This window comes from Vibrio sp. Evd11 (assembly GCF_900382755.1).
Classification (GTDB): Bacteria; Pseudomonadota; Gammaproteobacteria; order Enterobacterales; family Vibrionaceae; genus Vibrio; species Vibrio lentus.
Window position 1 is genome coordinate 1 of the sequence record NZ_OSDX01000030.1, and the last position, 54,070, is coordinate 54,070.

Consider the following 54,070-nt stretch of genomic DNA (forward strand, 5'->3'; position numbering starts at 1 on the left):
CCACAACGGTATGCTAAGAACAAAAATGCCGTTCACTCTTAAGTGAACGGCATTAGCCGGTGATGGCGGTTTTTTTGTATCTGTATTTTGTCCAAATTTTTTGTTTCTCATATTTGCAGACGGTATCTGATGATACTGAAAAGAGCTCGTTAGCTAGAAATTAAACGTCGAGAACGAGTACGCCAAGATATGGTCTGCGATGTATTTGTGAGTGGCAGTCGTTGGGTGTGTAACGCCCCAGAATACATAACTGTCTGAACCATAGGTCGCGCAATCATTAGTTAAGCTGTGGCTTCGTAAATAGTCAGCTGCTGAGCTTCTATTGATATCAAGACAAGCATCACTCGCGTTTCGAAAACCATGTTGTTCTGGATTGTCGGTAATGCTGGCGAATAGTGTGCTCGCGTCGAACAACACCACGTTTTTCCCCATACCTTGGTAATACTCAGCTTGGGATTTGATGAACTGATTGAATTCTAAGATTTTGCCACGAACTTTAATGATTTCTTGCTCAGTCGAGTATTTGAACTGAGGTGCCTTTGTAGCATCAGGTAATGTGAACAACAAAATGTTGTTGGCTCCAGATTCTGTTAAATGAATTAAAGCACTGCTGAAATCTGCTTTTACATCGGTGACTTCTCGGTTGTAGTTCATGAAATCATTTAGGCCGAATTCTAGAGTAAATAGTGAATTCTCAGGACGATAGTTTTTAGCCATTTTCATGTAAGTTAAATACGACGCTACTTGGTCTTGAACGCCTGTCAATGCTACATATTGATTCGTACCTGCTGCGCCGCCTACGGCCCAGTTATAAAGAGGAAGATCTTTGGCTTTTGCTAAGTATTCAGTCCAAACCAAACCGTTTGAAAAGTGCCCTAAAAACCATGAATTCGCATTTGGAAAAACCCATTGAGAACCATTAAATAGGTTCCCAGTATCAGAGAGACTGTCACCAAAAGTGACAATGCGATTAATCGAATTGGCTTGAGTAGCGTTATCGTTGGTCCATATGGAGTGATTGTAAGAAAAACGATTGTCTGCGGCAAAATAGGTAATATCTGCTGCGTCATGTTGGATGCCGAGAGTCTGTTCACAACGTTGTTTGATTTCAGATTGCGGAGCATCACTGTAGAACATGTTTTTGAAAGAAACGGAAGACCACCAATATCCGTTGATCGTGTAATCGTCACCGTTTTCTTTTTTTGCCCACTTCCAGTCGGTGGCTGCAGAGTCGTGTGATGCATCGGTTCGATACCAACATCGGACATAAGAATAGGTATCTGCCCCCTGCGTGCTGAAGACTTTTGCAGATGTAATGGATTCTGGTGTGGGTATTGAGTCTTCTGCAGCATATGCCCCAAACGGTATGGTTAACGCGAGTATTAAAGCCGTATTTTTCATCACTGTATTCTCTTTTATATTTAGTGAGCCAAACAAAACGTTGTTGCTTGTTGCTATTGTTTGTTGATAACTGGATAAGTAAATGTCTGGTACGACCTATATCTAATATTAATGAATTTCGTCAACACATTCAGGTTGTTAGTGTTTGATAACTGGCATAAGTATCAAATTTCCAACGACTTTTTGATTGAAAAACAAGCAGCTCAAAGCGAGAGATTTATCATTAAATATTCGATTTCAGTGAGTTATGACTCGCCATTTCACCGTCGTAGATCTAAACGAGATGAACCATCCTATAAATTTCGAGGTTATATTTGGTTAAGACAATTGAAGTTGTAGCTTGATGGTTTTCATTAAATTTCATTTAATCAATAGCTTATGTTGTCGGCGTTTGGTCTGGTTCTATTTATCTAATGTTCATCACAACTGTTTAATTCAAGTTCAATATCACAAATATCGAGTTGATATTTTCTGTTTTATAAAATTATCAACTACGGTTCTCTTTACTCATCAGAGGTCTAATCTGTTTAAGGAAAGAGCATTGAAAAAGATATTAATTTGGACGATAGCCTGTCTATCCAGTTTTGGTGTCTATGCCGGAACGAGCGCATCGGCATTAGAAGTCAGCGGATATACGGAAACGAAATACCCCATTATGTTGGTACATGGTCTGTTTGGTTTCGATACATTAGCGGGTGTCGATTATTTCTATGGCGTACCTGAATCCCTAACCAAAGATGGTGCGAGCGTCTATGTAGCGCAAGTATCAGCGACCAATAGCTCTGAAGTCCGTGGCGAGCAATTGTTGGCTCAAGTTGAAACACTGTTAGCCGCGACAGGGGCAAGTAAGGTCAATCTGGTCGGTCACAGCCACGGCGGACCAACAGCGCGCTATGTGGCATCAGTACGTCCTGATTTGGTTGCTTCGGTGACGAGCATTGGTGGTGTTCATAAAGGCTCGAAAGTCGCTGATCTCGTGCGTGGAACTGTATCGGAAGGTTCAACCGCGGAAGGTATTGCGGTTAAGCTGGCTGGTGGGTTGACTACGCTCATCAACCTATTATCTGGCGGGACGGATCTTGATCAAGATGGCCTTGCTTCTCTTGAAGCGTTGACCACCGAAGGCTCGCTTGCATTCAATCAGTTTTACCCTGAAGGCGTACCGACGTCAGAATGTGGTGATGGTGAATGGCAAGCCAATAACGGTGTTTATTACTATTCATGGACAGGGTCTTCCACTTTTACCAACCTTCTTGATCCTACCGACGGAGCGATGACAATCCTTGGTTTAGCCTTTAATGAACCTAATGACGGGTTAGTGGGTACATGTAGCGCGCATTTGGGCAAAGTGATTGGTGATGATTACAAAATGAACCACCTAGATGAGATTAATGGGTTGTTGGGTATCCATCATCTCTTTGAGACTGATCCCGTGACGCTATATCGCCAACACGCTAATCGATTGAAGTTGGCTGGCCTTTAAGTTGCACTGCCCATTCATAAAGAGAACAAGGAAAGTATGATGAAAAAGACCGCCATTTTGTCGATAACCACGATAGCCCTGATGAGCACAGCGGCGGTCTTTTTGTATCTACAAAAGGAAGATCCAAATTCATATAGTGACAACGAACAAAGCGCCTCTTCATTGAAGGTCGCCTCTCAACAAGATACCGAAATCGATAACGCATCAGCCAAAGACATGATGGAATATTTCGTGTCAGGCAATACAGAATTAACCCTCGAAGAGATTCGTGACAATGTGGCAAAACACCACGAGCAATCACAAGCAGCGGTGGTCGATGAAGCATTGTTCGCAAAGTACCTTGAGTACAAGTCGGCACTGACAGCATTGGATGTTCAATTCGACACCACCTCAATATCTGCAGAGGACTTACGCGCACTGAATCAAGCTCTGCTTGACCTTCAAACTCAATTTTTCAGTGAGAGCGAGATAAGTATTCTGTTTACCCATGACAATAAAATGAGGGAAATCGCTTTAGAAAAGTTACTTCTGAAACAAGAAGGGCTAGACGATTCAGAATATCAGCAAAGGCTTGAATCTTACCTATCTGAACAACCCGATTATGTTCAGTCCAGTCATCAAAATCAGGTTTTGTTACAGCAACTATCCAGCTCAGAAGTCCTAGATGAACAAGACAAATACTTGAAGAGAAACGAACTGGTTGGCGAAGAAGCGACACACAGGCTTGAAGCACTCGATCAACAAAGAGCGAGCTTTGAAGGAGCTTTAGAAATTTACTTTGTTGAACGAAATGACATTTTGAATGACTCAGCACTCTCAGAAATTGAACAAAAAGAGACGATCGCCCAGCTTAGAGAAGCTCATTTTCAGCCACAACAGCTTAGAAGGGTAGAAGCGATTGAAAGAATCAGAGCTGCTGAGAACGGTCAGTAAGGTTTGGTTAACTAACGATGTTAGCCAAATTTTCAAAATTGCCTTAGTGGAGGTAGTGGCTTCACAAACTTAGTAAACGTTTGCTTATTCTGTAAATGGTCAATTTTCCGATTGAACTAAACACTATCGACTGATTTATCAGGCTTATCTAAATATAAATTCCTTCCAGAATTACAATAGTAATCCATCATTAATTGATACTCCTCTTGCGACTAACTTCACAAATTTATGTAAATGATAATTGATCTCATTATCTTTTAGGTGCAGTATACGCGAAATTTATTAAATTAGCGTATGGATTTGTTGTATTTATGAAAGCGTGTGTGTTGTTAGCTTTTGCGCTCCTACTAACAGGAACTGTTAGTGCTTCAGATCAGTTCTCTTGGCTCAGAGATGATTCCCGTAGTGCGAATAAAGTACTTAATTATCTTAATCAACAGAATGATAAAACTCATTTGCATCAAGAACATATTCGATCTCTGAGCGAATCCCTACAAAAGAAATGGCAATACAATCGTCCTGAACGAGCCGATAGACCATGGCAGGAAATCGGTGGCTACGAGTATACGATCCTAAATCACAAGGGCAAAAGAGCCTTGTTGTCCCGATCAGTTGGGAGTAAGGATTTGACCGAGTTGCTTAACATTGATGCTCGTTCTGCGGAGCACAATTACTATCAGTTAGGTGATTGGGCACTAGACTCAACGAAAACCAAGCTCGCAATAGCAGAAGATATTACGGGCACTGAACAGTATAGAGTGAGTGTTGTTGATCTTAAAACTCAGCAAGTCACACCAGTAGCTCAAAATGTAGACAGTTCGCTTGCGTGGTCGAAAGACGGTCAATCTCTGTATTTGATTCAACTTGAACAACAAACTTCGAGACCTTATGCGCTAACGAAATACTTCTTAAATGAGTCAAAGCCGATTCAATTAACGGAAGAGTTGGATTCCGCTTGGTTGCTTTCGTATTACCTTTCAAGTGATAAGCAATTTGCTGTGGTTCAGGCAAACAGTGAAAACTCCAGCGAGCAACGTTTGTTAAACCTTGATAGTGGTGAAATCTCTAAACCACTTTTACCACGCAAAGCCGGAGTGGAATACTACGTTGATGTTGCGGGTTCTATGTTGTTTGCCAACAGCAATCACGACCGCAATGATTTTGCTTTTTACTCTGCACCACTTACTCAGACTACAGATATCAACCTTTGGCGAACGGTTTTTGAACCAACGGACGAATCTAGAGTCAGTAACTTCTATTTGTTTGAGTCTGGCGCTGTTGTTGTGAGTCAGAGTGGCGCGTCTCAATCTTTGCACTTCTTCGATAATGACAATCGCTATCGTTCAAGCCAGTTATTGGCTGACGCAGGCCAAGCTGCTTGGGTAAGCCAAGTGGGCGACTATCGTAGTAATAAACTCCATATCCGTAGTATGTCCCTTACCCAGCCCGCTAAGTGGGACAGCTTAAACACGGAAACTCTGCAACGAGATTTGTTCTCTCAAGACTCTTATCCTCAATACCAACAATCAGCGTATCAAGCCGAGCAAGTCATGGTGAATTCTGGTGGGGTAATGATTCCTGTCACACTGGCTTATCGCAAAGACAAATTGACTAAGACCACGCCAGTGTTTTTATACGGGTACGGTGCTTATGGCATGACGATGAAGCCCTACTTTATGTCACAAATCATTAGCTTACTTGATGACGGCGTCATTTATGCGATTGCACATGTTCGGGGTGGTGGGTTTTATGGTGAGCCTTGGCATCAAGCGGGTAAAGGGATCAACAAAGAAAATGCCATCTTGGATTTCATCGCCGCTGTTCGTGATTTGACGACATACAATCTAGGTAAGCGCTCTATTTACGCGATGGGTGGAAGTGCTGGGGGCACTCTTGTTGCTGCCGCCTTAAATCAGGCTCCTGACTTGTTTGATGGTGCTGTCCTTAAAGTGCCCTTTGTCGACGTTGTGAACAGCATGTCTGATTCTGAATTGCCTCTAACGGCTCAGCAGTACGGTGAGTGGGGCAACCCAAATATCGCCGATGAATTGAAGGTAATGCAGCAATATGATCCTTATCTGAATCTTAGCGAACAAAATTACCCACCAATATTGATTCAGGTTGGCCTGAATGACAGCCGCGTACCTTATTGGGAAGGGGCTAAGTATTACGCAAAACTAAGCGAGCTAACGACTGGAAGTGGTCCCTATCTATTGTCGACAAACTTTACTCAAGGACATTCGACAGACAGACGACAGTCTTTAGCACAACAAGCGTTTGAATACGCATTCCTTTTATCACTTACCCTGAAAGACATTAAAGCGGAGCAGTAAATGAAGCTTTACCCCCTATCCGCGGCAGTACTGAGCGTACTTGCTGCCAACGTCGTGCACGCCGAATCTGAGGTTTACCACTTTGAAGAAGTGATTGTAACAGCCAATAAAATAGAGCAACCGTTATCTGAAGTAGCAGGTTCAGTAGCCGTGATCACAGGTGAAGATCTAGAAAAAAAAGGCGCAACGGAGCTTTATGATGCAATAAAGAGTGAGCCTGGTGTCAGTGTTTCTGGGGGAGCAGGTCGACCTCAAAACATTACGATCCGTGGGATGACAGGCAACCGGATTTTGATTGTGAAAGACGGAATAAAGTCTGCTGATGGCTTTGGCGCCAACGACATCAATGACAAGGTAGGGCGTAACTCGTTTGATATGTCTAACTTGGAAAGTATTGAGGTTATAAAAGGGGCGAGTTCATCCGTTTACGGCTCAGGCGCTATCGGTGGCGTGGTGGTGGTTAGGACGAAAAAGCCGGGAGATTACCTCGGAGATAAAGACTTCTACAGCGACGTCTCTGCAACCTATACCGGTATCAGTAATAAATACAAAGGTGCGACAAACCTTGCTTTCCGTTCAGGAAAATTCGAAAGCTTAGTCAACCTTTCTTATTGGGAAGGTGAAGAAACACGTAACTTTGATGAGGACCTTTATAACCGGGAGATAGATGGCGTCGGTGGTGGTTACACCCTAAATTATTGGTCAAGTGATGCCCTGATGCTCAAAGGCAATGTCGAGTATTACAAAGATAATCTAAGTCGAAAAGAAGGATCCTCTAAGATCCAAAAAGACGGAAAATGGGACACTGAAGATTTTGACCAACAGTCTTATACCGAGACGTTTTCTGCGTATGCGGGGTTTGAGTACCTACCTGCCAATACTTGGTTTGAAGAATTAGATGCCAAGATCTATTGGCGTGATATGACTAATGAAGATACCACTAATCGTTTGATGTCTCGAACCAACAACAACGTTTCCGAGTTACGCAGAACGATTGATGTTCGTGGTTTCACCGATCAGCTTCTTGGTGCAAACGCCGATTTTATTAGTGCCTTCCAACATCAAAACATGAGCCATACCTTGTCTTATGGTGTGAATATGGAAACCAACCTCCATGAGCGTCCAAGTCAATCGTCTGTTTTAGACTGGAACGGAGTGTCACTTAACGCGGATGTCCCTTTTGCTCCAGCTCGCTCTTACAATTTTGCTGCTTTTATTCGTGACGCGATTGAAATTGACCATTGGACTGTGACGGCAGGAGCCCGTTTTGATTTACACCAGTTGAAACCTGAGTCACAAAGCACAATCAATGGCTATGAAGTGAAGGAACAAAATTCGAGTGAGTTTTCTCCTAGCTTATCGGTGAGTTATCAGTTAACAGACTCGCTAAATACATACCTTTCGTACAACCACGGCTTTAGAGCTCCAGGTTATGACAAAATTTATGGTTATCAGAACCATGATGTTGTCCCAATTACCCCATTTGTCATTGTGCCTAATATGGACCTAGAGGCCGAAACCAGTGATTCATTTGAATTAGGCAGTAAGTTTGATAATGGACAAACACAGCTATATGCGGCCGTTTTCTATCAGAAGTTCGACAATTTTATCGATGTTAAACAAATCACATTTGTGCCGGATCCAAATACAGGTAACTACTACAAGCAGTATCAAAACGTAAATGGAGTCGAGACATATGGCATTGAAGCTTCTGTCGCACACCGTTTAAGCGATTTTTGGAGTGTGAGTACTAAAGTCGGCTACGTTGATGGAGAAGATGAGGATGGAGAAAAAGTTCGTACGCTAACACCTTGGGAAGGCAATGCCGAGGTGACTTATGACGATAAAGCCTTCTCCGCTTATGCGCAGGTTAATTGGGCGCAAGCGATGGATAATGTCCCTCAATGTGAAGATGATTTAGGTATCGTTACTGACTGTGCGACCACCTCTGGCTGGGCGAGTGTTGACTTGGGGGTAAGTTACTCTTGGAACTTTGGCTTGGATGTCAGCGCCAATGTGATGAACCTATTCGACAAAGAATACATCCGATACCAAGACGTGGCGGGTATTGCGAACAGCAATAAAATCTACTCCACAGAACCTGGCCGCTACTTCACCGTTAACGCCAAGTATGCGTTTTAAGGAGGACATATGAAAAAGAGTCCCCTATACATCGCTTTGTTGTTGGTTTCAGCAACAAGCAGTGCTGCCGAGTGGGATTACCCAATTGGTAATACCGTTGTGACAACGCAACAAGAAGCTAAGGCTTATTTAGAAGAAGCTTATCCTGACGTTGGTACGCTGAGGTTTCGCTATGAAACACAGTCTAAGTTGGGGCGCCACTACAACTTCGATGTATTGATCGAAGGCGAGTACCAACAACAGAAATCTGTGGTTCTATCCACTAACTCTGACGAGCAGGTTTCACGCGTTTTCAGAAGTTTAGAAAATACCGTGTTACTCAACGGAAATCCGACAACGGCTGCTGAGCTGGAAGTTCCTCGTTTATTAGAAGCAGAGCGATCGCCAAGCTTAAGCAGTGGGCAAGTTGTTGCTACTCATGTGAACGTATTCAGTCCAGATTTGAGAACCATGGACAGAGCTGCACCACCAGAAACTTTATTAACCGATGTCAGCCAATACCCGAGTCTTCCACATTATGTACAAACTGATGTGGAGGTATTGAACCATAGCGATGGTATCTACCTTACCAATGCTCGTGTATCTCAGGTTGATGCAACAGCCTTGTATTCACTTGACCCAGACTCAGGTGCGACAACGAACCGTGACACTTCAAATTTTCTCGCAGCTGAAGGTCTCACAAAGTTTGCCGATCTGAACGAGCTGAAAAATGTGGATTGGCAAGATGTGCGATTCCCTCAATTGATGGTATTTACTCATCTAGATCAGTCCTTAAGCTATATCAGCAACTTGGGCTTTGATTTATTTGATGCCCCTCTTGAGTTCGATGGCAGAGGCTTATCTGCGGATAACTCGACGTACTATTATGGCCCCAAAGCGGCTTTGTTTGGTATTGGCGGTGGCTCTCCAGATGCATTAGATGGTGACGTAATTCTGCATGAGCTTGGACACGGAATTCATTATCACATAGTAAAAGATTGGGCTTACGGTCATACAGGTGCAATCGGTGAAGGGTTTGGAGACTACTGGGCGGGCAGCTTTAGCTTTCGTACTCAATATGAAAATGCACAGACTCGCGGACAAGAGTTCGAGATAGATACTGTCTTTAACTGGGATGGTTACTTTGGCGTAAGGAATACCACTCGTAGCCTATGGAACCAAAGAGCACGTTACTTTAGACAAGCGGAATATCGCCCTCATGAAAGTGTTGCTGGCGAACTAGGTGATGAGCTTTGGTCAACGCCTTTATTCCAGGCTCTGAAAGCCTCGGTTGAGCAGTATGGTGAGATCGCTTTTAAAGAGTTTGATTCAATCATACTCGAGTCTATGTACGGGCTAGGTCGTGGATTGAAAATGCACGACCTAGCTGAGAGCACACTGTTTGTGGCTCAAAAGCTGTATCCGAATCGAGATTATGCCGAAATATTGAAGCAAAAATTTGATGTGCATGGATTGATCATTGAGCCATTTAAAGTAGAGGTTCCTGATCGTTATGTTAATCCAAAGAAGCCGTTGACGATGGAATTGTACCCGACGTTGAGACAGGCTCAAGTGGATGGCCAAATCAATATTTCAGGATTGATGAAGTCGTTTGTTAGCCCTCCGGTTAACCAACTAACGATTGAAGCGACACTTCCGACAGGTGAGATGTGTGGTTCTTCAGTCGCGATGAATACGAGTGTCGACTACCGATACAACGACGTCCTCAAATCACAAAATTGGCAACATGATTTGTCTCTTGTATATGGCTTACCTGTACTCGAATCCGATATCAAAGAAGTGAACAGTTACCTTCCTGATAGCCGGTTTAGCTCAACTAATCAGCCGATCGTTGGCTTTAAAACATTCAATTTCATTCTAAATGGCACGGCTCAGACCGCAGGCGAAAATTTCGGTCTGTATTTAGATATCGATCACCCTCGGTTGAGTGATTTAGTGGTGACCCTTATTTCCCCGAAGGGAACACGAGTCGATTTACTTAACCATAAATCGACGCGATTTTCTGGCTTTGATGGTTACTTCACACTTAAGCATGACTCGGTTCTTGACTCGTTTAAGGGTGAGCCTATTAACGGGTCTTGGCGTTTAGAAATTGCCGATTACGTAAATGGTGAAACTGGGCACTTAAAACGGTGGGGGCTTGGCACGATTTCGAAATACGAATGTGGAGAAACAACGACTTCACCACAAGAACCAACAGTTACCAGTGGCTCTTCTGGTGGTTCAGCTTCACTCATATCAATTCTATTCATGTCCTTGCTCTCGTTCGGCAGGTCATTTGGTACGCGTTACTTGTCTCTAATGGCAAGGCTCTTTAAAAACAAAACAAGAAGATAACTCTATGAAACCTCAATTGACAATTTTGGCCATCTCTTTGGCTCTTGCTGGCTGCGGTGGTTCGGGCGGTTCCGATACCTCTGCATCAGCAGCACCAACCTATACCGTGTCAGGTACAGTGACAGCACAGAATGTAGATTTACAAAGTAAGGTCTGTGCAGACATAAATCAAAACTACATGTGTGATAGTGGAGAACCAAGCTCGACGGCTAACGCGAATGGCGAATTTAGTATTACTAGTACTAAGAAGTCGATTTTATCGGTTCCTTTGTTAGCTCAGGTGGATACGGGGGTTGCAGCCAATAGCACGAGCGCTTCTGCATCTTCTTACGCTTATATTGCCGCTCCCGGTCTTCAAAAAAATACGGGAAATGAGATTAATGGTATCAGTTCACTATTGGCGGGTTATGTTGCTGACGGATTGACGGTAGCTGAAGCTAACAACAAATTAAAAGCGCAGTTGGCGAAAAGTGGCATCACTATATCTGGCGATATTCAAGACGATTTATCTGCATCTGAACTCGCGAGTCTGGAACAAAATATCGTATCAACAATTAAGGCGTTTAAGCACTCTAATCGTGCGTTCATGCTGGCTCAATTGAGTGCGAAATTTGATAAGAGTGCGGCCGATTATGTAGGTGGAGTACTCACTAATGACCAAGTTACTGCTTTTGCAAATTTCCTCGAAGGAGAGCTAAAAGCTGCGACAGCATTGAATGATACGGGTGTTTTACGCTATTTCTCAGATATCGATGACACACAAAATGTCGTTGAACCACAGAGTTCATTCCCAGGTCAAGATGCAGAATACGGCTTTGATAAAACAGAGCTGAATGCCAATACCGGCAATGGTTTCCAGTTCGCAAAGTTAGATTCAAGTGGTCAGGTGCTTGCTGATGATGCTGCGGAGTGGTCTTGTGTTTTGGATCAACGCAGTGGCTTGATTTGGGAATCGAAAACGGATGACGAAAGCTCTATTCAATATAAAGATCGCATATTAGCGCTTGAGCTACCCGGACTAGTAACGCCTTACGATCAAGATGTTGATTTAGCGACGTGTAAAACGAAAGGCGATGCGATATGTACCACTCAAGATTACGTTGAACATATCAATGCAGTGAACTTATGCGGCAAGTCAGATTGGCGCTTGCCAACATTCAATGAATTCTACAACGTGCTCGACTTCGGTGAGACAGAAACCAACTCGGATGGTGAAGTTTATGGTTTAACTTACAAGTACTTCCCACATCAAACCCTTGGTATTGACTATACGGCTTACACTGGTTCGGTATGGACTCAATCCATTACTTACAGCCAATATACAAACACTGCTGTTGAAGGTGGCTTCTATTACAACGAGATTGGAACCCAGGGTTCAGACAGAGGGGTTGTTGGTTCTATAGAGATCTATTCAGGTGATGTTGATTCTTCGGATAATTATGACTCGTTCCAATTCCCAATTCGTTTAGTTTCACTACAAGGTCAATAGATATGAAAAATTTACTCTCCATCACTTTAGTGGCTCTGTTTTCTGCGGGTGCAATGGCACAAGAGTGCAGTTTAGATATGGAAAAATCGGCTCCGAGCACGCGTTATGTTGCGAATGATAATGGGACGTTTAGCGATGAACTGACAGGGTTAACTTGGATGCGTTGCCAACTGGGTAAAACTTGGGATACGAAAACATTAGCTTGTAGTGGGCCTGCTGAAACGTATCACTGGCAGAGTGCGCTCTCTATGGTTGAATCAATCAATGATCAGAGTGGCAGTCATGCGTTGCATAAGTTCGGTGGTGAAAAAGAGTGGCGCATGCCAAACATCAAAGAATTAGTGTCATTAAAAGAAGTGGCTTGTCACTCTCCAGCAATGAGTCACAAGGTGTTTGGTGATACGTTTAACGTTGAAGCTGGAAACTTAGCCGTTTATATATGGAGTTCAACTCCTGCGAGTGATGGTCAGAGCGTGATGACGTTTGATTCGATTAATGGTGAGGTTTACCAGTACAACGCCGCACAATATAAATTTAGCGTCTTGCTAGTTGCAGAATGATTTAGTTCTTAATGCGTAAATAAAAAGGCCGTGGTTTTCCACGGCCTTTTAGGTTCTGGTATATAGGTCTTAACTTAGATCTGAAGCTTAGACTCTAAACCCTATACCTTAAAGTAATCCAACTGCTGCTTTTGCTGCTCGGCTAAGTTAGATAGCTCGTGGCTCGCTGCTGCGGCTTGAGTAATACCGGTTACGTTTTGGCTTACTAGGCTGTAGATGTTTGAGATATTACGGTTGATGTCTGCAGTCACTTGGCTTTGTTCTTCTGCGGCAGAGGCAACCTGAGTGTTAATTTCTGTCATGTCGGTTACTGAGTTAGCAATACCAGAAAGGGCTGCGCTCACCTCGCCTGAGAGCGTTTGGTTGTGCTCTAACATAGACAGTGAACTGCTCATGCTTTCATTAGCGTTGCCCGATTGAACCTGCAAGCCTTCGATGATCGCTTGGATCTCTTTGGTTGAATCTTGGGTTCGTGCCGCCAGCATTCGAACTTCATCAGCAACCACGGCGAAACCACGGCCACTTTCACCAGCACGAGCGGCTTCGATTGCTGCATTAAGCGCTAGAAGGTTGGTTTGTTCTGAGATGCTTTGAATCACCTCAATCACTTTACCAATTTGTTCAGAGTGCTCTTTTAGCGTGCCTACAACGTTTGCTGCTTCACTCAGCTGAATCGCCATTTGCTCGTTTGCTTGGTTGCTCTCATTAAACAAGCTCATACTGTGCGTCGCCATTTCGTCGGCTTGCTTGGAAGCCGAATCGGCTTGTACTGCATTCTCGTTTACGTGTGATGCTGTGCTCTCAAGTTGATTTACAGCAGAAGCAACCTGTTCAACCTCTTGCTTCTCTTGATCAGAGTTAGCACTTGATTGTGTCATTACTGCCGCCAACTCTGTTGATGCAGACGCCACTTCAATACTGATTCGAGATAGTGAACTTACTGTGTCGCGCAATTGCTCAACAGATTTGTTTACGTCTTGGGCAAGGCGAGATATTTCGTTGTCACCATGTTCTTCGGCTTTTACTAGCAGGTTACCTTTTGCTACTTCGCGCATGGTTTCTTGGATATTGCTAAGCGGCTTAACAATGATGCCAGCCAGCGTCCAGCTGATGACTAATGCGATTGAAAGAATCACTAACAGTGCGATGGTTGCGGTATTGAGTGTGCTGGTGTGTTGCTGGCCATTGATGTCCACTTCTTGAGTGGCAATACGGTTCAGTTGCTTTGAAAGGAGGTTGATAGCCTGCACCATTTCGTTACCCGCGTGACGATATTGGTCGATTGCAATCTGATAGCGGTTATCAAAGTCAGAAGGTAGCGCTGCGCTGCCATGCTTTGCTCTTAATAGAGGAAGCATAGTGGTGCGAGAAAAGTCGACGTAGTGATTCATCGCTTTGCTCATTGCGGCCACTTCATCTTGCATGCCTGGTACGGTATCAAGCGAGCTCAGTAGGCGAGTATTTTGGTCACGTTTTTGATTTAGCGTTTCGACAAGCGTTTTGACGTCGTCAGGATTAAATAAGCTATAGATTGCTTTGATGCGCATTCCGTAGCTGTTGTCGACGATTTCGCTAAGTTCTTCTTTATGTAGAATGAGTTGATCTGTTGCTGTTGATACATCTTTAAATGCATTTTCCAGTTTGTCACTACCGATAATGACACCCGTCAAAAGTAGTACGACGGAAAAGAGTACTGGAATAAGAATTTGTATTTTTATAGATAAGCCACTGAGAAGTTGGCGCATGTATTGTCCCTCTTTGAATAAGTAAATGAGCAGTAGCAATTGTTATTATTGTTATTAGCCAGTAATTCTAACTTATGAGAATGACAATTCAATCAGTAATAGATTCGATTTTGATATATGCGATAGGTATTTCATAAATTCCGATTATTTATCTTACAAACAAGGCTTTAGCCATTTTTAAGGTAGGGTTATTTGGCACGGAACCTTGTGTTGTATTAGGTAATAAAAGGGATGGCGAGATATTGAGCGGTTTGGCTTAAATAGGTTGGAATGAATATTCAGTGCCTATGAGTGAGGCTCATTTATTACTTCAAGGTTATTTGGTAGGGGGAAAACAAGAAAATAAATTGTAGTTGTCATATAGGCTTCAATTAAGTGAAACACAAATGTCACATTCGGATTCTAAAGTAGGCCTCGTTCAAGCAAAACAACATTACGGCAATAACGCCACTAAAGGAAATTTGTGATGAAAAAGACAGTTATCGGTGCAATCGCACTACTAGGCGCTCTAACAGTGAATACAGCTTCAGCTAAAGAAACTATCTCTGTAGTTGGCTCTAACAGTGCTTCTCCACTGGTTGAAGTTTTTGCAGAAACCTACATGAATAAAGGCGAACCAGTGTTCATCGAAATTCAAGCACCAGGTTCTTCTGCAGGCATCAAAGCAGCAAAAAATGGAAGTGCTGACCTTGGTATCTCTTCTCGTGACCTAAAAGAAGAAGAGAAAACAGCTGACCTGAAAGAGCTCGTTATCGCTCGTGACGGTATCGCAGTTGTTGTTAACCCAAATAACGAAGTATCTGCTCTTACAGCTGAGCAAATCACTTCAATCTACAAAGGCGATATCACTAACTGGAAAGATGTTGGTGGTGCAGACAAGCCAATCGTAGCAATTACTCGTGATACTGCATCTGGTACACGTGGTGCATTCGAAGACATCATGAAACTTAAGAAGAAGATTGGCGATAAGAAAGTATCGGCTATCTCTCAACGTGCTCAAGTTGCAAACGGTAACGGCGCACTTAAAGTTTCTGTAGCAAGCAACCCATACGCTATCGGCTTCATCTCTCTTGGTACTGTAGATAACACAGTTCAAGCTCTAACTATCGACGGCGCTGCGGCATCAGTTGATAACGTTAAGAACGGTTCTTACAAAGTTGCTCGTCCTTTCCTAGTTCTTTACAAAGCCGGCGCTCCAACAGCAGAAACTCAACAATTCCTAGATTGGATGGTTGCAGATGAAGCTCAAGCTATCGCTGACAAGAAAGGCTACATCACAGTTAACTAATCTTAACTGACCAACACTTAATTATTGCTCAGCCTAACTTAGGCTGAGCCTTTTCTTTCAACTTTGTCTATTTCGAGCTCTTATTGAGCCACAAAGTTTGAGATTTTATATATGACCATCGCAAATAGTGAAAAGCTTATGAATACTGAAGCGACTCAAATCAACAAGCCAAGTCTACGTGCTAAGAAGCGTATCGACTGGAGAGAAAGAATCTTCCACGGCTTGTTCTTATCGAGTGCTGTAATCGGCATCGTATCACTAGCCGTTATCGCTTACTTTATCGTTGCAGAGAGTATCCCTGCATTCCAAGAGGCCGGTGTTTCTGGCATCGTTCTGGGTGTGGATTGGTTACCGCCAGCTCTATTCGGTGTTGCAACAATGATTGTTGCATCGATTGTTTCGACACTTGGAGCTGTCGTTGTTGGTGTACCAGTCGGTGTATTAACCGCTATTTTTATTGCTGAGATTGCACCCAAGCGTCTTGCCGATATTATTCGACCAGCAGTTGAGCTTCTCGCGGGTATCCCGTCGGTAGTTTACGGCTTCTTCGGTCTAGTAATCATTGTTCCTATGATTCAGAACATCTTCCAAGTACCAGCGGGTAACACTATCTTCGCGGGTATCATTGTTTTGGGTATCATGATTCTTCCTACCGTTATTACGGTTTCTGAAACTTCGATCCGCGCTGTACCTCGTACGTACAAAGAAGGCTCACTGGCACTGGGTGCTTCGAAAATCTACACGATTTTTAAGTTACTCGTTCCTGCTGCACGTTCAGGCATTATGACTGGTGTGATTTTGGGTATCGGTCGTGCACTGGGTGAAACGATGGCAATCATCATGGTGATGGGTAATGCACCAGCAATGCCAGAAGGTATTTTGGATTCGGCTCGTACGCTAACCGCAAACATTGCTATTGAAATGTCTTACGCAAGTGGTATTCACGCGAGTGCACTGTACGCAACCGGCGTTGTGCTTCTGGTATTCATCATGATGTTGAATGGTGCTCTGCTTTATCTTAATCGTGAAAAAACGAAGTAGGCGAGGATAAGTAATATGGATCGCGTAAAACTAAAACAAGCACGTCAAATGAAAGATAATGTCTTGAAAGGCTTTATCTGGGCGGCAGCAGCAGTCACCGTTGGTTTCTTATTCTGGATCATTTGGTACATCCTATCGAATGGCCTGCAATACGTAGACTGGAACTTCATCACCGACGACTACACTCGTACCGGTGAAGAACGTGGTATTTTCCCAATGATCATTGCCACGATCTACATGGTTATCGCATCGATTGCAGTGGCGGCGCCACTCGGTATTATGACGGCGATATACCTAACCGAATACGCTAAAGTAGGCAGTAAACTGGTTAAAGTGATTCGTTTCTGTACCGAATCTTTAGCTGGTATTCCGTCGATTATCTTTGGTCTGTTCGGTATGACCTTCTTTGTTTCGATTCTTGGTCTTGGCTTCTCTATTCTGTCGGGTGCACTAACACTAAGTATCCTGATTCTTCCTGTAATCATTCGTACTACAGAAGAAGCATTGATGTCAGTACCACAAACTTATCGTGAAGGCTCATACGGCCTTGGCGCTTCAAAAATCTACACTATCTGGCGTTTGATCTTACCAAGCGCAATGCCAGGTATCTTAACTTCGGTCATTCTTAGTATTGGTCGTGTAATTGGCGAATCAGCACCTGTGTTCTTAACAGCAGGTATGGTGGCACGTGTTCCTGAATCGGTATTTGATTCTGGCCGTACACTAACGGTTCACTTATATAAGCTGACAACAGAGCTATTTACTATCGATGAGTGGAACCAAGCCTACGGCACGGCAACAGTCCTAATCGTATTGGTTCTCTTGATCAACATGGTTACAAAACTGATTGCGAGACGCTTCAACACGGCAACTTACTAAGCTCATTAGCTGGCTCAACAATAAAAAGAGCCCCCGTGATAAAGAAAGCATCAAGTTAGACACGAATTTAAGAATTTAGAGAATACGAAAATGAACAAATTTGATATTGAGAACCTAGATCTGTTTTACGGTGAAAACCAAGCGCTTAAGTCTATCAACCTGCCAATCCCAACGCGTCAGGTAACGGCTCTGATTGGCCCATCTGGTTGTGGTAAATCGACGCTGCTACGTTGTTTGAACCGCATGAATGACTTAATTGAAGGCGTTACCATTAAAGGTAAGCTGGATATGGATGGCACGAACATCTACGGTAACATTGATGTGGCTGACCTACGTATTCGCGTAGGCATGGTATTCCAAAAGCCAAACCCATTCCCAATGAGCATCTACGAGAACGTTGCTTACGGCTTACGTGCTCAAGGTATCAAAGACAAGAAACACATTGATGAAGTAGTAGAAAGCTCACTACGCAGTGCGGCACTTTGGGATGAAGTGAAAGACCGTCTTAAAGCACACGCATTTGGTTTGTCTGGTGGTCAACAACAGCGTCTATGTATCGCTCGTACGATTGCAATGGAGCCGGATGTAATCCTGATGGATGAGCCTACATCGGCACTCGATCCAATCGCGACACACAAGATTGAAGAATTGATGGAAGATCTGAAGAAAGACTTCACTATCGTTATCGTAACGCACTCAATGCAGCAAGCGCGTCGTATCTCAGACCGTACAGCTTTCTTCCTAATGGGAGAGCTTGTAGAACACAACGAAACGAGTGTTATCTTCAGCGAGCCAAAAGATGATCGTACTAAAGGTTACGTAAACGGTGACTTTGGTTAATCGATTAGTTATGTGCTGTGTTTGGCCTTTTAGCAAAACCAGCACGCTAGCTGAAACGCAGGTTAGATAATCGAATAGATCGACAGAATTATCACTATAACTATAAGCGATGGAAGTTTTGCCCCACTTTAGGTGGGGCTTTTTTATGCCTTTAAAAGAGCCTTTGTGTCGATGAATTTTTGGGCAGGAAATCCCATTTTTGTCGCCCTTCTCATGCTTGCGATAATGTAAAAAGTGAAATTGCGACCCACTTAACATCTCATTTTTAGTTACATTGATTGCATATCAATGCTTCGGTATTTTTGCTTCACTCTCATTCGCCAATGGACGGAAGCTGTGCCTGTTAAAGCCTTTGCAAAACAAATATCTGCTACTCGCGACCACCGTCTGTTGGCAGAATCTCTATTTGATTACCTTGTTGAGGTGCTTACTCCGAAAGGAATAGGAATATTTGCTGAGCCGATACCGGAAAGTGAGTCGTTGCCGCTATTTTATTTTGGTGAGGTGACGTCTCTTTCAAGCTATCCCAAGACCTTCTGGCCTTGGGTGTCGCAGTTCGACACGGCTGATGGTGTCTTGCCAATGGCCATCAATACCTGTAAATGGGATCACATGGAGGTGTTGGGTGGTGAGTCGTTTATCATGATGCTAGACAACGCGCCTGCCTGTAGAACTTATTTAATTGTCCAAAATTGCAATGCAGAAAAGATCAGCCAAACCTTCGATCAAGGACTCGATGTTCTTCAATTAGCGGCAGCACGTTGGCAATGCATTCGTGCAGAAAAGAACGCTGCGCTGGAGATCAAATACAGAGACACACGTGAAGCGCAGTATCTTGATGAGATAAAGCTACGTGAGCTATTTGTAGAGAACATGAAGTTGGTTCATCAGGTTGCGTTAGAGCTTTCTAATCCTGAGTCGTTGGATGCGTTGTATAAAGCGTCAGTAGAAGCCGTACGGGACCGTCTAGGCTTTGACCGTGCGATTTTCATGTTACTTGATATGAAAAAGCGCTGTTTTAGCGGCACTTACGGTACTGATGAGGCCGGTAGAACCAACAGCGAACATCATACCCAGTACGACTTGCATCAACTCGAAGCGGAATACATCGAAGCGTTGTCAGACAATCACACCAACTTGGTTATTATCGAACAGGCGCCTCTCTACACCGAAGGAAAAGTAGTAGGGCAGGGCTGGAATGGAATGTTGATCTTACGTGAAGGTGATAAACCCGTGGGTTGGATTGCAATGGATAACTACATTCACCGTTCACCAATTACTAATTACCAAAAGCAGATGCTTGAATCCTTTGGTTCTCTGCTTTCTCAGATCTACATCCGCAAACGGCAAGAACAGAACATCCGTATGTTGCACTCAAGTATGGTGGAATTGTCTCGCTGCGATAGCGTAAGCGAAGTCTGTAAATCTGCGGTCAGTTTTGCTATTCAGCACTTAGGGATAGACCGATTAGCGGTTTTTTTAACAGATAAAAGCTGCAGTTACATGCAAGGCACGTGGGGCACGGACATAAAAGGCGACATTGTTGATGAGTCCTATTACCGCTCTGAGTTGGTGGAACGTGACATTGTAGCAGCAGCTCGCGCTTGTCCCAATCAAGTCGCCTTTGAAGAGTCGGTGCCTATCTATCACGATTTTAATATTGTGGGAGTCGGTTGGACGGCGATGACGATGCTCACCACTAATACGGGTGAGCCGATTGCGTTTATAGCCGCGGACAATTTGTTAACTCGCAGCCCTTTAACGTCACAACTGCGTGAAGTGATACGTATCTTCGCTTCTAGTTTAGCTGAGGTGCTACAGAGAACCATGGCGCAAGAGGAGCTCAAAAAGCTTAATGAGACGCTCGAGCAAGAGGTCAGTAAGCGCACTCAAGAACTTGAAAGAGCCAATGAGCAGTTGGATATCATCTCTAAATTAGACCCGTTAACACGTCTTGGAAATCGGCGTATGTTGTCGCAGGTGTTAGATGATCTAAATTGCGACGATCAAGGGGCGTTTGCCATACAACATGAAGTTACATTCGGATTGATCCTCGTCGACCTTGATCATTTTGGTTTGTACAACACGGTTTATGGGCATACAGAAGGTGACGCTGCTCTGCGCACCATCGGCAAGATACTCAATGCCCATGTTCATAGCGATAAGGAAACCTTTTGTCGTATTGGTGGCGAGGAGTTTATGTTGTTGATGATCGGCACTCATCACTCTGAAACTAAACAGCGTGCAGAGTCGATCAGAAAATGCATTGAAGAGGCGAAGATCCTTCATTGTGAAAGCAGCACTAGCCAGTATTTAACCGCATCTGTCGGTTATGCTTCAATCACCTCTGATCAGCGTCAATTCGATTTCGATCTACTGTATGGCAAGGCAGACAAAGCTTTGTATCAAGCAAAAGACTCAGGGCGAAATCGAATTGTTTCTGCTCTAAAGCGAAGAAAGGTCGCGACGCCACTGATTTAATCTGGCGTTTATTTTTCCCTATATCAAAAACGACTGAAGCCGTGATGATCACAATGTGGTCATCACGGCTTCGTTCTTTTTTTGACTTAGATTTTCTGCTTAATTAGCTTTCTGCTTACTTAGAACGCTGGTTAATTAAAGCCTTTCTAATGTGCTCTTGTGTGCTTCATTCGAGATGCGTTTTGGTTTCTTAACCGCTTTGATTACCTCAGAAGGATCCCATGACTGACTTGGTGAGCCAGCTTCAGCATAGAGGCTCTGATTTAGCTTGGTGAGCTCAGCTTCGAACACTTCTATTGTCTCGTCACTCAAGTCTGGATTTTCTGCTTTCCATTGCTCAAACAAGGTTCTCGTCTTCACACCGTCTTTCATTTTCAGAGCGGCAATAAGCGCTTCTGCCGTATCGGATTGACGTTCATCTTTTTGTTTTGGTTTTACTGCTGTACCGCGGCGTGACCAAAAGTAGAAAGCAACCGCAGAGCTGATTAACCATAATGCTGCAAACAGCGCTGTTAGATAAGGCCACACTCCTGGTTTTTCAACGGTAACAATTGTCGGGCTAGCTTGTTGGGCTGGCGGTGCTGTGACTGGTGATGTGCTAGATGTCGCACGGTCACTTGCCTGAACCGACAACTCAAGACCAAGAGCTTTACTGATTTCTTGTGATTGTGAGTCAGTGTTAAACCAAGCTTGAGAAACATCAGGAAGCGAGATATTTCCAGCCTCTTTCGGAATCAAGACTTGCTTGTAAACAACGACAGCATCACCGGATTGAGTGGTGCCAAATTGCGGTTTTTCTTCATAAACACGTACCGTTTTAGGGTAGGTGATATTCAGTTTCGGCAGTTGGTGCTGCGTTAAGTTGCTAGCCGTCATAGTAATGGTACGAGTTAACGAGTCACCGGCTTCCATTTCAATCTTCTGTTTGTCGTCACCTAAAGTATTACCATCCGTCAGTTCATTGCCTTGGCTATCTGACCATTTCTGAATCAACTTGAAGTTCGATGTTGGTAACCACTCACCTTGATAGCCTTTTGGTACAGGATTCACTGTGACATCTAAGGTTTCAACAGGCGTGTCGAGCTGGAAAAGGCGCGTTGTGCTTGAGTTGTTGGTTGAGTAAACAACGGCACCGGTTAACTTTGGCCCTTGAAGCTGAAATTGTCCTGCTTGCTGTGACGATATATGGAAAGATTGCTGAACAACCGTGACTTCTTGTCCGTTGATAACATCTTGAAATTGCTTAGATTCTCCAATCGGTTCTACGTCTAATTGCGCTGAACTTGGTGGTGCAATTTTAGGATCTTGCAGTCTTCTAGGATCAGCCTTAATGATGAGTTTTACATCAAGCTCCGCGACCTCTTGAGGGTATAGCGAGTCTTTACTCAGATTAAGTTGAAACTCGGCCATATCACTCTGCTTTGGAGCGGCTTTATTAACCGCAACGTTGATGGTGATCGGCTTAGTTTTAGCGCCTTCAATATCAAAGCTAGGAATATCTAATCGGCCTAATCGAAGTGGGGCAAGGGTAATATTCCACTCGCTAGACACAGTGCGGCTACCATTGACGATTCGCATCGATGACCCAAAGCTTGGGGTGCCGACGTAGAAATTCTTCTGAAGGGAGGTCAGGTCTAAAGCACCGGACGATACTTTTTCATCGGTCGCCACTCTAAGTAGGAAGACTTCATCTTTGGTAACACTGTTTTGCGAAACACTCGCCACAGCGGTCGCTGCGAATACAGAGTGTGACGAGAAAACACCGATTAGCAGTGTCAGTAGCATTGATAAAAATGGCTTGTTTAAAAATCGCATGGTTACCACTTTTTGTTTTGGTTGTTAGGAGCACTTTTTTGTCGTGCTTGTAGAATCATTTGCGCTTTAAGCAATTGGCTCGGATCACGAGCGCTTTCTACTTGCTCAAGTTTTCGCATATCAGGATCGCTCGACATAGGTTGACCTGATACTTGTGCTGCAGCTTGTTGAGCGTTGTTATCAGTGTCTTCCTTAGCAGCCTCTTGTGCTTGGGCTGCCTGAGATACTGAGTCACCCTTGTCCTGTGGCTGTTTATCTGCTTGATCCGCTTTGTTTTGTTGCACAGCTTGCTTGTCGTTTTCTTCATCCGCCTTGGAATCAGGGCGGCTATCACCTTGGCTTTGGTCAGTGTTCTGAGCTTGGCTTTCACTTTGATCTTGTTTGTTGCTTTGATCTTGGCGGCCGCTTTGGTCTTGCGACTTCCCATTGTCAGCTGAGCTTTGTTGATCCTGCGAGCTTTGCGAAGAATCATTTTGCTGACCTTGCTGACCTTGCTGACCTTGCTGGTCTTGTTCATTTTGGTCTTTGGACTCAGAATCGTCTTGCTGTTGCTGTTGCTGTTGCTGTTGCTGTTGCTGTTGCTGCTTCTGAGCCTGTTCGACAATCTCAAGGTTCTTCTTCGCATAAGCATGTTCAGGGTTGCTTTCGAGAATGCGTTGATACTCTTTTATCGCTTGGTCGTACTTACCTTGCTTTGCTTGTGCATTGGCGAGGTTGTAGCGAGCATCTTCGCCAGAAAGACCTTGTAGTGTCTGTTCGGCCGCTTCGAAATCACCGGCTTTGTATTGCGCAATGCCTTTCCATTCTTGCTGTTCGAATTGTTCTGCGGCTTGTTGAAAGTCCTCATCTTGATATAACTGATAGCCCACTTGGTCATCGGTTTTCCAAGGATTTGCAAATGCAGTATTCGGTTGGCTGAACGAGACAAGTACAGCTAGGCCACACCAAATGACCCCTTTTCGAAATAGCCCAAGTGCAGGAAGTAACAGAAACGGCAATAACCAGAAACCGTTGTTCACTCTGGTGTTGAGCGAGTTATTGGTTTTAGTCACTTCTGATGTTGTCGTAACTCGGTCGAGGTAATTTGCGATGTGTTCAACGTCTGAGTTATCAAATTGAACTTCAGTGAACGTGCCACCAGAGCGACGAGTCAGGTCGCGCATATTGCCTACGTTGGTTTTCGCAACCACGGTTTGTCCTGAGTCGGTCTGTAACATCGAACCTGTAGGTAACGAGATCGGCGCGCCACTTTCCGTACCTACAGCCAAGACTGATAACGTCCAATTACTACCAGAGAGTAGTGAGTCGATATCTTTCTTCTCTTGACCATCAATATCATCAGCAATCAGTACCAGATCGCCTTTATAGATATGAGCACGAGTCATCATCTCAATCGCAAGCTTAACTGCCGATGCTGCATTGCCGCCTTGGAAGGGCATGATATCTGGTGATAGGTTGGGTACGAGGTTCTTGATAGTGTTGATGTCAGATGTTAGCGGACTGATGGTGTAAGCATCTCCGGCGTATGCCACCATTCCCGTTAGGCCTTCTTTCCAGAGTGATAGTAGATCCAAAGCCTTGTATCGCGCCTGTGTTAAACGGTTCGGCTTAATATCAGTGGCATACATAGACATCGACATATCCATGATCACAACTCGCGCCTGTGTTTTTTCAAAGCTTGGCTGTTCATTTTTTTCAAAGCTTGGACCGGCCAATGCGATGACACCGACCAACCACCAAACACCGAAATAAGTGCTGCGGTTTTTCGAGGGTTTGTTCGATTCAGGAGCCAAATAACGGGCGATGTGTGACGCCAATAACCCTTGCTTGGATTGTCTCTTGCTAAGCCACCAAATAGCGGGCAGCACGGCAAGAGCCAAGAACCAATATGGGTAGATAAAAGTAAAGTTAGACATTGTTTCTCCTAATGGCTAACAGCATAAATGCGAAGAACATTGCCGCAGACAGAGGCCAGACAAACCACTCTTGTTGTGGTCGCCAGATCTTAGTGGCATTCGTCACGGGCTCTAACTGGTTGATGGTGTCGTAAATCGTTGCCAGCTCTTTGCTGTCTCGCGCTCGGAAGTACTGACCGCCAGTGCGTTTAGCGATTTCCATTAGAGTACGCTCATCCAAGTCTTGAGCAGTATTGACCTTACGAGTCATGAAGAACTCTTTGACCATCATTTCCCCCGCACCGACACCCACGGTGTAAATTGTGGCGTTGTATTTCTTTGCAATATACGCCGCTTCAAGTGGATCTAATACGCCCGCGGTATTACTGCCGTCACTGAGTAGAATCATTACACGCTGAGGAGCGTCGCTGTCGACAAAGGTTTTGGTGGCAAGGCCGATACCATCACCGATCGCAGTTTGAGTACCGATAAGCTTTAACACCGCTTGATTGAGCTGTTGTGAAAGCGTGTCTCTATCTAACGTCAGTGGCGTCTGCAAATAGGCGTGATCAGCAAATAGCACCAATCCGACTCGGTCGCCTTTTCGTCGCTCAATAAAGTCACTCAATACATGTTTCACCGCAGATAAGCGATCGATGTATTCGCCATTGAATTGCATGTCTTCTTGGCTCATCGAGTAGGAGAGGTCGACAACCAACATCAAATCACGGTGTTTCGGCTGAAACTCAACCGGTTCACCGTACCAAACTGGGCGTGCCATGGCCGTTACCAATAAAAGCCAGATGATGACCGACAACGCCTTAGGTAAGCGACTGCTCGGCGTTTTGGTATTGTTGTCCTCGGGCAGAAATGGAAGCCTTAGGGCATTGTTCGATTCCGCCTTAGGAGAGAACAAGTAAACGAGAACCGGCAGTGGCGCGAGGAAAAACATCCACCACCAAACGAATTCAATATTTAGTAAGCTCGTGTTTAAAAGATCAGTCATAACGACCTCGCTTTGGAGGAAGGGCTTTACGAAGCCAGATTTCGCAGTCATTAACCAATTGCTGTTGAGCCTTTTTCTGTTCGTCGCTCATTAAGGCTGTATCTTGGTAGAGCGCTTGTTGCCATTGCGATTGTTTTGCGGCGAATAACGGCTTCGCCAATTGCGCATCTAAGAACGCCAACCAATCATCGCCAGATAAGCCTGCCACTTTTTCGCGTGGGAAATAGCTTAGTGCTGCCTGACGAACGATGTCTTGAGCTGCACTCGGAGACAGGGTATTTGAAGGCTGACTATTACGAAAGCAAGCAAGTGCTTCGTTCTTCGCGTATTGGTTCTTTTGTCTCCGTTTTACAATGAAAAATACTATGGCGATCAGAACGATGGCCGTGATAATGATTAACCACCAACCCCATGCCAATGGCCACCATGACGGTGCGCTTGGCGTAATAATCGGACTCAAGTCGAGAGGTTGATTCATGACTGAACTCCTGATACTTGGCTCATTAACGATTGCGCACAAGACAATGAACTGTATGGGATCGCCAGAGAAAGGCTCATTTGCATCAGTTGTTGTTGCTTCTGATCAAATGCGTGACTTAGCTTTTCCTTTTCCTTGCTTGATGAAAAGTTAAACCATTGCGTTTCATTGCCGTCGGTGATCTGTTTTGAACCTTTGAAAGCAGTGACACCTTGCTCTAATGGATCGTAAAAATGCACCAAGCGAACTCGATTATGTCGACGTATTTGATTGATAAGTGAGTAATTACTTTCGTTATAACGGACGAAATCACTGAGCATAATGATATCGCTTCCTTTCGGGCAAAGCTGGTGAAGAGACTTCAGCCCATGTTCTAAGGTTGTGTCGCTGTAATTGTCTGAGTTGGTCAGCGCTGCGTTATTGATTTCTATGACTTTTTGCAAAATACGCAACGGAGCGTGGTTGCTAGCACTGGGTTTAATCTCAATGATCTCTTGGCCAGTATCTATCACTGCGCCAATACGGTCTTTTTGAGCGACGGTTAACCAGCAAAGTTGGCTGGCAAAGTGCGCGAGCTGAACGGATTTAAGCAACAAGGTTGAGCCGAAAATCATACTGCTCGATAGATCTAAGAACAAAATCACAGGCTGTTCTCTTTCTTCAGAAAACAGTTTGGTGTGCGCCTTGCCTGTTCTCGCCGTGACGCGCCAATCAATGCTGCGGATATCATCACCCGCTTGATATTGACGAACCTCAGAGAAGTTCATCCCGCGACCTTTACGATTGCTCTCGTGTTGACCGTTTAGTTGCGACCACAGGCTCTTGGCTGGAGGCAACCAGCGAACAGACTGCGCTTTGTATTGCAGCAGTTCATCCAGATTTAACGTGACACCGTCACTATGGTTGGGTAATTGATTCTTCATGCGCTTATCCCTATGCGCTACCAACCAACGAGATAAGGTGTGCGATCACTTGGTTTGCAGTGACCCCTTCAGCTTGTGCGTGGTAGCTACGAAGCAGGCGGTGACGTAATACCGGGAATGCCATAGCTTGAACATCTTGTGGGGTAACATAGTCGCGGCCAGCAAGCCAAGCGTGAGCGCGGGCACAACGGTCTAACGCGATGGTTGCACGCGGGCTAACACCCATGTCTAACCATTGATCAAGCTGGTCGCTATATTGCTTAGGTTGGCGCGTCGCCATTACCAATCTGATGATGTACTGCTCAATGGTGTCTGCCATGTGAATGTTGAGCACTTCTTGGCGAGCTTCAAAGATCGTTTGCTGAGATATCTCTTGTGGCTGAACAGATTCGTTGCCTTGAGCTTCGCCTCGGTTCAGGCGCAAGATCTCCAGCTCACTTTCCATGTCTGGATAAGCCACTTCTAAATGCAGCAAGAAACGGTCTAATTGAGCTTCCGGCAGCGGGTAAGTACCTTCTTGCTCAATCGGGTTTTGCGTTGCCATCACCAAAAACAGATCAGGCAGAGCATAGGTTTTTCGACCTGCGGTCACCTGCTTCTCAGCCATAGCTTCTAGCATTGCGGCTTGCACTTTCGCCGGAGCACGGTTGATCTCATCCGCTAGAATAAGCGAGTTAAAAATCGGGCCAGATTGGAAGGTGAACTCTCCCGTTTCTGGACGGAAAATATCGGTACCAGTTAGGTCTGCAGGCAATAGATCGGGGGTAAATTGAATACGATGAAAATCTCCCTCGACACAGTCAGCTAGCGATTTTACTGCGCGGGTTTTTGCCAACCCCGGAGGCCCTTCAACAAGGATATGACCATCTGCCAGTAAGGCGATCATCAGTTGTTTTACGAGCTCTTGCTGACCAATGATTTGAGACTCTAGGTAGTTTTGAAGGATTTCGAAGTTATTTTTATGCATTTTTGGACTCTCTGGGGGCCATTTGATTCTTATTTTGAGTATTGGTCACTTATTAATAGGAAAAAGTTCCAGTACATCTACGTAATTTATTTTTCCAAAAATGGAATGATTTACAAGTGTTTAGCCAAAGTACAGTTAAGCCCAACGGTTTTACCATAGTCAGACTTAAAAGGCGTGCTTTAGTGTTAACCAAAAATTGTCGTCTTCATCGGTATTTATCGCCATGCTCGTTTCCTTAGTAATGTTGTGCCCCACTTGAGTGACGAGTTCAAACAAGCGAATCTTTCGTCCATTTATGCTGTAGGTATATTGAGGTACCAAATTGACGAACCAGTCGTCGGCGACTTGCCAGCGAATAAAGGTATACAAGGTCACAATTGATGTATCTGGAAACAGCGTCTTTCGAGCTTGCTTGTCGTCTGTCCACGTTTCGCCATATAGAAGGGCAGGGTTAATCCTAAGTTTGTCTGAGAGAGGGATTATTTGGATGGCACCAACAGAAGCTCGGTTAACGGGAATCGCATTGGCATTGTTGCGCTGCATATCGACAAACAACCCCGTCCCACTCTGTTTATAGATCGAAAAGTGGCGTAGATGTAGAGTTTCAAAGTCGTCTTTAAATTGAATGAAGCTGTTGTGACCGAATGCACTGTCGGGGCTATTGAATCCAAATTGCGCGATGGCACCATATCCGTTAGTCCCTGTTCGTATTCCCAGAAATGAGCTCAGCGCGGTAGGATCGTCTAGGTCTTCTATTTGTCCTTGTCCTTGCTCTTGCTCTGGTTTTCGTTCTGGTTCGAGTTCTTCTGTATGTGCTGCTTGTGATGTAAAAAGAAAAGAGATGATCGACAACAGGGGTAGTAGTTTGAGTAGCATGGCAACCTCAGAAAATTGATGGTATTCGGTCATAGATGGCAGGCGGGGAACCTGCCATTTCGTAGGTTTATTAATGGGTTATTCAGATGGAGAGTATTACCCCGAACAAGGAATCATGAGCTCGAAGTTGTTGGTCGTGGTGTAGAAGGTTCTTGGGTAGTATTCCCCCATCACCGGGGCGATATCTTTATCTTGCTGGATGTTTTGTATGGCGTGGCTAAACTCCGGCGCTGCGAGCATGTGACGGATTTGAACAATCGATGCGTCTTCATCAATAATGCCATCACCATCGTCTGCCATTGGTAACCAACCTACACCACATTGGGCAAAAGCGTTACGTGGTCTGTCGGCAGCGCGGCTCACGGCGACAGTGTAATAGCCGTCCTTGTCCACCGGAATCGCTTCATCGTAAAGGCAGTCGTTGACTTTGGTTACAGCGAAGCCTTTGTTCGAGCAGACCGACCAGTAACGGAGGTCACCTTTGGTCATTTTTTTAACGCCATGGAAAGTTTTTGGTGTAACGGGAGCCTTGGCTCTGAGGACAAATACAGGGCCATGTTTGCGATTAACGACGGTTCTAATGTAGTTGTTATCAAGATTTGGGTAGAAGCCACCCGTACTTCGTCTCGCTTCAGGATTGATTTTCCCTGTGTAAATACCTAACAAGCTTTCTCGGTCGAGCTGAATGTGCCAAGTCGATGGATTGGTTGCGGGGAAACCTGCGGGCTTGTTGGGTTGTGTAACCAACTCACGATACTTCTCGACTGGGATTCCCAGGGCATTTAATTGAGCTTTTAACGGTTGCGCACTTTGCAGAGAATCACACGCTTGTTGTCCGCGAAGTTCCTTTCCTGAAGCAAGCGTGACGACTGGCTGCGGTAATGCTGTATTCCCAGTGCCATCACTGTTTTCGTCTTTTGCGTAGATGCGGTAGATGATCACCTGCTGATTAGCTGAAGATTTTGGTGTATGCAGTTCATCCATTTCTGCGCCATCACGTATTTGGCCTGCGGTGTAATCGGTTTTTGGTTGAGCGTTGAGAATATTGACTTGGTAGCTCCTAAGAACGCTGTCACGCTGACTGCCTTCTCTGAAAGGGTTCACGCTGCTTTGGCTGGGTTTTATCATGTAGTCGGGTAAAGATTGTACCGGTCTTCCACGGTCATCATAGCTAATGAACGACATGTAGCGAGAATGTGGGAATTGCCCTTCTAATTTTAGCTTGGCACCATCAGGTACAGTAAAAGCTGCTCCCCAATATTTTACCGCAGCATCGGGGTAGGCAACGTTAATGTATGGGTCTGCAGAGACCGGACCATAACGGAAGAAACAGGTTCTTTCACCGGGGATCCCCTCAAATTTATCGTTGGCTACTGAGACTGTACTCCAGCTAGCGCAGGTAATTAAAACTGTTGCTATCGAGCCTTTAAAGAGCCAACGGCTCAATGTGTTTACGCATGGCATTTGCATTCTTGAATCCTCATTTCACGACCTTGTGGTTTTTCCTAGCTTTTTTATTCGATTAATTGTTAGTCTGTATTTAACAATTAATTAACAAGCTATCAGGGGTTGGATGAGAACAATGTGTAAAATCTTACATTCTAATTTCGTTCCTACGATGAGTAGTGAAGAACAACATTCGATGCTTGAGCTGGTGTTAAGACATGATCCCACGCTAAATCAGCTAGATCCGAAAGCCGTTGAAGAGATAGTCGGTGCTGCAAGAATTGAAGCCTATAAGGTTCCGACTTTGCTCAATTCCGCCTATACCGCTGTCGATACCATGCGCCTTGTGGTTAAGGGACATATCGAACTGATGAGTTACAGTGAAAGTGGTGATGAGGCGTGCATTGCCATGCTAGGCCCAAACAGCTGGCTGACATGGATAGGCTGTTTTGATGAACAACCGACCAACCATAACTTCTACTCATCTTCTGATGCGATTGTCGTGGCTATTCCTGTCAAAAAAATGAGAGATATCGCTGACCGTTATCCAGAACTCTATAAAATTGCAATTCGTGAAATCAGCTTTCGATTCCGGCTGTTGATGGAGTGGACGACAGAATCTGTACTGCTTAAAAATGAATTTCGCGTTGCTAAGTTACTGTTATTAGTCAGTCGTTCAAATGGGATGCCGAACGAACTCAATCCGATCTTATATACCCAAGATAAGTTGGCGCATCTGTCTAGGTGTACCCGTCAAACACTCAGCCGCTCTCTCCAACAATTGGCGAAAGAAGGCATGATTGAAATAGGTTATCGCCGCATTGATATCATTAATGAGGACAAACTTAATGCCTTTATATCTGAAGGGTTAGCGTGTTAAGCATCATTAAATAACCCAAGCGAATGCTAATAAGATAATAATATTGACCTCGATAATCTTTATCCCAAGAGAAAATGATTGAGTCGTTACATCATATTTGCAGTTTTTTGAGAGAAAAGTCTCTAGTTATATTGGTTTTAGCCGATACATAACTCAGATTGTGCATTGCTGATTGGAGTGCACTAAAAAGTCCTGTTCAGGGTACATAAATAAAGAGCGATTCTTTTTAAAGGTCCAAATATGTTGAAAACTAACTCTCTGAGTATTAAGCAAAAGGTTGTACTTGGAATTACTTTTGCGGTTCTGGCTTCTACGGTCATCGTAGGTGCGATGGCGCAACAACAAGCAAGAGATGTATTGAGCCATCGATTGGTTGATATTGAGCTTCCTGGAATGCTTGAGCGAATCAACGGTGAAATAGATCGTGAAGTCTCTCAGCTGTTGTTGGCAGCGGAGCAAATTGCTTCGAATGAATTCATTTCTGACGCTATCGACTCGACTGAACGTGATGCGGATATTGAGAATAAGCTAGTTAAACAACTGAATAACGTGCGTAACCAATACCAGTTAAACGATGCATCGGTTGCCAACCGTGAAACAGCTTACTACTGGAATCAAGATGGTTTCTTACGCCAGCTAAACCAACAACAAGATGGTTGGTTCTTCGGTTTTACTCAGTCAGGCCAGCCAACTATGGTGAGCATGTTCCAAGAAGCCAATGGTGAAGTGAAGATGTTTGCCAACTACCAACAGCCTTCTGGTTTGGCGATGTCAGGTCTATCAAAATCGATGGATGACATGGTTAACCTGCTGAACGGTTTCAAGATTGAAAATACAGGCTTTGTATTTTTGACCGATAGCCAAGGTGATGTACAAATTCACCGTGAGCGCTCACGCAGTGATTCGTCACTTCAACAACTTTACGGCCCTCAAGCTAGTCAGCTATTGAACAAGTCGGGTTTCAACCTAATTACCACCGAAAGCCAAGGACAAGAGCTATTCGTCGCGAGCCTTTATGTGTCGTCAATGGACTGGTTCGTTATTGGTGTGGTACCAACTGATGAAGTGTTTGCTGAGCTCGATGCGACGGCACAAAAGATGTTGATCATGACGGCTGTCGTGGCTTTAGTCTTTATCTTAATGGGCGTAGTGCTAGCAAACAGCATCACTCAACCGATTAAACTTCTGGCTAAGCGATTTGGTGACCTTGGCGAAGGTGATGGCGATCTGGCGCAGCGTATTGAAGTCAAAGGCAACGATGAAATCGCACAGCTTTCAAAGGGCTTTAACGGATTCATTGAAAAGATTCACGAGTCGATGAAAGAAGTATGCTCGACAAGCCAAGCGCTTCAAGTGGCGGCAGAGAGTGTTTCTAACAAAGCACACATCACTCACGACAATAGCCAAGAGCAACGCGATCAAACCCTTCAAGTGGTGGCTGCGATTAATCAAATGGGTATGACCATCAGTGAGATTGCATCAAACGCGGCGACAGCAGCAGAAACAGCCACGCAAGCTTCTGGTAATACTGAAGTGGGTCGTTCTGTGGTAAACAAAGCAAAAGACGCGATCAGTCGTTTGGCTCAAGATATCGAAAGCACGGGCCAAGTGGTTGAACAGCTTGCTTCAACAACTCAAGATATCGGTTCTATTCTGGGTGTTATCCGTGATATTTCAGAGCAAACTAACTTACTCGCATTGAACGCAGCGATTGAAGCAGCACGTGCCGGTGAACAAGGTCGTGGCTTTGCTGTGGTAGCCGATGAAGTTCGTAACCTCGCAAGTCGTACAGCAGATTCGACGGAAGAGATTCAGAAGATGATCAACCAACTGCAAAGCGATGCGAAAGACGCTGTATCTGCAATGAGTGCGGGTAAAGTGATCACGCTTGAAGGTGTATCAGCATCGGACGAAGCGGTAGACGTACTGGGTGGTATTTCAGACCGCATCGTTGACATCACCGACCGTAACACACAAGTGGCAACCGCAACGGAAGAGCAATCAACCGTAGTTCACACCATCAACCAGAACATTGAAGAGATCAACGCGATCAACGAAGTGACGACAGGTACGGCCGAGCAACTTGCTGAAGCAAGCCAAGAGCTTCGCGACCTGTCTTCTCGCCTAGATAAGATGGTTGGCTCGTTTAAGCTGTAATCTCTTTAAGCTTTAAATCCTTTAAGCTGTAGCATGGCTTAGAAAGGGGCATTGATGAAGAGCTGGATTCATTTAATCGTGAATCCAGCTCTTTTTATTTACGGGCCTGTTTTCTTCTAACTGGCCTTAGCTTGATCTGGTTTCGGGCTTTGCACTTAATCGCTCTAGCATCACAGAGCGTAAATGAGTAAAATCTCATGAGGTTTAATATTTAGGTAAGTATCATGAGCGATTTTGAAAAAGAACTAGAGCAGATGACTCAAGAGATGGGCGATGAGCCAGAAGTACAACTGCCATCAATTGAAGAGCAAAAAGCGATCGTTGCTGAATTTAAGCGACTAGAAGCGGAAGGCAAACTAACACCAGAAGTGTTAGAAAAGCATTTTGGCCAGTTCAACAAAACAAGTGATACGCCAATCCACTAAGTTTCAGTAGAGCTAATCTATATCGTTAGATAGGGTGGCTTTTAGTACAAACAGATAAAGGTCTAGCATCCGCTAGGCCTTTTTTATTGCCGCTCGAAAAAGCTAACTGAGCTGTACGAAAAGTTAAACAATCAAAGTGAAAGTAGTTGGCGCCTTTAAACAAAAAAATCCCCCTTACTTGGTAAGAGGGATTCGATATGGGCAAGTTATATCTTAAAAAGGCGAACCGATTAGTCGGTGCCGTACTCTTTGTACAAGCGACGACATGCTCGACCATCGCTATGGAACAAGTGACAACGGTGCGCAGGAATACCAATCGCTAGCTTGTCACCAGACTCAATCGTTAACGTGTCTGGTTGACGGTAGATAACATCAGCATCAGCACTTTCGAGGTTTAGGTAAACCTGAGTTTCGTTACCTAGTTTCTCGACCATCATCACTTCAGCTTCAATCGTCGCGTCACCTGTTTCAGCAGACAACAAGTGTTCAGGACGAACACCCAGAGACATACGGTCACCAGCATTGACAGTGGTACCATCTACCGGGATCCAGAAAGTCATGCCGTTTGAAAGTTGTACCAATACGCGTTCTGCTTCAGCTTGCTCGATGTGAACAGACATAAAGTTCATCTTCGGCGAGCCAATAAAGCCAGCAACGAAACGGTTCTGAGGGTAGTGGTAAAGATCAAGCGGCTTACCGACTTGAGATACATAACCGCCATCAAGAACTACGATCTTATCGGCCATTGTCATCGCTTCCACTTGGTCGTGGGTAACGTAGATCATGGTGCAACCTAGTTGACGCTGTAGCTTAGTGATTTGTGAACGCATTTGAACACGCAAAGCAGCATCAAGGTTAGATAGAGGTTCATCAAGTAGGAATACGTTTGGTTGAGAAACCAGAGTACGACCGATAGCAACACGTTGACGTTGACCACCAGATAGGGCTTTAGGCTGACGCTCAAGAAGGTGACCAAGCTGAAGGATTTCTGCAGCATGTTCAACACGCTTATCAATTTCAGCTTTGTTAGCGTTCGCTAGCTTCAGGCCGAAAGACATGTTGTCGTAAAGGTTAAGGTGAGGGTAAAGCGCGTAAGATTGGAATACCATACCTACGCCACGCTTTGAAGGCTCAACGTCATTCATGCGTTGGTCGCCAATGTACAAATCACCAGACGTAATGTCTTCTAGACCTGCGATACAGCGTAATAGCGTCGATTTACCACAACCTGATGGTCCAACGAATACTACGAACTCACCTTCGTTGATGTCTAAGGTTACGTCCTTAGAAATCTGTACATCACCATATGATTTATAAACGTTTTTTAACGTGACACTCGCCATCTAGCTAGTCCTCGATCGATCAAATTTTAAGTTTTACTGCTTATCATTATAAGAAATTTTTGGGTCAGCAGTAACTGTAGGAATTGGTAAGTATTGAATGAGTAAGAAAAAAGTGGGTGAGACTTGGATTCTTTAACCAAGCCCACCCGTCATAGCCAAACTGGTGCCTATTTCCCCCACATCCAGCTAAATCTCCCCCGTGATTCAATCACAGATTTAGCTCGATGCTTAATAAAGACAACAGCGGGCAGTGAAGCCAACTAAATGAACAATGCTTCAACGCAAAACATTCGTTGGTAAAGGGTTCTTACTATCCACTCTTGGATGGATGCAGTTTCGGTGAATTGGCACAATCGTACATCCTCCTAGTGAAAATTTAACGAGGGGGAGTAGGAGGGGAGGAGTAGGTTAATGGGGTTATTGGTAATTGGCGATCCAGTTCAAATAAATACACGCCTCAACAGTGATGTTGATCACGATGAATATGCATTTTGTGATTTTGGTCTCTAATCTGACCGGATGGCGATCACGAAATTAAGCCATAATAGCTGGGGCGTAGTGGCTAGGATGATGAGCTGAAGCCCGTTTTCTCAGATCATAACCTCCGAAAACTGGCACGTCTTAATTGAATGCGCCCTACGTATAAATATAAAAAGGATATTGACATGAAAAACGCTCTAAGCGCTGTAGCTCTAGGCACAATCGTTGCTCTGGGTTCTTTTGGTGCAAACGCTGCTATCGAAGAAGGTCAACTAACTATTTGGGTTGGTGGCGACAAAGCTTATGAAGGAATGGCTGAAGTAGGTAAACGCTTTGAAGAAGATACTGGTGTGAAAGTAACGGTAGCCTTTCCTGACAAACTAGAAGAGAAGTTCTCTCAAGTTGCAGCGGCTGGCGATGGCCCAGACATGATTTTCTACGCACACGACCGTTTTGGTGGCTTTGCAGAAGCCGGTCTTCTTGCTGATATCAAACCTTCTAAGGAAACTAAAGAAGGTATCGTAGATTTCGCATGGGACGCTGTTTCATACGAAGGTAAAACAATTGCTTACCCAGTAGCGGTTGAGTCAGTTTCTCTAATTTACAACAAAGCACTTGTTCCTAACCCACCTAAGTCTTGGGAAGAAATCCCAGCACTTAACGCTGAGCTTCAAAAAGACGGCAAGAAAGCGATCATGTGGCCTCTACGTGGCGGCGCTTACTTCACATGGCCTCTACTTGCAGCTGACGGCGGTTACGCATTCAAACAAACTGCTGAAGGTTACGACATTAAAGATGCGGGCGTAGCGGCTGAAGGTGTTCAGAAGTCTCTAGGTTTCATCGAGAAAATGGTACAAGACAAAGTTATCTCTGCAGACATGGATTACTCAGTTGCTGAGTCTGAATTCGTTGCGGGTAACGTTGCAATGACAATCAACGGCCCTTGGGGCTGGGCAAACATCGAGAAAGCTGGCGTTGACTACGGCGTAGCAACACTGCCTAAGTTTAACGGTAAAGCGTCTAAGCCTTTCGTTGGTGTGTGGGCAGGTGGTATCAGCACTGCTTCTCCAAACCGCGACCTAGCTGTTGAGTTCATGGAAAACTACCTACTAACAGACGAAGGCATGAAGAGCCTGAATGACGACAAGCCACTAGGCGCTGTTGCTCTTAACTCTTTCCAACGTCAACTAGACAGCGACACTCGTATTGCAGCAACAATGGACAACGCGATGAACGGCGAAATCATGCCTAACATCCCTCAGTTCACAACGTTCTGGTACAGCATGGAAGAAGCGATCGGCAACGTAGTTGACGGCCGTCAAACAGTAGACCAAGCACTAAAAGCTGCTGAAGGTCGCATGACTAAGTAACAACCAAGCACTACCTTTTAAGGAGAGGGTAACCTCTCCTTACTTTTCTATTTTTTATCTATATCGCTAGCAGGTTCCTCTATGCAGTCAGTTCAAGGTACAGATGCTATCCCAGCACCATCAAGCCTTCCAGGCAGTAAAAGCGTCTTCATCAAATGGGGGTTGCTTGGTAGCGTTGGCTTAATTAACGGCTACGCTACAATTCTAATGTATTCACGCGGTGAGCTCGCTTTTGCGCTGCTTACTGTGATTTTAACGGCTTTGGCACTTTACATTTTTGGCAGTAAGAAAACTTACGCCCACCGTTATATTTATCCAGGTATTGCCGGAATGATCTTGTTCATTCTCTTCCCGTTGGCATATACCGTTGGACTTGCGTTCACTAACTACAGCGCAAAAAACCAACTGTCTCTTGAGCGTACTCAAACCGTTCTTTTAGATCGTTCTTTTCAAAGCGGTGAAAGCTACCCATTCACTTTGTACAAGACAGATAATGGTCACCAGATCGTGGTTAAAGATGGTAACCAACTGTTAGCAACTGACGTATTTTCTCTTGACGGTATGACTGCAACAGAAATGAATCTGTCTGTGGTTGAGTCTGCACAAGGTGAGAAAGAAAAGATTAAAGCGATCATCCAAAACCGCGCGGCGATTAGTGGTGTAGATTTCCACCTGCCAAATGGTGATGATATTCGTATGAGTGGCTTACGTAAGTTTGCTGCTGTTGCTCCGCTTTACACTCTTCAAGATGATGGCGAGACTTTATACAACAATGAGTCAGGTGAAACACTTAAGCCAAATATGGAAGTGGGCTTCTATCAGCCAGTGGATGAAAACGGCGCATTTATCGGTAACACCATCTCTCCGGGATTTGTTGTCGAAATCGGCACTCATAACTTTGAACGTGTATGGAAAGATGACGGTATCAAAGAGCCTTTTATTAGCATCTTTATTTGGACAGTGGTGTTCTCCATCCTTACCGTTGCATTTACGTTGGCAATTGGCTTAATTCTGGCGAACATCGTGCAGTGGGAAGAGTTAAAAGGCAGAGCTGTTTACCGTGTCTTGCTTATCTTGCCTTACGCAGTACCTGCATTTATCTCAATCCTGATTTTTAAAGGTTTATTTAACCAGAGCTTCGGTGAAATAAACATGGTGTTAGAAAGCATCTTTGGTTTAAGCCCAAACTGGTTCTCTGATCCTATCTTAGCGAAAAGCATGGTATTGATTGTAAACACGTGGCTAGGCTTCCCTTACATGATGATTCTATGTATGGGTCTGCTTAAAGCGATTCCTGAAGATTTGTATGAAGCTTCAGCGATTGATGGTGCGAACTTTATTCACAACTTCAAACGTATTACGTTCCCATTGATGATTAAGCCGCTGACACCGCTATTGATTGCAGCGTTTGCCTTTAACTTCAATAACTTTGTAATGATTCAACTATTGACGAATGGTGGCCCGAACATGATTGGCACCTCAGAGCCAGCGGGTTACACAGACTTGCTTGTAAGCTACACCTACCGAATCGCATTCGAAGGCGGCGGCGGTCAAGACTTTGGTCTAGCAAGTGCGATCGCAACGCTTATTTTCCTATTGGTTGGTGCTCTAGCATTACTCAACCTTCGTTTTACTAAACTGACTCAAGATTAAGGAGCACGACAATGGCTATGGTACAAGGTAAAGGCCTTAAATACCGATTGTGGGCAACGCATATTGCGCTGTGGTGCTTCTTAGCGCTAATTATCTTCCCACTACTGATGATTATTGCGATTTCGTTCCGCGAGGGTAACTTTGCAACAGGTAGCTTGATTCCAGACAATCCATCTTTGGAACACTGGAAACTGGCTCTAGGAATGTCAGTCACTAACGCTGACGGCTCAGTGACTCCACCTCCATTCCCAGTACTGACTTGGTTATGGAACTCAATAAAAGTAGCAGGTATTACGTCTATTCTTATTGTATCGCTGTCTACGACGTCGGCTTATGCATTCGCTCGTATGCGCTTTAAAGGTAAAGAAACTATCCTGAAAGCGATGATGATTTTCCAAATGTTCCCAGCGGTACTTGCTCTTGTGGCTATCTACGCGTTGTTCGACAAACTTGGTCAATACATTCCGTTCCTAGGTTTGAACACGCACGGTGGTTTGATTTTCTCGTACTTGGGTGGTATTGCACTGCACGTTTGGACGATTAAAGGGTACTTTGAGACGATTGATAACTCTTTGGAAGAGGCGGCAGCACTTGATGGCGCAACGCCTTGGCAAGCATTCAGATTGGTTCTACTGCCATTGTCGGTGCCAATCCTTGCGGTTGTGTTTATTCTATCTTTCATTGGTGTTGTTGGTGAGGTACCAGTTGCTTCAATCCTATTATCGGATGTGAACTCTTACACGCTAGCGGTAGGTATGCAGCAATACCTATACCCTCAGAACTACCTATGGGGCGACTTCGCGGCAGCGGCTGTACTTTCAGCACTTCCGATTACTATCGTGTTCTTACTTGCTCAACGTTGGTTAGTTGGCGGTTTGACGGCAGGTGGTGTAAAAGGATAAGCTGTACCCTATAAGAAAGACAAAGAGCGACCTTATAGGTCGCTCTGTATTGGCATTTTTATTACATCATTTGGTTTGGCCGCCGATCAGTAATAAAAATAACCCTCAGGTTACGCATAGCTGGCTACTAATCAGGTTCCTTACGCTATTAATGATTAGTGGTTTTTGTAACTCTAACCCAGGTATTTACTTGGGTTTTTTTATGCCTGCTACTTTTTGCTTTCTATTTGGTCTTTGTTTTATCTGTCAATTTTTGTGCTTATAGCTGCTTTAGCCATTAAAGCTTCGAGCCATTTATCTCCTGAATCTCACCTGTCTCATTCTTCTTACTTGAAGACATGAACGAGTCTCACAAATCAGACACTCAGTATAAAGGGCGGTTGGCCTATTGATATATTGCTAATAATCCAATGCGTGATACTTCAATGATTTGCGTGCAACAAATACAGAAGTTACAGAGAAAATGTATATAGAGGCAGTCGGTAGCTGTGGATTGCAGGAAACTATATCCCTGACCTATGGAATGGGTTGGAGAAGTATTGAATGACTAACGGTTGATGTTAGCCGCTGATTCAAGCTAGATGCAGATAGCTGTGATTAGTTAGGAAAATGATTCGCTAGGACCAATGATCAGTTAGGAACTATGATCAGTTAGGACCTATGAACGACTAGCGATGAACTATAAAAGCTAGAATTCTTTGCTTGAGGGAGCACAGCCCAAGTGTTGCAACAACACATAAATGCTTTCTTGATCGAGCGCGACACGGCGAAAGAGATCCGCAAACGTGTTGTCTCCGCCAAAACAAGTCTGGATATAGTGGTTAATTTCATTGCTATCGTAACCTTCTACGTACAATGTTCTGACCCATTGATACTCAACTGCCTTGAGGTTGTTCAGTGTAGATTCGCTAAGTGTGGTGCGTGTGACGCTCAAGAGTAGCTCCGGGAAATTCAAATACATCCATTATGATTGGCGGTATTTAACCAGAGCTAAATGACGACTTTATTACAGTTCGAGCAAATCGCTCAACAACAGCGAGTTCATTTCAACCCTTGGCTGAGAATCACGCTATATAAGCCTTGTTGACATAAGTAGTATTGAGATAAGCAGTATTAGTTAAGACGCGGCTTTGTCTGTGTGAGTTTGTATAGGGGATCTGAGTCAGATAAAAAAATGCCAAGCATGGGCTTGGCATCGTAATTAGGTTTTGTAGGTTACGGTTAGTGATTGACCTTATTTAAGGTACTTTACGTGCGCTTCCATCTCTTCACCTATCTGCTTTCGCATGTTCATTAGGCGAATAGCCGAATCTCTTAATTCAATGTCTTCTGGCGTTTCTGGCACCCATTCTGGCACCTTAGTCGGGTTACCATTCTCATCAACAGCGACCATAATAACGATACAGTGAGTCGTTAGGCGGTTGTTGAGTTCTTTAGGGTCACTAGCTTGAACGTCGATAGCGATGTGCATGGAAGATGAACCGGTATAGATGACCTTCGCGCTTACTTCAACAAGGTTGCCTACATGGATTGGCGCAACGAATCGAATACCACCTGCGTAAGCGGTAATACAATATTTACCACTCCATCCAGCAGAACAAGCATAAGCCGCTAAATCGACCCATTTCATTACTGCACCACCATGAACTTTACCACCAAAGTTCACATCCCCGGGTTCAGCTAAAAAACGCAGAGTAACGTCTCGTTTACCATCTTGTCGGCTATTGTTACTGCTCATCTATCTTCCTTCATTATTATTGTGCTGCATAACATGCTTGTTACTTGCTAATAACAATATACTTAAGATGACATAAATTAAAGTGGATAATCTCACGATCGAGACTATTTTTTCAAACGAGTGACAAACGGGTGAATATTGATGTTTAAAGGCGGTTGAGGCAAGTGGCAAACACGGATGAAGCAATATTGAACACGTGGTTAGAAATTATTGATCAAGCAATTAGAAAGTTTGATCAGCGAGCTAGAAAGGTTGATAGTAAAAAAAAACACCTAGCGCAGTGCTAGGTGTTTTCAAGCCGTTAGGTACTCATGTCGGTACCTTTTTATGTTTGCCAACTAACCGCTGTTAATCTGGTTTAGTTAAAATGATTCTAGTGTTTTTACCACTAAAGTGGTAGTAAAATCTTTTGTTATTTAGCTCATTTTTACTCTTGAACAAAGTATAGATCCTTTGCGTAGATATTTCCTTTCGGATTATTGTTCGGGAAGCCTTTAAGTGTATTTCGCACTAATCGAGTATGATTGTAGTGGTATAAAGGCATAACTGCTGCAGATTCGTTCAGAAGCGATTCAGCATGCTGATATAGAGCAAAACGTTTAGATTGATCTTCCGTTTTACTCGCTTGCTGCAAGAGCTCATCATAATCAGAGTTACAGTAGCCACTCTCATTGGCCGTGTGCCGACAAGTGAAGGCTTCTAACAGCGCTGAAGGCTCTGGATAGTCCCCAAAGGCCCAAGAACGAGCAAGCTGATAATCTCCCGCTCCTTTAGCGGCGACATACGCTTTCCACTCCATGTTCTCTAGCTCTACCTTTACGCCAAGTGGTTTCCACATTGATGCAATTGCGATGGCGATCTTTTTGTGGTTTTCACTGGTGTTGTACGTGAGTGTAAATTTAAGAGGATTCTCTTGGTTGTATCCAGCCTCTTCTAATAGCTGTTTGGCCTTGGCTTGACGTTTTGAGCTATCTAGCGCTTCGAATAAAGACTTAGGAGCCGTGTAATTCGGGATGTTATTAGGCGTCACGCTGTAGGCTTCAGGCTCCCCTTGTCCCGTCACTTTATCGACTAAAATCTCTCGGTTTACTGCCATGCTTAATGCTTGTCGAACTCTTACATCATCAAACGGAACTTGACGCGTATTGAACGAATAAACATATGACCCTAACAAAGCCTGTGCCTTAATCTGTTCAGGGCTTTCTTTGACAAGCTTTTGGTAATACTCAAGTTGAACGCGATTCGTCATGTCAATCTCACCGGATTGATAACGAATCAGTTCAGCATTTTGAGATGATAAACCAAGGTAAGTGACCTTATTGATGACGGTTGAAGCGTTATCCCAGTAATTCGGGTTTCTGGTCACTTCTACGTATTCGTTAGGTACCCATTTACTCAGAGTATAAGCGCCGTTGGTTGCCATGTTCCCTGCGCGAGTCCACTGGTCGCCTTTCTCTTCAACCAACTTAGCGGGCAGAGGGAAGAAGGTTTTGATGCTCATTAAACTCATGAAGTAGGGCGTAGGCTTTGAAAGCGCAATTTCAACCGTGTGTTCATCCAATGCTTTAATGCCCAGTTCCGACGGGTCTTTATCTCCTCGAAGAATCTCACTGGCGTTAACGATATTCGCCGTCGAGAAAACAAACCCTGTATTGTTACCCGTTTTAGGTGACACGGCACGCTGCCAGCCAAAGACAAAGTCTGATGCTGTCACTGGATTGCCATTTGACCATTGAAGACCCTCTTTCAACATAAACGTGATGGTTTTGCCGTCTTTGCTGAACGACCATTCTTTAGCTTGTCCTGGGATAATCTGCCCATCGCTGTTCTCGATCACAAAGCCTTCAAACATATCATTGACGATAATGTCACCGGGCATACCAGAATTAACAAAGTTTGGGTCGAGAGTGTTGGGTTCTGCGCCATTGCCACGCACAAAATGTTGTTCTTTAGCTAATGGTGTATCAGTAGGAACTGTGGCAGCAAAGCTTGAGGCTGAGGATAGAGCAAGCAGTGACGATATGATCACTGGGATCCTTGGTTGAGTCATTGTAATTCCTTTTACAACTTAAACAGTACTCAATGCATTAAACATGAGTCAGCTCAAGGTTGCAACAACAGTAAGTGCGCATTAAAGGAATTTGAAAACGGTGTGAACAGAACAATTGAACAAAACAGGAAAACAACAATGCCTGCTGAGGGAGCAGGCATTGTAAGGAGAGGTTGATTCGCGAATTTTCGTTCGTTTAATCTAAGAAAAGCTAGCTTTGCTGAGGTAGAGCAGCCTCAAGCCTTGGCTTTCTTTTGATTTGAGCAAGAATGACACCTGAAATAACCATCACACCACCAATGATATGGAACTGATTAATCTCTTCGCCTAGCCAAGTGGAGGCTAATACGATCGCGATAACGGGCATCAAGTTCATAAACATCGCACTTGAATCTGCACCAATGGTGTCAATCGCTTTCACCCACATCCAAGGCGCCAAAATAGAAGCAGCAACCGCGGCATAAGCGATCAAAGGAACAGCTTGCTGTGATGGCAGTAGTTGCTCGCTTGTTAACCAAAGAGGAGTCAACATCGCGACAGCAAATAACCCTTGAATATAAATCACGACCCAACTACTAATTGGCATTTTCCAGCGTTTGAGTAACACGCAGTAAGAAGCGTAAACACAGGCCGCGATTAACATATAACCATCGCCTTGGGTAAGGTTTTGATGGATGAAGAACAGAGGATCGCCTTTACCGAGCATTAACGCCAACCCAGCCAGAGACAATACACCGCCCACAATACTCAGGCTAGAAATAGACTTGTTCAACAAAGGCACACTAAGAAACACACTGATGAGTGGAACCAAAGACGTAATCAATGCCATGTTAGAAGCGGAAGTGGTTAGGCCTGCGTAGTAACCCAAAGATTGGTTTAACACCATGCCCAAAAAACCAAGGAAAGCTAATTTGGACAAGTTCGGCTTAATGATTGGCCACTGTTTAATCACAGACCGAATGCAGAAAGGCGTCAAAATTAACATCGCAATAAACCAACGGTAAAAACTCATCGCACTTGGTTCTATCGTGCTCGCTGCTAGCTTGTTGACGATCGCATTTGCACCCCAGATACAGACTGTGAAAAATGGTAATAGATAATACATGTGAATTCCGTCGCAAATGACTTGATGCGGCTAGTTTGACAGGTCGTTATACTTACAGATATCTTTAAAAAGACATCAGACGCGATAGGAAGACAAGTTTGAAAAAACACTCAAGAAACCTTCACCCGTCCTTATCAATCGATAAGGCACCATCCAACGTATTTATGAATTTCGAAGCTTTCTTATCGAACACCGAAACTCGTATTCACAGCCACCCTTGGGGACAGGTTCAGTTGATCAGCGGTGGGATTCTTGAAATGGAAGCAGAAGGCATACGCTTTCTCGCGCCGCCACATCTCGCTATTTGGGTGCCAGCTGGGGTCATGCACTGCAGTTACAACCGTAAGCCATTGGATTACTGTTCACTGAACATTGCTCATGAGTTAACTCAGCATCTGCCTGAGAAAACCAGCCTCATTAAGATCACCCCAATCGTGTCTTCGATTATTGATGACTTTCGCCAACGCGATATTAACGTTGCACAAAGCGAACAAGATCAAAGGCTTGTTCGGGTGTTACTCGATCAACTTGCAGAGCGCCAAGTCGAGCATCACTTCTTACCTTCAACTGATAACAAGTATCTTGCCCCCATTCTTGCAGCGATAGAAGAGAACCCAACCGACGATATCTCGCTAAAAGATTGGGCAGAGAAAGTACACGCAACTGAGCGTACTTTGTCGCGTCATTGCCAAAGTGAATTAGGTATGAGCTTCACGGAATGGCGACTACGAGTTCGCTACTTGTACTCTATGGACCTATTAAGAAACGGGCAGTCGGTTAAAGAAGTGGCACTCACATTAGGTTACAACCAAGCCAGCCCCTTCATTAGTATGTTCAAGAAATATTCAGGCCAAACACCAGAGCAATATAAGAATCGTTTGTTGTAATTAGTATAGGGAGAGGCATAGGTTTGGAAACGGGTGTCTGTCACGGCAAAACGTTAAGTCTTGCCAAACTAAAGTACCTAGAATCCATTGCGAGTTATTACCTATTAAGAACTGGATATTGATCCCTTCAATAATAAGGCGTCAGACCTCCCTTTTTATAAATAAAACAATTGCATATAAATTGTGTTTTGTAGAGTCTTAGGACACTCATCAATGATGAGTGATTAAAACAATAATAAGGATACTAAAACAATGAAAATGCGTTTAAATCTAAGCCTTTTCCTAATTTCTACCGCTCTTAGTCCAGTTGCGCTTGCAGATATTACATACCCTGACGGCTACTACCTTGAAGCTGAAGGACTCAACGGAAATGCGTTAAAAGACATGCTCGGTGTCATTGCTGCTCGTGGGCAAAAGCAATTATCGTATACCCAGGTATGGTCGGCATTAAAAGATACCAACGAAGACCCGAATAACTCGAATAACGTGATTCTGTATTACAGCGGCCGTTCACAATCTAAAGATTTTACGTCGTCGGGAAATAACGACAAAAATGCATGGAACCGTGAGCACCTTTGGCCTAAATCTTTTGGTTTTAAGCGTAAAGATCAGTGGGGCTATACAGACATTCATCACCTGCAACCCACCGACGCAGAGATTAACTCTATCCGCTCAAACAAAGACTTTGACTTTGGTGGTTCGCCATTGAGAAAGTCGCCGTTGAACAAAACCGATTATGACAGCTTTGAACCTAGAGATGCTGTAAAGGGTGATACTGCTCGTTCGATTTTCTACATGGCCGTACGTTATGAAGGTAACAACGCAAACATGCCTGATTTGTATCTGGTTGATGATGTTTCGAGTACGTCAGGCAAGCCTAAGGTTGGAAAGCTATGCACATTACTTCAATGGCATAACGCCGATCCAGTAGACAATTGGGAGCGTAACCGCCATGAAAAAGCCGTGCAGTGGCAAGGTAACCGTAACCCATTCGTTGATAACCCAAGCTGGGTAAATGATATTTATGGCAGCCGATGTAACGGTTGATTGGTCGCTTTGTCGTCTGAACAACGCTAAGCAGTAGGTATGCCTCTGTAATTCGTATTAAAAAGCCATCTTCGTGATGGCTTTTTTGATGCTGCGAACTCGGTGTTGGGCAGAGATAATACGATATTGAGGTTATAACGTTAGCTGCTAGCTTGAAGTTAGCTCGGCCTTCATTTGCTGTATTAAGTCATTACGAATGACTTGATTGTCATCACCTAAAGCAACTAAACATTTGGTGTATTGCTGTTGTTTATTTGGGTCTATCATACCTTCTGGTGTAGCAATAAACTTCATCATCTCGATTGAAACATCATTTAACTTTTGAAGGTTATCCGTGAGTTGGGTCAGTAATAAGTCTGTGTCCTCAGATGTCACCAACCTTAACTTATTGGTTTGGTTCTTCATTTCAATGAAAGCTAAACTCAACTCATTACACAAAAGTAACACGTCTGAAAAATACTCAGAGAACGAGATTCTAGCTAGGTTTTCTGAGTCATTTGAGGCTTCCAATGATTTAAGAAATCTTGAAATCATTGGCATAGCTTGCTCTTTTAGGATTACTTGCCCTTTACTCTGGTAACGATCTAACTCTGAACAGAAGTCTGAATATACACGACTTTTTTCTTCATACTGATATTTACGTCGTTCAAACTCTAAGTTATGTTGTTTTTTAACTTCTTCTATTTTAAGAACAAAATCTGTCTCTACTGAACGTTTTTCTTGTTCTAACTGACGAATGTCTTCTAGCAACGCCTTATTTTCACCTTTCTTCTTCGAATATGCGATGAAGTATCCAGAGAGACAACCAGCCAAGAATATAACTATTTTTAGTACGCTTAATTCCAATTATTTATCCTTTAGTAGTTAATGGCATGGTAAGTTGAGATAACCGTCACGCGGTTGGCATCACTCTCAAACGTTTGTTAAGTTTCTTTCCTGTTGAACCAGCTACTCGCCACCATACCAAGAACACTTAGTGCTATTGTAAACATCAAGCCAATAAACCATTTATTTTGGTCGTACATACGTTCCAATTCAGCTCTAGTTTGTAATAACTCAAGTGTTAATGTTTTCTCTGTACTTTCAAGATCTTTACGCAAAAGGGGTACCGCTAAAGCCTTAGTAGGATCTGAAGTTAGAACGGACTCTAAGGATTCTATTTTATTGGAAAGTACTTCAACATTAGCTTGTAACTTGCTCACTTCAATTTTCCATTTTTGCTCTTCAGGCAAATCTGACAACAAACTTAAACTACCTTTTACTTCATTTAGCTCTCGCTCTAGATTTTCAACGATTGCTTGGCTTTGATACGTTTTTGCTTTCATCGTAGATAATTCGAGAGTTAGTTCCTTATTCCCTAGTGTTTTACTACTGCTGTCAAAAAACAGTCCAAATGATGTAATGAGTAATGCTGCTATTGCAATTGAAGAGCTCATTCCTGCAACTATGTTTGACCATTTCTTAGCAACACTAGTATCTTTGCGATGTGTTTGGTCGACACCTTTTAATGTTTGCGAACTAAGTAATGACTCGAAACTAGGTAGTTTGTTTAATGGCTCCAAGTTGTTGCTTTCTACGTCCGCTGAATAGATGAATTGTTTGTCTTCATTGGAGCAAAACAAGAACAGTAAAGGTAAATCAGGTAAACTCTTCGAATATGACTTTATTTGGGCTATTGCCTTTCTAATCTGCTGGTTGTCATCAAGATTTTTCTTAACTTCAAAAATAGCTAAGATGGAGCTACTTATAGGGTCGATGATTGCTAAATCTATATAATGAACTCGACCATCAGGATTTCTAACCGCTAGCTCCTCAATAACAGCATCAGATGGATATCCATTTTCTTGGAGTTCTAACTTTAATTTTCTCGTTAACAGCTCTTCATACATTCAAACTTACCCTCAAACTCTAAATAGAAACTTATTAGTTATTAGACAGAAAATTCTGTATTTAAAGATAGAAATTTTCTACCTAGTATCTGAATAATGGCTATTCTACTCTTTAATAACAGATAGTTACCTAAAAATCTTCATGAACAATCTAAGAATACATAACTTTCTGTAAGGCATTAGTTGTGGATTGCAGCGATGTCCGTACCGGTATGCTTAATATCCCGTCAACTCCATATAGCCCGTACCAGAGTGTGTTCCTTCAATAACGATTGGCCCTTCCCAATAGGGCACCGACAGTGGCATTTTTGCTTCTGGATTGAGTGCTGAGACAGTCAGTTCTATTTTTTGAGTCGGAATCGAAACTTGCCACTCTGTTGGATAGTCACGTCCATCGATTTCAGTTTGCCTAATAGCAGTTAAGCTGATGTCTTGCTGTGAAATCGCAATGCCAGAGCCATCCTGCTTCATTAACCTTGCGTGAGCATAACTGGCTTTGCCTGATGTTGAGTTGCGAAGCTGGAATACCACCAAACTGGTTTCATTACTCAGCCTTAGCGCAAACCAATCCCAACCTTGTTGTGAGTCGAGTAAAAACTGCGAGCTCCATTCTCTGTCTATCCAACCTTTGCCAGACACTTGATGTGTTATGCCATCAATGGTTACTTCGCCTGATACATCGATGAATGGTTGGCTGTAGTAATAGGAAGCCACTTTGCCATCGCCACTTTTGGTGCTGTAGCCTTGCTCGCCCTGCTTTTGATAGTGCGAGTTACTGGTGAGCGTTAGCGAATAGCCAAACTGATCGGAATTAGCGTTCAAGTTTGCGGGGAATAGATCATCGCTTGAAGAGTTCCATTGCCAGTCATCAAGATAGACACGAAATGGGGAAGCGCTTACACCTGCCAGTTCTGCTTGGTCGCGTGACCACTTCTCATCAGCGTAGTGTTTGTCTTTAGTGGTGACAGCACTGTGCGCCATGTAAATCTGCTGGCTTTGCCACGTGGTTTTCTTAGTACCATTGCCACTGTCCTGTGGTGCAGCCGCGAAGCGGAATTGTGTCCACTGCACGCCCAACGCATTGCCTTCTTCATCAATTAAGTTTGCGGTTAAGTACCACCATTCATGACGAAAATTAAGGTGTGCTTGATGGTCGGTAGGGAAGGTGATCTCCACGCCTTTTACTACCGGCGTGAATTGCTCAGTCTCTTTTTGTGTTTCATTATCGGCTTGTGTTCCAGTGCCGAGTATCGAACCCATATTTTGAGCGGTTTGTTGTGTGGACTCCTCACACCCTAAAAGGAGCAAGATGCCAAGTGTTAGAACGGAAGCTCTCATTGGTCGAGTCATCACAACACCTCACTCTGTAAACTGGATACCACGGGTTTACTGACCAAACGCCACAGTGGAATCAAGGTCGCAATCACAGCCACTAAAATGGTGATGGCTGCGATGCTGAGTGCATCATTCCAATTCCATACATAATTTAAACTCCAACCAAAGGCGCGCAGGGTGACGATGTCCGTCAACACATAACCGACCATAGCGCCGAGTGGTAAAGCGATAACCAGAGTGAAGGCGACCAGAACAACGATTTGCCCGACCACCATCGCCATCAATTTTTTCTTACTAACACCGAGCGCATACAGCCTTGCAATGGCGGCTTTGCGTGCATCGAGCAACATGGAACAGGCGCAGAACAACCCAATCACCGCCACCATTAATGTGACGCCATTAAGCGCCCGAGTGATGGCAAAAGTTTGTGAGAATATATCTAAAGCGATCGATTTGATCTGCGCTTGATCGTAAAGCTGGCTAGGGTGCAAATTGAGTTGTTGGCGTAGCTGTTCGTACACCACTTGTGGGTCGCCAGAAACTTTGATTCCCAAGCTGGTGGGTAAGTCAGTAAATCCGCTTTCGAGCCATAAATTAGGTGCAAGTAACACTTCGCCATTCGGTGAGCCGTAATCGTGGAAAATCGCCCCGACGATGAGTGTTTTGTCTTGGATCGCATCAAGTTCAAGTTTGCTATTCAATGATAATCGGAGCTTGACCGCCGTAGGTTCGCTGATTGCCACTAACTCACCTTTGTAAAAGCGCGTCCAGAAGTCATCAACGCGGGATTGGAACACCATGGTTTGCTCAAGTGTGTCTTTGTCTTTGGTGCCGAGCAAAGTTGGTAAGCCCTGCAAGTTATCATCGACGTAGTATTGCTTATAGACGGTTTTAACATTATCAAACTGTTCTAACGCGCGCTCTACATTGGCGATTTCACCTTGGGCAGGGCTAACGTAAATATCGGCGTGTAAGCGTTGTTCTAGCCATTGCTTCAAGGTGGATTCAAAGCTGCCAACTAAGGTATTCATTCCCATGTTAGCAGTAACCGCTAGAAGCAGCGCCATCATGGCAAGGGATAGGGGAGATATTAGCTCTCTCAGTTCAGCAAAAAGATATTGTATTAGCCCCGATTGGGTGCGTTTTTCGCTCCAATTTGCTAACACGCTGAGCGTTTTGGGTAGATATAAAGGAATCGACACCACTAACACTCCAAGCCAGGCCATGGTGAAGCGATGATGCTCGCTAAGCCATAATCCTGCTAACGCGATAACTGTCAGCACCAACCCGATAGTAAACAACTGGTTTTCGTTAGAAGCCTCTGGCGCTTGGTAAAAACCGCCATGGGAAGAGAGTGGTTGTCGAATACGCTGCTTAAAGTGTTGCCAACATGCAACTAACGTAGCCGCTAACGTGAGTAATAAAGCCTGCACTAGCCATTGCCACTGCCATGTACCGGGAAGCAGTGTTGCACCATAAAGTTGCTCAAGCGTTATCGCGACGGTTGGGTGTAGCCAATGGCTGAGTTGAATGCCGAGAATGAAACCAAGTGACGCGCCTAATGTGACTAAAACAGTGAGCTCGATTAGCAGAGCAGAAAACACGATGCTTGGCGCAACTCCAGCTTGCTGAATTTGTACCAACAGCCGATTACGCTTGAGCAAGCTGTATTTTACGCCGTTGTAAGCGATGAACAAACCAACCAAAAACGCCAACAAACTCATGGCGGTAAGATTGAGATGAAAGCTATCGGTAATTGAACCGAGATCCGTACTTTGGTTGTTGGAAATCCATTGCCCTTGTGCACCTATGAGGCTTTGCCACTTACCCTGAGTATCGCTTTTAGTGTTAAAAACAGCGATATAGCTCAGTTGTCCTTGCTTGTTAAGCAGTTGCTGAGCGAATCCAATGTCCATCAACATTCGGCTACCTAGCTGCCATTCATCAGGCAGCACCACAACTTGGGTGACTACTTCATCGAGAGTTAGTGTGTCTACTTCGCCCAAGTTTTGGTGTTGCGATTGGCTCATCATCACAATGGGCTTGCCCGCTAACAGTTGAGGAAGCGGTAATGCGCTGTCGAACAGGGATATGTTTTGACTGTCTTCTGACGTTCTATCGTTTTCGTCTGGCTTGCCGCTAGAATAGCGAGATCTTGAGGTAAGAGCTGCGATCAATTCACTGCCTTGTACCGACCAACGACGACCTTGTTCGTCTCTCACTCGTCCTTCAATCACGGGCAGTGCTGCGCTTAATCCACTTTGTCTTAAGCTGAAGTAGAGCGATTCCGGCAAATAGTTTTGCCCTGCTGGTGGAATGATAAGGTTCTGCGCTTGAGCGCTAAGTTGCTCGGTCGATTCTGCATAACTGCGCTTGGCATTGAGGTTGATGGCTTGCACTGCGACAAACAAGGTGACCGCTAACACAATGCCGATCAGAATCGCTGCGGCTTGCAAGGGCGATTGGCGATAGTGCGCCGCGAATAGGTTCAGAGTCAGCTTGGTGTGTGGAAGCCAAGTTTGAGCGAACTTAACTTGCTTCATTGGATTGCTCACAAGATTGGTGCTGATTCAGTTTTAGATCTACGTTCTTTAAACAACCATCATCTAACACCAATTTTGTCTGCATAAAGCTGGCGCATTCTGGGCTGTGCGTAACCAACAGCACGGCAGTGTTACCTTGTGTAGTGATTTCACTCAGCAGCTTCATAACCTCTATACCTGCTTTGTGGTCGAGGTTGCCTGTGGGTTCGTCGGCAAGCAATAGTTTGGGTTTATGGGCTAGCGCACGCGCTATTGCGACTCGTTGTTGTTGACCGCCAGAGAGTGCAGATACATGCCTATCGAGCAATTCACTGATGCCTAACGCTTCCACTAAGTAATCGCACCAGTCGCCCCATTTTTGTTGATTTAAATGGAGCGGGAAGGCGATGTTCTGTTTTACGTTGAGTGGGGTCAATAAGTTGAACTGTTGAAAGATAACCCCCAATTTTTGATGGCGGAATCGGCTCCATTGTGGGTCTTTCCAGTTTGATGTGTTCTCGCCATCGAGCCACAACTCTCCTCCGGATAGAGGTTCAAACCCCGCAATGATGTTCAGCAAAGTACTTTTCCCGCTGCCACTCGCCCCTGTCAAAGCCACGCTTGCCCCTGTTGCCAAAGCGAAGTCGACATTTTCCAACACGCTATGAGTGTCTTTACCATCAACAAAGCTTTTGCTGGCCTGTTTAAGTGTGACAATTGGGTTTTCCATTCCCTCTCCTTATAACCAAAACTTACCATCAAAAGGTGTCGTTACTTGTGGCAATTACCGAAGCGACAAGCTCTATAAAACTGTAGACAACAATTTCAAATATTAGAGCGATTTATATCGAATTATTAATAACTTGTACTTCGAAAAGAGGGAAATAGATCAGTATGAGAAGGAATACAGATGTTAGTGGGAGCTTAGAGTCACCTCGGAGGCTTTGAATTTAGCATCAGATGGTTCATGACCGCGTTTAAGCGCAATAAATCATGGTTTAACGTGTTAAAGGTTTTCTTTATGAAAGCGGGGTGGTGTTGTTTTGCTGGCTTGTTTCTGCCCCAAAGTGAGCCAGAGAGGGATTGAACTCAGTTTCAAACCCTGTAACTTGCCTTACTTCCTCATGGCTAGAGTTCCAACAATGTAGCTAAATGTTTTAATCCACAACAAACTAACCTTTAATCACACTTACGCACGAATATGTTGTTCAACTACTTTTAAGTCATTGAATAATAGAGAATTAAAAGAAAATTTTTGATTGATAACGCGCCTTGAATCGGAAGCAATATGTGCTTGCACGGTTTTCAACTAAAAATTAGAATAAAACTGGATTATATTTATAATTTTCAGTTGGTTAGGTAAAGCTATTGAGATATGCTGAATACATCAATTCGTGCTGGCACGATATTAAAATGTTATGTGTTCCCAAGGGGTAAGTATGGATATCCAGTTTAAAAGAGCTTCTGAGCTAAAATATGCTGAGTCACTAACTCAATCCAATATGGCTAGTTATTATTTAACTCGGAATATCGTTTGGGACAGCAATCTGTTTATCAACAATTGGGCTATCTTGGATAACTTTGAAATATTCGCGGATAATTATCGAGTTGGTATTGTTCGTTTTAGCTATAACGAATCGACCACTTTTCTCCGAGATTTACAGTTAAGCCCAGAATTTCACGGGAAGGGTATCGGTGCGAAAAGTCTCGATATGATTATAACTCACGCTAGACAGCATCAATCAAAAAAGTTACTTCTTCGTGTGTTCAGCGAAAACCCAGCAATCAAGTTATATAAAGAAAAAGGGTTTACGCAAACCGTGGAAGTGAATGGATTAATAGAAATGGAATTTACTTTAAGTTCAAACACATAACAAATAAGGATTAAGGTGTTGCGAAGCCAACACTAAATCCCGAGTGTTGAACAAG

At 44.1% G+C, this 54,070-nt stretch carries 41 protein-coding genes; 21 read left to right on the forward strand and 20 right to left on the reverse strand.

Annotated elements, in window-relative coordinates:
* Positions 1 to 153 precede the first annotated feature (153 nt).
* Positions 154 to 1,401 (reverse strand): SGNH/GDSL hydrolase family protein, encoded by a 1,248-nt coding sequence (locus tag ED652_RS13860; RefSeq protein WP_122055197.1) that lies wholly within the window; start codon positions 1,399 to 1,401, stop codon positions 154 to 156.
* Positions 1,402 to 1,942: 541 nt separating this feature from the next.
* Here ED652_RS13860 and ED652_RS13865 point away from each other — a divergent pair.
* The 7 genes from ED652_RS13865 (at position 1,943) to ED652_RS13895 (ending at position 12,678) form a co-directional block, all read left to right on the forward strand.
* The gene (locus ED652_RS13865; protein WP_122055198.1) at positions 1,943 to 2,884 is read left to right on the forward strand and encodes a triacylglycerol lipase; all 942 of its coding nucleotides are present in this window, start codon (positions 1,943 to 1,945) and stop codon (positions 2,882 to 2,884) included.
* 39 nt (positions 2,885 to 2,923) lie between these two features.
* A complete protein-coding gene (locus ED652_RS13870) occupies positions 2,924 to 3,817 on the forward strand; it encodes a lipase secretion chaperone (RefSeq protein ID WP_122055199.1) in 894 nt (297 codons plus the stop codon).
* A 311-nt stretch (positions 3,818 to 4,128) separates the two neighbouring features.
* Positions 4,129 to 6,150: an alpha/beta fold hydrolase gene (locus ED652_RS13875; protein WP_122055200.1), complete on the forward strand. Its 2,022-nt coding sequence runs from the start codon at positions 4,129 to 4,131 to the stop codon at positions 6,148 to 6,150.
* Positions 6,151 to 8,292 (forward strand): TonB-dependent hemoglobin/transferrin/lactoferrin family receptor, encoded by a 2,142-nt coding sequence (locus tag ED652_RS13880; protein ID WP_122055201.1) that lies wholly within the window; start codon positions 6,151 to 6,153, stop codon positions 8,290 to 8,292. It abuts the gene before it with no gap.
* A 9-nt stretch (positions 8,293 to 8,301) separates the two neighbouring features.
* Positions 8,302 to 10,629, forward strand: coding sequence for a proprotein convertase P-domain-containing protein (locus ED652_RS13885; RefSeq protein ID WP_122055202.1), 2,328 nt, complete (start codon positions 8,302 to 8,304; stop codon positions 10,627 to 10,629).
* Between the two features lie 4 nt (positions 10,630 to 10,633).
* Positions 10,634 to 12,118 (forward strand): DUF1566 domain-containing protein, encoded by a 1,485-nt coding sequence (locus ED652_RS13890; RefSeq protein WP_122055203.1) that lies wholly within the window; start codon positions 10,634 to 10,636, stop codon positions 12,116 to 12,118.
* Positions 12,119 to 12,120: 2 nt separating this feature from the next.
* Positions 12,121 to 12,678, forward strand: coding sequence for a DUF1566 domain-containing protein (locus tag ED652_RS13895; protein ID WP_122055204.1), 558 nt, complete (start codon positions 12,121 to 12,123; stop codon positions 12,676 to 12,678).
* 101 nt (positions 12,679 to 12,779) lie between these two features.
* Here the strand turns inward: ED652_RS13895 and ED652_RS13900 are convergent, their stop codons facing one another.
* The gene (locus ED652_RS13900; protein ID WP_122055205.1) at positions 12,780 to 14,423 is read right to left on the reverse strand and encodes a methyl-accepting chemotaxis protein; all 1,644 of its coding nucleotides are present in this window, start codon (positions 14,421 to 14,423) and stop codon (positions 12,780 to 12,782) included.
* Positions 14,424 to 14,889: 466 nt separating this feature from the next.
* Here ED652_RS13900 and ED652_RS13905 point away from each other — a divergent pair, with 466 nt between their 5' ends.
* The 5 genes from ED652_RS13905 to ED652_RS13925 all read left to right on the forward strand — a co-directional run bounded on the left by ED652_RS13905 (position 14,890) and on the right by ED652_RS13925 (position 20,952).
* Positions 14,890 to 15,711 (forward strand): phosphate ABC transporter substrate-binding protein, encoded by an 822-nt coding sequence (locus ED652_RS13905; protein WP_054545847.1) that lies wholly within the window; start codon positions 14,890 to 14,892, stop codon positions 15,709 to 15,711.
* Positions 15,712 to 15,822: 111 nt separating this feature from the next.
* The gene (gene pstC / locus ED652_RS13910; RefSeq protein ID WP_004732040.1) at positions 15,823 to 16,752 is read left to right on the forward strand and encodes a phosphate ABC transporter permease subunit PstC; all 930 of its coding nucleotides are present in this window, start codon (positions 15,823 to 15,825) and stop codon (positions 16,750 to 16,752) included.
* Positions 16,753 to 16,767: 15 nt separating this feature from the next.
* Complete coding sequence (gene pstA / locus ED652_RS13915; protein WP_004732038.1) at positions 16,768 to 17,631, forward strand: phosphate ABC transporter permease PstA; 864 nt, start codon at positions 16,768 to 16,770, stop codon at positions 17,629 to 17,631.
* Positions 17,632 to 17,721: 90 nt separating this feature from the next.
* Positions 17,722 to 18,471 carry a phosphate ABC transporter ATP-binding protein PstB gene (gene pstB, locus ED652_RS13920; protein WP_065111481.1) on the forward strand — a complete coding sequence of 250 codons (750 nt, stop codon included), beginning with the start codon at positions 17,722 to 17,724 and terminating at the stop codon, positions 18,469 to 18,471.
* A 336-nt stretch (positions 18,472 to 18,807) separates the two neighbouring features.
* On the forward strand, positions 18,808 to 20,952 hold the full coding sequence (locus tag ED652_RS13925; protein ID WP_122055206.1) for a GGDEF domain-containing protein: 2,145 nt from the start codon (positions 18,808 to 18,810) through the stop codon (positions 20,950 to 20,952).
* Positions 20,953 to 21,087: 135 nt separating this feature from the next.
* Here the strand turns inward: ED652_RS13925 and ED652_RS13930 are convergent, their stop codons facing one another.
* From ED652_RS13930 to ED652_RS13965, 8 genes are all read right to left on the reverse strand, one after another.
* Complete coding sequence (locus ED652_RS13930) at positions 21,088 to 22,767, reverse strand: BatD family protein (protein ID WP_122055207.1); 1,680 nt, start codon at positions 22,765 to 22,767, stop codon at positions 21,088 to 21,090.
* Between the two features lie 2 nt (positions 22,768 to 22,769).
* A complete protein-coding gene (locus ED652_RS13935) occupies positions 22,770 to 24,683 on the reverse strand; it encodes a VWA domain-containing protein (RefSeq protein ID WP_122055208.1) in 1,914 nt (637 codons plus the stop codon).
* Positions 24,676 to 25,668 (reverse strand): VWA domain-containing protein, encoded by a 993-nt coding sequence (locus ED652_RS13940; RefSeq protein ID WP_122055209.1) that lies wholly within the window; start codon positions 25,666 to 25,668, stop codon positions 24,676 to 24,678. The genes ED652_RS13935 and ED652_RS13940 overlap by 8 nt, the downstream gene beginning before the upstream one ends.
* Positions 25,661 to 26,146 carry a DUF4381 domain-containing protein gene (locus ED652_RS13945; RefSeq protein WP_122055210.1) on the reverse strand — a complete coding sequence of 162 codons (486 nt, stop codon included), beginning with the start codon at positions 26,144 to 26,146 and terminating at the stop codon, positions 25,661 to 25,663. The genes ED652_RS13940 and ED652_RS13945 overlap by 8 nt, the downstream gene beginning before the upstream one ends.
* On the reverse strand, positions 26,143 to 27,069 hold the full coding sequence (locus tag ED652_RS13950) for a DUF58 domain-containing protein (protein ID WP_122055211.1): 927 nt from the start codon (positions 27,067 to 27,069) through the stop codon (positions 26,143 to 26,145). The genes ED652_RS13945 and ED652_RS13950 overlap by 4 nt, the downstream gene beginning before the upstream one ends.
* 10 nt (positions 27,070 to 27,079) lie before the next feature.
* The gene (locus ED652_RS13955) at positions 27,080 to 28,036 is read right to left on the reverse strand and encodes a MoxR family ATPase (protein WP_017081852.1); all 957 of its coding nucleotides are present in this window, start codon (positions 28,034 to 28,036) and stop codon (positions 27,080 to 27,082) included.
* Positions 28,037 to 28,201: 165 nt separating this feature from the next.
* Positions 28,202 to 28,912 carry a hypothetical protein gene (locus ED652_RS13960; protein ID WP_226974843.1) on the reverse strand — a complete coding sequence of 237 codons (711 nt, stop codon included), beginning with the start codon at positions 28,910 to 28,912 and terminating at the stop codon, positions 28,202 to 28,204.
* Positions 28,913 to 29,008: 96 nt separating this feature from the next.
* Entirely contained in the window at positions 29,009 to 30,382 is a 1,374-nt protein-coding gene (locus ED652_RS13965) for a hypothetical protein (protein ID WP_102312621.1), read from the reverse strand.
* Between the two features lie 112 nt (positions 30,383 to 30,494).
* Here ED652_RS13965 and ED652_RS13970 point away from each other — a divergent pair, with 112 nt between their 5' ends.
* The 3 genes from ED652_RS13970 (at position 30,495) to ED652_RS13980 (ending at position 33,820) form a co-directional block, all read left to right on the forward strand.
* A complete protein-coding gene (locus ED652_RS13970; protein WP_122055212.1) occupies positions 30,495 to 31,238 on the forward strand; it encodes a Crp/Fnr family transcriptional regulator in 744 nt (247 codons plus the stop codon).
* 240 nt (positions 31,239 to 31,478) lie between these two features.
* Complete coding sequence (locus ED652_RS13975; protein ID WP_122055213.1) at positions 31,479 to 33,395, forward strand: methyl-accepting chemotaxis protein; 1,917 nt, start codon at positions 31,479 to 31,481, stop codon at positions 33,393 to 33,395.
* 224 nt (positions 33,396 to 33,619) lie between these two features.
* Positions 33,620 to 33,820, forward strand: a complete 201-nt coding sequence (locus ED652_RS13980) for a hypothetical protein (RefSeq protein ID WP_017091765.1) — start codon at positions 33,620 to 33,622, stop codon at positions 33,818 to 33,820.
* Between the two features lie 230 nt (positions 33,821 to 34,050).
* Here the strand turns inward: ED652_RS13980 and malK are convergent, their stop codons facing one another.
* Entirely contained in the window at positions 34,051 to 35,163 is a 1,113-nt protein-coding gene (malK, locus tag ED652_RS13985; protein WP_010431455.1) for a maltose/maltodextrin ABC transporter ATP-binding protein MalK, read from the reverse strand.
* A gap of 665 nt (positions 35,164 to 35,828) precedes the next feature.
* On the opposite strand from malK, the gene malE reads away from it, so the two are divergent.
* The 3 genes from malE to malG all read left to right on the forward strand — a co-directional run bounded on the left by malE (position 35,829) and on the right by malG (position 39,568).
* Complete coding sequence (gene malE / locus ED652_RS13990) at positions 35,829 to 37,013, forward strand: maltose/maltodextrin ABC transporter substrate-binding protein MalE (RefSeq protein ID WP_122055214.1); 1,185 nt, start codon at positions 35,829 to 35,831, stop codon at positions 37,011 to 37,013.
* Between the two features lie 81 nt (positions 37,014 to 37,094).
* The gene (gene malF / locus ED652_RS13995; RefSeq protein ID WP_122055215.1) at positions 37,095 to 38,666 is read left to right on the forward strand and encodes a maltose ABC transporter permease MalF; all 1,572 of its coding nucleotides are present in this window, start codon (positions 37,095 to 37,097) and stop codon (positions 38,664 to 38,666) included.
* Positions 38,667 to 38,677: 11 nt separating this feature from the next.
* Positions 38,678 to 39,568, forward strand: coding sequence for a maltose ABC transporter permease MalG (malG, locus tag ED652_RS14000; protein ID WP_065111468.1), 891 nt, complete (start codon positions 38,678 to 38,680; stop codon positions 39,566 to 39,568).
* Between the two features lie 688 nt (positions 39,569 to 40,256).
* On the opposite strand, the gene ED652_RS14005 is transcribed toward malG, so the two are convergent.
* The 4 genes from ED652_RS14005 to ED652_RS14020 form a co-directional block, all read right to left on the reverse strand.
* Entirely contained in the window at positions 40,257 to 40,502 is a 246-nt protein-coding gene (locus ED652_RS14005) for a hypothetical protein (protein ID WP_029223283.1), read from the reverse strand.
* 300 nt (positions 40,503 to 40,802) lie between these two features.
* Positions 40,803 to 41,306, reverse strand: coding sequence for an acyl-CoA thioesterase (locus ED652_RS14010; RefSeq protein ID WP_017104899.1), 504 nt, complete (start codon positions 41,304 to 41,306; stop codon positions 40,803 to 40,805).
* 427 nt (positions 41,307 to 41,733) lie between these two features.
* Entirely contained in the window at positions 41,734 to 43,356 is a 1,623-nt protein-coding gene (locus tag ED652_RS14015; protein ID WP_122055216.1) for a peptide ABC transporter substrate-binding protein, read from the reverse strand.
* A 211-nt stretch (positions 43,357 to 43,567) separates the two neighbouring features.
* A complete protein-coding gene (locus ED652_RS14020; protein WP_099165810.1) occupies positions 43,568 to 44,461 on the reverse strand; it encodes a DMT family transporter in 894 nt (297 codons plus the stop codon).
* A gap of 98 nt (positions 44,462 to 44,559) precedes the next feature.
* On the opposite strand from ED652_RS14020, the gene ED652_RS14025 reads away from it, so the two are divergent.
* Together ED652_RS14025 and ED652_RS14030 are read left to right on the forward strand one after the other, a co-directional pair.
* Entirely contained in the window at positions 44,560 to 45,348 is a 789-nt protein-coding gene (locus ED652_RS14025) for a helix-turn-helix domain-containing protein (RefSeq protein ID WP_017104902.1), read from the forward strand.
* A gap of 252 nt (positions 45,349 to 45,600) precedes the next feature.
* Positions 45,601 to 46,395, forward strand: a complete 795-nt coding sequence (locus ED652_RS14030; RefSeq protein ID WP_102280484.1) for an endonuclease I family protein — start codon at positions 45,601 to 45,603, stop codon at positions 46,393 to 46,395.
* A gap of 147 nt (positions 46,396 to 46,542) precedes the next feature.
* Here the strand turns inward: ED652_RS14030 and ED652_RS14035 are convergent, their stop codons facing one another.
* The 5 genes from ED652_RS14035 to ED652_RS14055 all read right to left on the reverse strand — a co-directional run bounded on the left by ED652_RS14035 (position 46,543) and on the right by ED652_RS14055 (position 52,871).
* Positions 46,543 to 47,241: a hypothetical protein gene (locus ED652_RS14035; RefSeq protein WP_122055217.1), complete on the reverse strand. Its 699-nt coding sequence runs from the start codon at positions 47,239 to 47,241 to the stop codon at positions 46,543 to 46,545.
* 77 nt (positions 47,242 to 47,318) lie between these two features.
* Positions 47,319 to 48,284, reverse strand: a complete 966-nt coding sequence (locus ED652_RS14040; RefSeq protein WP_102294936.1) for a type I restriction enzyme HsdR N-terminal domain-containing protein — start codon at positions 48,282 to 48,284, stop codon at positions 47,319 to 47,321.
* Between the two features lie 216 nt (positions 48,285 to 48,500).
* Positions 48,501 to 49,634, reverse strand: a complete 1,134-nt coding sequence (locus ED652_RS14045; RefSeq protein WP_122055218.1) for a lipocalin-like domain-containing protein — start codon at positions 49,632 to 49,634, stop codon at positions 48,501 to 48,503.
* Entirely contained in the window at positions 49,634 to 52,162 is a 2,529-nt protein-coding gene (locus ED652_RS14050) for an ABC transporter permease (RefSeq protein ID WP_122055219.1), read from the reverse strand. Before ED652_RS14050 ends, ED652_RS14045 begins: the two co-directional genes overlap by 1 nt.
* Positions 52,149 to 52,871 carry an ABC transporter ATP-binding protein gene (locus ED652_RS14055; RefSeq protein WP_122055220.1) on the reverse strand — a complete coding sequence of 241 codons (723 nt, stop codon included), beginning with the start codon at positions 52,869 to 52,871 and terminating at the stop codon, positions 52,149 to 52,151. The genes ED652_RS14050 and ED652_RS14055 overlap by 14 nt, the downstream gene beginning before the upstream one ends.
* A 709-nt stretch (positions 52,872 to 53,580) precedes the next feature.
* On the opposite strand from ED652_RS14055, the gene ED652_RS14060 reads away from it, so the two are divergent.
* Positions 53,581 to 54,015 carry an N-acetyltransferase gene (locus ED652_RS14060; protein WP_254051696.1) on the forward strand — a complete coding sequence of 145 codons (435 nt, stop codon included), beginning with the start codon at positions 53,581 to 53,583 and terminating at the stop codon, positions 54,013 to 54,015.
* Positions 54,016 to 54,070 lie beyond the last annotated feature (55 nt).

Bases quoted from the DNA above. Each gene is read 5' to 3' on its own strand.
- ED652_RS13860 (WP_122055197.1), bottom strand. From the start codon at position 1,401: ATGAAAAATACGGCTTTAATACTCGCGTTAACCATACCGTTTGGGGCA.
- ED652_RS13870 (WP_122055199.1), top strand. From the start codon at position 2,924: ATGAAAAAGACCGCCATTTTGTCGATAACCACGATAGCCCTGATGAGC.
- ED652_RS13875 (WP_122055200.1), top strand. From the start codon at position 4,129: ATGAAAGCGTGTGTGTTGTTAGCTTTTGCGCTCCTACTAACAGGAACT.
- ED652_RS13880 (WP_122055201.1), top strand. From the start codon at position 6,151: ATGAAGCTTTACCCCCTATCCGCGGCAGTACTGAGCGTACTTGCTGCC.
- ED652_RS13885 (WP_122055202.1), top strand. From the start codon at position 8,302: ATGAAAAAGAGTCCCCTATACATCGCTTTGTTGTTGGTTTCAGCAACA.
- ED652_RS13890 (WP_122055203.1), top strand. From the start codon at position 10,634: ATGAAACCTCAATTGACAATTTTGGCCATCTCTTTGGCTCTTGCTGGC.
- ED652_RS13895 (WP_122055204.1), top strand. From the start codon at position 12,121: ATGAAAAATTTACTCTCCATCACTTTAGTGGCTCTGTTTTCTGCGGGT.
- ED652_RS13900 (WP_122055205.1), bottom strand. From the start codon at position 14,423: ATGCGCCAACTTCTCAGTGGCTTATCTATAAAAATACAAATTCTTATT.
- ED652_RS13905 (WP_054545847.1), top strand. From the start codon at position 14,890: ATGAAAAAGACAGTTATCGGTGCAATCGCACTACTAGGCGCTCTAACA.
- pstC (WP_004732040.1), top strand. From the start codon at position 15,823: ATGACCATCGCAAATAGTGAAAAGCTTATGAATACTGAAGCGACTCAA.
- pstA (WP_004732038.1), top strand. From the start codon at position 16,768: ATGGATCGCGTAAAACTAAAACAAGCACGTCAAATGAAAGATAATGTC.
- pstB (WP_065111481.1), top strand. From the start codon at position 17,722: ATGAACAAATTTGATATTGAGAACCTAGATCTGTTTTACGGTGAAAAC.
- ED652_RS13930 (WP_122055207.1), bottom strand. From the start codon at position 22,767: ATGCGATTTTTAAACAAGCCATTTTTATCAATGCTACTGACACTGCTA.
- ED652_RS13935 (WP_122055208.1), bottom strand. From the start codon at position 24,683: ATGTCTAACTTTACTTTTATCTACCCATATTGGTTCTTGGCTCTTGCC.
- ED652_RS13940 (WP_122055209.1), bottom strand. From the start codon at position 25,668: ATGACTGATCTTTTAAACACGAGCTTACTAAATATTGAATTCGTTTGG.
- ED652_RS13945 (WP_122055210.1), bottom strand. From the start codon at position 26,146: ATGAATCAACCTCTCGACTTGAGTCCGATTATTACGCCAAGCGCACCG.
- ED652_RS13950 (WP_122055211.1), bottom strand. From the start codon at position 27,069: ATGAAGAATCAATTACCCAACCATAGTGACGGTGTCACGTTAAATCTG.
- ED652_RS13955 (WP_017081852.1), bottom strand. From the start codon at position 28,036: ATGCATAAAAATAACTTCGAAATCCTTCAAAACTACCTAGAGTCTCAA.
- ED652_RS13960 (WP_226974843.1), bottom strand. From the start codon at position 28,912: ATGCTACTCAAACTACTACCCCTGTTGTCGATCATCTCTTTTCTTTTT.
- ED652_RS13965 (WP_102312621.1), bottom strand. From the start codon at position 30,382: ATGCAAATGCCATGCGTAAACACATTGAGCCGTTGGCTCTTTAAAGGC.
- ED652_RS13970 (WP_122055212.1), top strand. From the start codon at position 30,495: ATGTGTAAAATCTTACATTCTAATTTCGTTCCTACGATGAGTAGTGAA.
- ED652_RS13975 (WP_122055213.1), top strand. From the start codon at position 31,479: ATGTTGAAAACTAACTCTCTGAGTATTAAGCAAAAGGTTGTACTTGGA.
- ED652_RS13980 (WP_017091765.1), top strand. From the start codon at position 33,620: ATGAGCGATTTTGAAAAAGAACTAGAGCAGATGACTCAAGAGATGGGC.
- malK (WP_010431455.1), bottom strand. From the start codon at position 35,163: ATGGCGAGTGTCACGTTAAAAAACGTTTATAAATCATATGGTGATGTA.
- malE (WP_122055214.1), top strand. From the start codon at position 35,829: ATGAAAAACGCTCTAAGCGCTGTAGCTCTAGGCACAATCGTTGCTCTG.
- malF (WP_122055215.1), top strand. From the start codon at position 37,095: ATGCAGTCAGTTCAAGGTACAGATGCTATCCCAGCACCATCAAGCCTT.
- malG (WP_065111468.1), top strand. From the start codon at position 38,678: ATGGCTATGGTACAAGGTAAAGGCCTTAAATACCGATTGTGGGCAACG.
- ED652_RS14010 (WP_017104899.1), bottom strand. From the start codon at position 41,306: ATGAGCAGTAACAATAGCCGACAAGATGGTAAACGAGACGTTACTCTG.
- ED652_RS14015 (WP_122055216.1), bottom strand. From the start codon at position 43,356: ATGACTCAACCAAGGATCCCAGTGATCATATCGTCACTGCTTGCTCTA.
- ED652_RS14020 (WP_099165810.1), bottom strand. From the start codon at position 44,461: ATGTATTATCTATTACCATTTTTCACAGTCTGTATCTGGGGTGCAAAT.
- ED652_RS14030 (WP_102280484.1), top strand. From the start codon at position 45,601: ATGAAAATGCGTTTAAATCTAAGCCTTTTCCTAATTTCTACCGCTCTT.
- ED652_RS14040 (WP_102294936.1), bottom strand. From the start codon at position 48,284: ATGTATGAAGAGCTGTTAACGAGAAAATTAAAGTTAGAACTCCAAGAA.
- ED652_RS14045 (WP_122055218.1), bottom strand. From the start codon at position 49,634: ATGACTCGACCAATGAGAGCTTCCGTTCTAACACTTGGCATCTTGCTC.
- ED652_RS14050 (WP_122055219.1), bottom strand. From the start codon at position 52,162: ATGAAGCAAGTTAAGTTCGCTCAAACTTGGCTTCCACACACCAAGCTG.
- ED652_RS14055 (WP_122055220.1), bottom strand. From the start codon at position 52,871: ATGGAAAACCCAATTGTCACACTTAAACAGGCCAGCAAAAGCTTTGTT.
- ED652_RS14060 (WP_254051696.1), top strand. From the start codon at position 53,581: ATGGATATCCAGTTTAAAAGAGCTTCTGAGCTAAAATATGCTGAGTCA.